Origin of the sequence: Aeromonas sp. FDAARGOS 1408 (assembly GCF_019048665.1) — a bacterium.
GTDB lineage: Bacteria > Pseudomonadota > Gammaproteobacteria > Enterobacterales > Aeromonadaceae > Aeromonas > Aeromonas dhakensis.
The window spans coordinates 4,769,634-4,823,773 of record NZ_CP077394.1 but is presented as its reverse complement, the minus strand read 5'-3'; the positions used below and the strand labels follow the sequence as shown (position 1 = coordinate 4,823,773).

Annotated in this window: 60 protein-coding genes (2 of these 60 cut by a window edge); 28 read left to right on the top strand and 32 right to left on the bottom strand. The window is 61.0% G+C overall.

Translation table 11 applies throughout. From position 1 onward, the window contains the following. Positions 1 to 999, bottom strand: partial view of a site-specific integrase gene (locus I6L38_RS22445; RefSeq protein ID WP_216988977.1) — the 5' portion only. Its footprint begins 336 nt before the window's first position; only the first 999 of its 1,335 coding nucleotides appear in the window; it begins with the start codon at positions 997 to 999; its stop codon lies off the left edge, out of view. Positions 1,000 to 1,211: 212 nt separating this feature from the next. On the opposite strand from I6L38_RS22445, the gene mutS reads away from it, so the two are divergent. Beyond that, positions 1,212 to 3,767, top strand: a complete 2,556-nt coding sequence (gene mutS, locus I6L38_RS22440) for a DNA mismatch repair protein MutS (protein ID WP_216988976.1) — start codon at positions 1,212 to 1,214, stop codon at positions 3,765 to 3,767. A 72-nt stretch (positions 3,768 to 3,839) separates the two neighbouring features. On the opposite strand, the gene I6L38_RS22435 is transcribed toward mutS, so the two are convergent. Next, positions 3,840 to 5,438: a BCCT family transporter gene (locus I6L38_RS22435; protein ID WP_010636079.1), complete on the bottom strand. Its 1,599-nt coding sequence runs from the start codon at positions 5,436 to 5,438 to the stop codon at positions 3,840 to 3,842. Positions 5,439 to 5,447: 9 nt separating this feature from the next. Continuing rightward, positions 5,448 to 5,975 (bottom strand): hypothetical protein, encoded by a 528-nt coding sequence (locus I6L38_RS22430; RefSeq protein WP_005305191.1) that lies wholly within the window; start codon positions 5,973 to 5,975, stop codon positions 5,448 to 5,450. A gap of 164 nt (positions 5,976 to 6,139) precedes the next feature. Between I6L38_RS22430 and I6L38_RS22425 the strand changes: the two genes are divergently transcribed. Further along, positions 6,140 to 6,619, top strand: a complete 480-nt coding sequence (locus I6L38_RS22425) for a MarR family winged helix-turn-helix transcriptional regulator (RefSeq protein ID WP_005305194.1) — start codon at positions 6,140 to 6,142, stop codon at positions 6,617 to 6,619. Positions 6,620 to 6,667: 48 nt separating this feature from the next. Here the strand turns inward: I6L38_RS22425 and I6L38_RS22420 are convergent, their stop codons facing one another. Further along, positions 6,668 to 7,249: a YjaG family protein gene (locus I6L38_RS22420; RefSeq protein WP_005305197.1), complete on the bottom strand. Its 582-nt coding sequence runs from the start codon at positions 7,247 to 7,249 to the stop codon at positions 6,668 to 6,670. Between the two features lie 162 nt (positions 7,250 to 7,411). Between I6L38_RS22420 and I6L38_RS22415 the strand changes: the two genes are divergently transcribed. Beyond that, complete coding sequence (locus I6L38_RS22415) at positions 7,412 to 8,356, top strand: D-2-hydroxyacid dehydrogenase (RefSeq protein WP_095591479.1); 945 nt, start codon at positions 7,412 to 7,414, stop codon at positions 8,354 to 8,356. 66 nt (positions 8,357 to 8,422) lie between these two features. Here the strand turns inward: I6L38_RS22415 and mepM are convergent, their stop codons facing one another. Beyond that, positions 8,423 to 9,760, bottom strand: coding sequence for a murein DD-endopeptidase MepM (gene mepM / locus I6L38_RS22410; RefSeq protein WP_216988975.1), 1,338 nt, complete (start codon positions 9,758 to 9,760; stop codon positions 8,423 to 8,425). Positions 9,761 to 10,019: 259 nt separating this feature from the next. On the opposite strand from mepM, the gene I6L38_RS22405 reads away from it, so the two are divergent. Together I6L38_RS22405 and I6L38_RS22400 are read left to right on the top strand one after the other, a co-directional pair. Next, entirely contained in the window at positions 10,020 to 11,312 is a 1,293-nt protein-coding gene (locus tag I6L38_RS22405; protein WP_216988974.1) for a LapD/MoxY N-terminal periplasmic domain-containing protein, read from the top strand. Beyond that, positions 11,312 to 12,253, top strand: a complete 942-nt coding sequence (locus tag I6L38_RS22400; protein ID WP_216988973.1) for a TAXI family TRAP transporter solute-binding subunit — start codon at positions 11,312 to 11,314, stop codon at positions 12,251 to 12,253. The genes I6L38_RS22405 and I6L38_RS22400 overlap by 1 nt, the downstream gene beginning before the upstream one ends. Here I6L38_RS22400 and I6L38_RS22395 read toward each other — a convergent pair. Together I6L38_RS22395 and znuA are read right to left on the bottom strand one after the other, a co-directional pair. After that, positions 12,248 to 12,922, bottom strand: a complete 675-nt coding sequence (locus tag I6L38_RS22395) for a transglutaminase-like cysteine peptidase (protein WP_216988972.1) — start codon at positions 12,920 to 12,922, stop codon at positions 12,248 to 12,250. The genes I6L38_RS22400 and I6L38_RS22395 overlap by 6 nt on opposite strands. Positions 12,923 to 13,007: 85 nt before the next feature. After that, positions 13,008 to 13,922, bottom strand: a complete 915-nt coding sequence (gene znuA, locus I6L38_RS22390) for a zinc ABC transporter substrate-binding protein ZnuA (RefSeq protein ID WP_043171299.1) — start codon at positions 13,920 to 13,922, stop codon at positions 13,008 to 13,010. A gap of 94 nt (positions 13,923 to 14,016) precedes the next feature. Here znuA and znuC point away from each other — a divergent pair, with 94 nt between their 5' ends. After that, complete coding sequence (gene znuC, locus I6L38_RS22385; RefSeq protein ID WP_010636073.1) at positions 14,017 to 14,781, top strand: zinc ABC transporter ATP-binding protein ZnuC; 765 nt, start codon at positions 14,017 to 14,019, stop codon at positions 14,779 to 14,781. Between the two features lie 21 nt (positions 14,782 to 14,802). Beyond that, positions 14,803 to 15,582: a zinc ABC transporter permease subunit ZnuB gene (znuB, locus tag I6L38_RS22380; RefSeq protein WP_017765340.1), complete on the top strand. Its 780-nt coding sequence runs from the start codon at positions 14,803 to 14,805 to the stop codon at positions 15,580 to 15,582. A gap of 109 nt (positions 15,583 to 15,691) precedes the next feature. Here znuB and I6L38_RS22375 read toward each other — a convergent pair whose 3' ends face one another. Then, positions 15,692 to 16,582 (bottom strand): LysR substrate-binding domain-containing protein, encoded by an 891-nt coding sequence (locus I6L38_RS22375; protein WP_017778342.1) that lies wholly within the window; start codon positions 16,580 to 16,582, stop codon positions 15,692 to 15,694. A 91-nt stretch (positions 16,583 to 16,673) separates the two neighbouring features. On the opposite strand from I6L38_RS22375, the gene I6L38_RS22370 reads away from it, so the two are divergent. Then, a complete protein-coding gene (locus I6L38_RS22370; protein ID WP_005305226.1) occupies positions 16,674 to 17,531 on the top strand; it encodes a DMT family transporter in 858 nt (285 codons plus the stop codon). A gap of 10 nt (positions 17,532 to 17,541) precedes the next feature. Here I6L38_RS22370 and I6L38_RS22365 read toward each other — a convergent pair whose 3' ends face one another. Next, entirely contained in the window at positions 17,542 to 18,123 is a 582-nt protein-coding gene (locus tag I6L38_RS22365; protein ID WP_216988971.1) for a uracil-DNA glycosylase family protein, read from the bottom strand. Between the two features lie 102 nt (positions 18,124 to 18,225). Here I6L38_RS22365 and rarD point away from each other — a divergent pair, with 102 nt between their 5' ends. After that, a complete protein-coding gene (gene rarD, locus I6L38_RS22360; RefSeq protein WP_216988970.1) occupies positions 18,226 to 19,134 on the top strand; it encodes an EamA family transporter RarD in 909 nt (302 codons plus the stop codon). Here rarD and I6L38_RS22355 read toward each other — a convergent pair. Further along, complete coding sequence (locus I6L38_RS22355) at positions 19,116 to 19,850, bottom strand: ABC transporter substrate-binding protein (protein ID WP_216988969.1); 735 nt, start codon at positions 19,848 to 19,850, stop codon at positions 19,116 to 19,118. The genes rarD and I6L38_RS22355 overlap by 19 nt on opposite strands. 44 nt (positions 19,851 to 19,894) lie before the next feature. Between I6L38_RS22355 and I6L38_RS22350 the strand changes: the two genes are divergently transcribed. Continuing rightward, positions 19,895 to 20,305 carry a GIY-YIG nuclease family protein gene (locus tag I6L38_RS22350; RefSeq protein ID WP_216988968.1) on the top strand — a complete coding sequence of 137 codons (411 nt, stop codon included), beginning with the start codon at positions 19,895 to 19,897 and terminating at the stop codon, positions 20,303 to 20,305. 84 nt (positions 20,306 to 20,389) lie between these two features. Here I6L38_RS22350 and pspG read toward each other — a convergent pair whose 3' ends face one another. The 4 genes from pspG to I6L38_RS22330 all read right to left on the bottom strand — a co-directional run bounded on the left by pspG (position 20,390) and on the right by I6L38_RS22330 (position 22,457). Continuing rightward, complete coding sequence (gene pspG / locus I6L38_RS22345) at positions 20,390 to 20,608, bottom strand: envelope stress response protein PspG (RefSeq protein WP_010636066.1); 219 nt, start codon at positions 20,606 to 20,608, stop codon at positions 20,390 to 20,392. A 42-nt stretch (positions 20,609 to 20,650) separates the two neighbouring features. Continuing rightward, positions 20,651 to 20,857: a PspC domain-containing protein gene (locus tag I6L38_RS22340; protein ID WP_005305247.1), complete on the bottom strand. Its 207-nt coding sequence runs from the start codon at positions 20,855 to 20,857 to the stop codon at positions 20,651 to 20,653. A gap of 2 nt (positions 20,858 to 20,859) precedes the next feature. Then, positions 20,860 to 21,522 carry a phage shock protein PspA gene (pspA, locus tag I6L38_RS22335; protein ID WP_017782532.1) on the bottom strand — a complete coding sequence of 221 codons (663 nt, stop codon included), beginning with the start codon at positions 21,520 to 21,522 and terminating at the stop codon, positions 20,860 to 20,862. 206 nt (positions 21,523 to 21,728) lie between these two features. Then, positions 21,729 to 22,457 carry a 1-acylglycerol-3-phosphate O-acyltransferase gene (locus I6L38_RS22330; RefSeq protein ID WP_195879351.1) on the bottom strand — a complete coding sequence of 243 codons (729 nt, stop codon included), beginning with the start codon at positions 22,455 to 22,457 and terminating at the stop codon, positions 21,729 to 21,731. A 177-nt stretch (positions 22,458 to 22,634) separates the two neighbouring features. Here I6L38_RS22330 and I6L38_RS22325 point away from each other — a divergent pair, with 177 nt between their 5' ends. Genes I6L38_RS22325 through I6L38_RS22310 form a run of 4 tightly spaced genes read left to right on the top strand, consistent with a single transcriptional unit; the run spans position 22,635 to position 26,406 of the window. Beyond that, the gene (locus tag I6L38_RS22325) at positions 22,635 to 23,015 is read left to right on the top strand and encodes a hypothetical protein (protein ID WP_216988967.1); all 381 of its coding nucleotides are present in this window, start codon (positions 22,635 to 22,637) and stop codon (positions 23,013 to 23,015) included. Positions 23,016 to 23,069: 54 nt separating this feature from the next. Continuing rightward, on the top strand, positions 23,070 to 25,112 hold the full coding sequence (locus tag I6L38_RS22320) for a protein-disulfide reductase DsbD (RefSeq protein WP_216988966.1): 2,043 nt from the start codon (positions 23,070 to 23,072) through the stop codon (positions 25,110 to 25,112). A gap of 10 nt (positions 25,113 to 25,122) precedes the next feature. Then, complete coding sequence (locus tag I6L38_RS22315) at positions 25,123 to 25,878, top strand: DsbA family protein (protein ID WP_216988965.1); 756 nt, start codon at positions 25,123 to 25,125, stop codon at positions 25,876 to 25,878. 3 nt (positions 25,879 to 25,881) lie between these two features. Then, entirely contained in the window at positions 25,882 to 26,406 is a 525-nt protein-coding gene (locus I6L38_RS22310; RefSeq protein WP_216988964.1) for a thioredoxin domain-containing protein, read from the top strand. 75 nt (positions 26,407 to 26,481) lie between these two features. Here I6L38_RS22310 and I6L38_RS22305 read toward each other — a convergent pair whose 3' ends face one another. Further along, positions 26,482 to 26,910 (bottom strand): hypothetical protein, encoded by a 429-nt coding sequence (locus I6L38_RS22305; protein ID WP_017765349.1) that lies wholly within the window; start codon positions 26,908 to 26,910, stop codon positions 26,482 to 26,484. A gap of 288 nt (positions 26,911 to 27,198) precedes the next feature. Here I6L38_RS22305 and I6L38_RS22300 point away from each other — a divergent pair, with 288 nt between their 5' ends. From I6L38_RS22300 to I6L38_RS22275, 6 genes are all read left to right on the top strand, one after another. Then, positions 27,199 to 27,483, top strand: coding sequence for a DnaJ domain-containing protein (locus I6L38_RS22300; protein ID WP_005305278.1), 285 nt, complete (start codon positions 27,199 to 27,201; stop codon positions 27,481 to 27,483). Positions 27,484 to 27,506: 23 nt separating this feature from the next. Then, positions 27,507 to 28,049: a hypothetical protein gene (locus tag I6L38_RS22295; protein ID WP_216988963.1), complete on the top strand. Its 543-nt coding sequence runs from the start codon at positions 27,507 to 27,509 to the stop codon at positions 28,047 to 28,049. Positions 28,050 to 28,061: 12 nt separating this feature from the next. Next, positions 28,062 to 28,829: a hypothetical protein gene (locus I6L38_RS22290; RefSeq protein ID WP_005343119.1), complete on the top strand. Its 768-nt coding sequence runs from the start codon at positions 28,062 to 28,064 to the stop codon at positions 28,827 to 28,829. 11 nt (positions 28,830 to 28,840) lie between these two features. Continuing rightward, positions 28,841 to 29,743, top strand: a complete 903-nt coding sequence (locus tag I6L38_RS22285) for a hypothetical protein (protein WP_216988962.1) — start codon at positions 28,841 to 28,843, stop codon at positions 29,741 to 29,743. A gap of 238 nt (positions 29,744 to 29,981) precedes the next feature. Continuing rightward, positions 29,982 to 30,233, top strand: coding sequence for a hypothetical protein (locus tag I6L38_RS22280; protein WP_043757298.1), 252 nt, complete (start codon positions 29,982 to 29,984; stop codon positions 30,231 to 30,233). A 58-nt stretch (positions 30,234 to 30,291) separates the two neighbouring features. Next, positions 30,292 to 30,666 carry a hypothetical protein gene (locus tag I6L38_RS22275; protein WP_216988961.1) on the top strand — a complete coding sequence of 125 codons (375 nt, stop codon included), beginning with the start codon at positions 30,292 to 30,294 and terminating at the stop codon, positions 30,664 to 30,666. Positions 30,667 to 30,794: 128 nt separating this feature from the next. Here I6L38_RS22275 and I6L38_RS22270 read toward each other — a convergent pair whose 3' ends face one another. Further along, positions 30,795 to 31,007 carry a hypothetical protein gene (locus tag I6L38_RS22270; protein WP_216988960.1) on the bottom strand — a complete coding sequence of 71 codons (213 nt, stop codon included), beginning with the start codon at positions 31,005 to 31,007 and terminating at the stop codon, positions 30,795 to 30,797. Between the two features lie 132 nt (positions 31,008 to 31,139). Here I6L38_RS22270 and I6L38_RS22265 point away from each other — a divergent pair, with 132 nt between their 5' ends. Then, positions 31,140 to 31,298 (top strand): DUF5993 family protein, encoded by a 159-nt coding sequence (locus I6L38_RS22265; RefSeq protein WP_010636050.1) that lies wholly within the window; start codon positions 31,140 to 31,142, stop codon positions 31,296 to 31,298. Between the two features lie 9 nt (positions 31,299 to 31,307). Further along, positions 31,308 to 31,883, top strand: coding sequence for a disulfide bond formation protein B (locus tag I6L38_RS22260; protein WP_216988959.1), 576 nt, complete (start codon positions 31,308 to 31,310; stop codon positions 31,881 to 31,883). Between the two features lie 156 nt (positions 31,884 to 32,039). Here I6L38_RS22260 and I6L38_RS22255 read toward each other — a convergent pair whose 3' ends face one another. Further along, positions 32,040 to 33,284 carry an MFS transporter gene (locus tag I6L38_RS22255; RefSeq protein ID WP_216988958.1) on the bottom strand — a complete coding sequence of 415 codons (1,245 nt, stop codon included), beginning with the start codon at positions 33,282 to 33,284 and terminating at the stop codon, positions 32,040 to 32,042. An 87-nt stretch (positions 33,285 to 33,371) separates the two neighbouring features. On the opposite strand from I6L38_RS22255, the gene I6L38_RS22250 reads away from it, so the two are divergent. After that, positions 33,372 to 34,280 carry a LysR family transcriptional regulator gene (locus I6L38_RS22250; protein WP_216988957.1) on the top strand — a complete coding sequence of 303 codons (909 nt, stop codon included), beginning with the start codon at positions 33,372 to 33,374 and terminating at the stop codon, positions 34,278 to 34,280. Positions 34,281 to 34,712: 432 nt separating this feature from the next. Here I6L38_RS22250 and I6L38_RS22245 read toward each other — a convergent pair whose 3' ends face one another. From I6L38_RS22245 to nudF, 13 genes are all read right to left on the bottom strand, one after another. Continuing rightward, positions 34,713 to 35,303, bottom strand: a complete 591-nt coding sequence (locus I6L38_RS22245) for a putative phage abortive infection protein (RefSeq protein WP_216988956.1) — start codon at positions 35,301 to 35,303, stop codon at positions 34,713 to 34,715. A 20-nt stretch (positions 35,304 to 35,323) separates the two neighbouring features. Next, positions 35,324 to 35,833: a hypothetical protein gene (locus tag I6L38_RS22240; protein WP_216988955.1), complete on the bottom strand. Its 510-nt coding sequence runs from the start codon at positions 35,831 to 35,833 to the stop codon at positions 35,324 to 35,326. A gap of 62 nt (positions 35,834 to 35,895) precedes the next feature. Then, positions 35,896 to 38,190, bottom strand: a complete 2,295-nt coding sequence (gene parC / locus I6L38_RS22235; RefSeq protein WP_216988954.1) for a DNA topoisomerase IV subunit A — start codon at positions 38,188 to 38,190, stop codon at positions 35,896 to 35,898. Positions 38,191 to 38,299: 109 nt separating this feature from the next. After that, entirely contained in the window at positions 38,300 to 40,198 is a 1,899-nt protein-coding gene (parE, locus tag I6L38_RS22230; protein WP_010636044.1) for a DNA topoisomerase IV subunit B, read from the bottom strand. A 114-nt stretch (positions 40,199 to 40,312) separates the two neighbouring features. Next, entirely contained in the window at positions 40,313 to 42,322 is a 2,010-nt protein-coding gene (locus I6L38_RS22225) for an FUSC family protein (RefSeq protein ID WP_216988953.1), read from the bottom strand. Position 42,323: 1 nt separating this feature from the next. After that, positions 42,324 to 43,190 carry an HlyD family secretion protein gene (locus tag I6L38_RS22220; RefSeq protein WP_216988952.1) on the bottom strand — a complete coding sequence of 289 codons (867 nt, stop codon included), beginning with the start codon at positions 43,188 to 43,190 and terminating at the stop codon, positions 42,324 to 42,326. Then, entirely contained in the window at positions 43,183 to 43,401 is a 219-nt protein-coding gene (locus I6L38_RS22215; RefSeq protein ID WP_005305321.1) for a DUF1656 domain-containing protein, read from the bottom strand. Before I6L38_RS22215 ends, I6L38_RS22220 begins: the two co-directional genes overlap by 8 nt. Positions 43,402 to 43,518: 117 nt before the next feature. Continuing rightward, the gene (locus tag I6L38_RS22210) at positions 43,519 to 43,920 is read right to left on the bottom strand and encodes a GFA family protein (protein WP_216988951.1); all 402 of its coding nucleotides are present in this window, start codon (positions 43,918 to 43,920) and stop codon (positions 43,519 to 43,521) included. A 36-nt stretch (positions 43,921 to 43,956) separates the two neighbouring features. After that, positions 43,957 to 44,580, bottom strand: coding sequence for an NUDIX hydrolase (locus tag I6L38_RS22205; protein ID WP_216988950.1), 624 nt, complete (start codon positions 44,578 to 44,580; stop codon positions 43,957 to 43,959). A 2-nt stretch (positions 44,581 to 44,582) separates the two neighbouring features. After that, positions 44,583 to 45,170, bottom strand: coding sequence for a YqiA/YcfP family alpha/beta fold hydrolase (locus I6L38_RS22200; RefSeq protein WP_139724993.1), 588 nt, complete (start codon positions 45,168 to 45,170; stop codon positions 44,583 to 44,585). A gap of 9 nt (positions 45,171 to 45,179) precedes the next feature. Beyond that, complete coding sequence (gene cpdA / locus I6L38_RS22195; RefSeq protein WP_017778369.1) at positions 45,180 to 45,998, bottom strand: 3',5'-cyclic-AMP phosphodiesterase; 819 nt, start codon at positions 45,996 to 45,998, stop codon at positions 45,180 to 45,182. Between the two features lie 26 nt (positions 45,999 to 46,024). Then, on the bottom strand, positions 46,025 to 46,471 hold the full coding sequence (locus tag I6L38_RS22190) for a DUF1249 domain-containing protein (RefSeq protein ID WP_005305333.1): 447 nt from the start codon (positions 46,469 to 46,471) through the stop codon (positions 46,025 to 46,027). Between the two features lies 1 nt (position 46,472). Further along, positions 46,473 to 47,114 carry an ADP-ribose diphosphatase gene (gene nudF / locus I6L38_RS22185; protein ID WP_216988949.1) on the bottom strand — a complete coding sequence of 214 codons (642 nt, stop codon included), beginning with the start codon at positions 47,112 to 47,114 and terminating at the stop codon, positions 46,473 to 46,475. A gap of 305 nt (positions 47,115 to 47,419) precedes the next feature. Here nudF and tolC point away from each other — a divergent pair, with 305 nt between their 5' ends. Then, a complete protein-coding gene (tolC, locus tag I6L38_RS22180; protein WP_026139169.1) occupies positions 47,420 to 48,745 on the top strand; it encodes an outer membrane channel protein TolC in 1,326 nt (441 codons plus the stop codon). Positions 48,746 to 48,880: 135 nt separating this feature from the next. On the opposite strand, the gene hldE is transcribed toward tolC, so the two are convergent. Beyond that, on the bottom strand, positions 48,881 to 50,308 hold the full coding sequence (gene hldE / locus I6L38_RS22175; RefSeq protein ID WP_139752056.1) for a bifunctional D-glycero-beta-D-manno-heptose-7-phosphate kinase/D-glycero-beta-D-manno-heptose 1-phosphate adenylyltransferase HldE: 1,428 nt from the start codon (positions 50,306 to 50,308) through the stop codon (positions 48,881 to 48,883). 263 nt (positions 50,309 to 50,571) lie between these two features. On the opposite strand from hldE, the gene lpxL reads away from it, so the two are divergent. Beyond that, entirely contained in the window at positions 50,572 to 51,495 is a 924-nt protein-coding gene (gene lpxL, locus I6L38_RS22170; RefSeq protein ID WP_216988948.1) for an LpxL/LpxP family Kdo(2)-lipid IV(A) lauroyl/palmitoleoyl acyltransferase, read from the top strand. Between the two features lie 150 nt (positions 51,496 to 51,645). Beyond that, positions 51,646 to 52,113 (top strand): energy transducer TonB, encoded by a 468-nt coding sequence (locus I6L38_RS22165; protein WP_065018742.1) that lies wholly within the window; start codon positions 51,646 to 51,648, stop codon positions 52,111 to 52,113. A gap of 101 nt (positions 52,114 to 52,214) precedes the next feature. Here I6L38_RS22165 and I6L38_RS22160 read toward each other — a convergent pair whose 3' ends face one another. Next, positions 52,215 to 53,177, bottom strand: a complete 963-nt coding sequence (locus I6L38_RS22160; RefSeq protein WP_216988947.1) for an inorganic triphosphatase — start codon at positions 53,175 to 53,177, stop codon at positions 52,215 to 52,217. A gap of 169 nt (positions 53,178 to 53,346) precedes the next feature. On the opposite strand from I6L38_RS22160, the gene I6L38_RS22155 reads away from it, so the two are divergent. Beyond that, positions 53,347 to 54,027, top strand: a complete 681-nt coding sequence (locus I6L38_RS22155; protein ID WP_005305357.1) for a TIGR00153 family protein — start codon at positions 53,347 to 53,349, stop codon at positions 54,025 to 54,027. A 24-nt stretch (positions 54,028 to 54,051) separates the two neighbouring features. Beyond that, a protein-coding gene (locus tag I6L38_RS22150) for an inorganic phosphate transporter (RefSeq protein ID WP_005305360.1) crosses the window boundary here: on the top strand, positions 54,052 to 54,140 show its 5' end (the start). Its footprint extends 1,177 nt past the window's final position; only the first 89 of its 1,266 coding nucleotides appear in the window; the start codon lies at positions 54,052 to 54,054; the stop codon falls past the right edge of the window.

Here is a 54,140-nt window from a genome sequence, read left to right as displayed (position 1 = left end):
TGGAAATAAATACATGTCATTGCCAATTTTATTTTCTTTAAGAAAAGTTATGCATTGCCGTGGAAGTTGAACTTCTCTTACGACCTCCGTCTTAGACTCCCGAATGTGAAATACACCTTCGTCAAGATCTATGTCACGCCAAGCAGCTTCACATATTTCCCCCGTGCGACATCCAGTCCACAATGTCATTCTAAGTATATTTTTCTGCACATCAGTGAACTTTGATGTTGGTAGCCAATTCAAAAATATTTTCAATTCATCATTACTAAAAAATCGGCTGCCTTTCTTAGAGGTTAATTTGACCTTGGTTCTAGCCAAACTAACCTTAGCTTGGAGTGCCGGGTTGATAAACTTATCATCAAATTTACCGATCCCTATTGAGTAATCATATGCAGCCAACACCTCCCGCAACACATTGCCCGCCTGAACATTAGCACCCCGTTTTATAATTGACATAATAAGGTCAATCATATCTTGTCGACTTACATCACGAGCTAATCGATCACCAAGCATTGGAACTGCATCACAGTAAAGAGTGCGCCTAACCTCAGCCTGACCTTTCTTTTTCCTTGCTCCACTCTTTATCGTACCATTAGGTAAACGTTGATCTTCTATAAGGTTCTGTAGATAAAGCTCGATCATCGCTTGAAGCGTAAACTTCCCTAGCTCACTTTCATTCTTGATTTGCTGTTTAAGCTCAAGTGCGGCAGCTCTCGCTTCGGTCGCCGGACATCGGCCTTGCTGCCTGATGAGCTTGAGTTCCCGTAGTTTTATACGGGCCTGCTCTAAGGATACGGCTGGAAATACTCCAAGTGAGATCTGGATTAACTTATTTGTTACTGGACTCGTATAACGATAGAAAAATGTCTTTTTACCTGTTTTCCCACAAGTAACACGAAGCCCTCTGTTGACCCCATTATCAGCCTTATCACTATCCGATGGCTTCATGACTTCAATTGCTCTAAAGGACAGTGCTTTGTTACCCTTGTCCGCTGGCATAACCGACCTCCTATGGCTGATGCATACGCTCTCCTAGCTTGGCCGCATGCATAGGGTTTAATGTCACTGTAGGCTATAAAATCAAAACCTACACTTCAACCTACATTTTCGCCTGCGATTGGGTGAGATCGAGTGAGACTCTCAGAGCAAACAAGAGACCACAAAAACACCATAAGCCATTGTAATATAAGCATGTAAAGAGAGATAACTACATGTCAGCAATAGAGAATCTCCACAATCACACACCAATGATGCAGCAGTATCTGACCCTCAAGGCCGAGAACCCGGAGATCCTGCTGTTCTACCGGATGGGCGACTTCTACGAACTGTTCTACGACGATGCTCGCAAGGCCTCCCAACTGCTCGACATCTCCCTGACCAAGCGTGGCCAGTCGGCCGGCAGCCCCATTCCGATGGCCGGCGTGCCCTATCATGCCATCGAAGGGTATCTCGCCAAGCTGGTGCAACTCGGCGAATCGGCCGCCATCTGTGAACAGGTGGGGGATCCCGCCACCAGCAAGGGACCGGTGGAGCGCAAGGTCATTCGCATCATCACCCCGGGCACCGTCTCCGACGAGGCGCTGCTCAGCGAGCGGCAGGACAACCTGATCGCAGCCGTCTACCACGATGGACGCCGCTTCGGCTATGGCACCATGGACATAGGCTCCGGCCGCTTCTTCATCAACCAGTTCGAGAAAGAAGAGACGCTGCTGGCCGAGCTGCAGCGCACCAACCCGGCCGAGCTGCTCTACCCCGAATCCTTCGCCTTCCTGCATCACGTTGAAGGTCGCCGCGGTCTGCGCCGCCGCCCGGAGTGGGAATTCGAGCTGGGTACCGCCCGCAAGCTCTTGTGCCAGCAGTTCGGCACCCAGGATCTGGTGGGCTTTGGAGTCGAGCAGAGCGAGACCGCCCTGTGCGCCGCCGGCTGCCTGATGCAGTACGTGAAAGACACCCAGCGCACCGCCCTGCCCCACATTCGCAACGTGCGCCTCGAGCAGCCCGATCATGCGGTCATCATGGATGCCGCCACCCGCCGCAACCTGGAGCTGACCCAGAACCTGGCCGGCGGCCACGACAACACGCTCTCCGCCGTGCTGGACTGCACCGCCACCCCCATGGGGAGCCGGCTGCTCAAACGCTGGATCCACCAGCCGATCCGCGACCGGGTGATCCTCAAAGGCCGTCAGAGCACCATCAAGGAGCTCATCGAGCAGAACCTTTACGACGAGCTGGGTGGCTTGTTGCGTCAGGTCGGCGACGTGGAGCGGGTGCTGGCGCGCCTGGCCCTGCGCTCGGCCCGTCCGCGCGACCTCACCCGTTTGCGCCAGGCCTTTGCCCAACTGCCGGAACTGCAGCGCTTGCTTGCGGGCAGCGAGCACGAGGCGGTGCAACAGCTGCGCGAGCGGGCCAGTACCTTCCCCGAGCTGTTCGAGCTGCTGGAGCGCGCCGTGATGGAGGTGCCGCCGGTGCTCATTCGCGACGGCGGCGTCATCCGAGAAGGGTTCAACACCGATCTGGACGAGCTGCGGGACTTGGCCAACGGCGCCACCGCCAGCCTGGCCCGTATCGAGGAGCGCGAACGGCTGCTGACCGGCATCAACACCCTCAAGGTGGGTTACAACAAGGTGCACGGCTTCTATATCGAGGTGAGCCGAGCCAACAGCCATCTGGTGCCGGCCCACTACATCCGCCGCCAGACGCTGAAAAACAACGAGCGCTACATCATCGATGAGCTCAAGAAGTACGAGGACAAGGTACTCACCGCCCAGGCTCAGGCGCTGGCGCTGGAGAAACGCCTCTACGAGGAGCTGCTCGATGCCCTGCTGCCGCACCTCGGCGATCTGCAGGAGTCCGCTGCCGCGCTGGCGGAGCTGGACGTGCTGGCCAACCTGGCCGAGCGGGCCGAGACCCTGGACTACCGCTGCCCCACCTTGATCGACGAGGATCAGATCCTGATCGAGGCGGGCCGCCATCCGGTGGTGGAGCAGGTGATGACCGACCCCTTTATCGCCAACCCCATCCGGCTTGAGCGGGAGCGGCGGATGCTGATCATCACCGGCCCCAACATGGGCGGTAAATCGACCTACATGCGCCAGACTGCGCTCATCGTGCTGCTGGCCCATATCGGCGCCTTCGTGCCGGCCGACAGCGCCCGCATCGGCCCCATCGACCGCATCTTCACCCGCATCGGGGCGTCGGATGACCTGGCATCGGGAAGATCCACCTTTATGGTGGAGATGACCGAGACCGCCAACATCCTCAACAACGCCACCGCCCGCAGCCTGGTACTGATGGACGAGATCGGCCGCGGCACCAGCACCTACGACGGCCTCTCGCTGGCGTGGGCCTGCGCAGAACAGCTGGCGAGCAAGATTGGCGCCTACACCCTGTTTGCCACCCACTACTTCGAGCTGACCCGCTTGCCGGAGCTGATGAGCGGGCTGGCCAACGTCCATCTGGATGCGGTGGAGCACGGTGACACCATCGCCTTCATGCACGCGGTGCAGGAGGGGGCGGCCAGCCGCTCCTACGGCCTGCAGGTAGCGGCGCTGGCGGGGGTGCCGAAATCGGTGATCCAGCAGGCCCGTCACAAGCTGCACGAGCTGGAGAGCGCCACCCCGGTGGCCGCCGGCGAAGTGCGCCCGGCCCCGGTCGCCCTGCCGCCACAGAGCCACCCTGTAGTTGATGAACTGGAAGCGGTGCGCCCGGACGAGCTGACCCCGCGCCAGGCGCTTGACCTGCTCTATCGCCTCAAGCAGATGCTGTAAACCGTCACCAACACAGCAATAAAAAGGGGAACCGTGAGGTTCCCCTTTTCGTTTTCATGGTTCGGCCTGTCGTCAGGCCGGCCCTATCCTGTCCATCAGGCTCATGTGGGTTGAGCCGTCGTGACGCTTGAGCTTCTGGCGATACTCGAACTGGTGCTGACTCTCCTGCTTGAGGCCCAGCATCAGGGAGTAGCACATGGCCAGCATGATCACCGAGAAGGGCAGCGCGGCTATGATGCTGGCGGCCTGCAGGGCGGCCAGTCCGCCGGAGACCAGCAGAATGGCGGCCACCAGCCCCTGACCCAGCCCCCAAACGGCGCGGTGCAGTACGGGGGGATCCTGATCACCGATGGAGAGCAGGGTCGTAATGACCAGGGTGCCCGAGTCGCTGGAGGTGATGAAGTAGGTGCAGATGAGCAGGGTCAGCACCCCCTTGGCGATCCAGCCGAAGGTCTCCCAGTGCAGCAGCTCCACCGTCTTGTAGAGCGCCAGGGTGACATCCTGATTGACCGCGGCCACCACGCCACCACTGCCGAACAGCTCCAGATTCATGGCAGTACCGCCGAACACGGTGAGCCAGAACATGCCGAGCAGGGAGGGCACCAGCAAGACACCGAGCACGAACTCGCGGATGGTGCGCCCCTTGGAGATGCGGGCGATGAACATGCCGACAAAGGGCGCCCACGCTATCCACCAGCCCCAGTAAAACGCGGTCCAGCTCGACTGCCAGGCCGAGGTGCCGTTGGCCTCGGTATTGGTCCAGAAGCTCAGCTTGACGATGTTCTGCAGGTAGTCACCTATGTTCTGCACATAGGCGTTGAGGATGTAGGTGGTCGGCCCCAGCACCAGGAAGAGGCCCAGCACGAACACGCTCAACCAGATATTGAGCTCGGAGAGGATCTTCACCCCGCGTCCGACGCCGGAGACCGCCGACAGGGTGGCGATCAGGCTGATGCCGCCGATGAGCCAGAGCTGGTTCGCCTGCGAGACCTCCATGCCGAACATCTGGTTGAGGCCGGTATTCATCTGGGAGACCCCCAGGCCAAGGGAGGTCGCCACCCCGAACACGGTACCAAACACCGCCAGCACGTCGGCGGCGTGACCCCAGAAGCCGTAGATGCGATCGCCGAGCAGCGGATAGAGCACGGAGCGGATGGCCAGCGGCAGCTTGCGCCGGTAGCTGAAGAAGGCGAGCGACAGGCCGACGATCACGTAGATGGCCCAGGGGTGCAGGCCCCAGTGGAAGAAGGTGAGACGCATGGCGATCTGGGCCGCCTCCGGGGTCATCCCTTCGGTGACGAAGGGGTTGCCCTGCAGGTGGTACATGGGCTCGGCGATGCTCCAGAACACCAGCCCTATTCCCATGCCGGCGCTGAACAACATGGCGAACCAGGCGAAGTAGCCGAATTCCGGTACCTGGTCGTCGTCACCCAGCCGGATGCTGCCGAAGCGGCTGAACATCAGATAGATGGCGAAGAACAGGAACAGGGCGACCACCAGGATGTAGTACCACTTGAACCCGGCGATGATCTTGTCCTTGGCCCCCACGAACCAGGTGGCGGCGGTTTCGGGGACGAACATCCCGAACAGCAGGAACAGGGTGATGACGGTGAGCGCCGTCATGGCCATGGTCGGGTTGAGGCCTTTGAACAGCCCTTTGTTTGCTCTCATCTGGCCTCCTTAGTCGTTGTTGAAAAAGTCTTCACCCACGTGATCACCGGCGCCGCCGATGGCGCGGTAGACCAGCTTGCCGGCCGTCTGCACCCGATGATCCACCAGGCTGACGGAGGGCTGACCGTTCACCGCGTGGCGCTTGCCGAGGAAGATGGCCATGGGCACGCCCAGGTTGGAGATGCCGCTGGTGATCCAGAGCCGGTTGAAGTCGTAGGAGCCGCCGATGAACTCCAGCTGGGCCAGCCCGGTATCGAGGCCGGTCAGGTAGAAGTTCATGGCGCTCTCGTCCGGGAAGAGGTGCACCAGCACATAGGCATAGCGCAATTCGTTCACCAACTCCTTTAGGTTGAAAGAACCTGTCTCACTGCAGGAGAGCGGCAACTCACCGTCGTAGTGATGCACCTTGAGGTTGTTGGGGTCTTCGTCATAGGCGGGCTGGTAACGCACGAAAGCCGAGGTATCAGGCAGTTCATAGCGGACTCTGACCACTCGGAGGTCGGCCACCAGCGCTTTGATGTCCAGTTCGTCACTCATCATCTTGCTCCTCGAAACAGCAGGGGAAAATAGGGGGAAAGCGCATTACCCTAACACAAAATAATTAGAGCAGAAAAGATTACAGTAAAAACCATATTGACCTTGTGACGAATTAGGCGGAGAATTTTGCGCCTCCCAATCACCCCTCGACGATTTCATACCCCATGGAAAAACATGATGAAGTGCTGGTCGCCCTGCGCCAGATCATTCGTGCCATCGACATGCACTCCAAGCGCTTGATCAAGGAGGCAGGCCTGACCTCGCCCCAGCTCTTGCTGCTCAAGGGGATCGACGAGCTGGGCCAGATCTCCATGCGTCAGCTGGCGGATCACACCAACATGAGCCAGGCCACCGCCACCACCATCATGGACCGCCTCGAGAGCCGCCAGCTGGTGCAACGCATCCGCAGTGAAACCGACAAGCGCAAGGTGCATGCGACACTGACTGACGCAGGCCGAGCCCTGCTGGCCCAGGCGCCGACCCCGCTGCAGGAGCGCTTCATTCAGCGTTTTCAAGCACTTGAGACCTGGGAGCAGACCCTGCTGCTCTCCTCTTTGCAGCGCATCTCCACCATGATGAATGCCGACGAGATAGACGCGGCCCCGGTGCTGAGCGTCCGGCCCCTCACCGAAGAGCGGGCATAAAAAAAGCTCCCGAACGGGAGCTTTTTTTATGGGTCGAAGCGAGCGGGATCACTCTTCCAGGCTGATGCCGATATTGGAGACACCGTCCTGGGCGGCGAAGGCACGCACGGCCAGGATGCGATCGCTGTCACGCTCGTGGGCCACCCGCTTGAGCAGCTCGACCTGGAACTCTAGCTCTGCCTCCATGTATTCGTGCTCGTAGAGCTCCTCGTCGGTGAGGTCGCGCTCTTCCAGCATCTCGATGAAACCGGCGACCGTACCGACCGACGCATGGCTGGCGTCGTTGGCCTCTTCCCCTACCCGGCAGATCACCGAGTTGTAGGCGCAGCCCAAGGCGACACAGGCATCAAGCGCCGGATAGGCACCATAGGATTCGAACTTGCTGGGTTCCGGAATATAGACTTCGAACGCTTCCAGAATCGCCCCCAGATTGACCCGGGATCCTTTCACCGTCAGGTAGTTCCACATCTGATCCAGGGCGTGACGAAATGCCTTCGCATCCCCGAAACCGGAGGCCTGGGAAAACAGCGCATAGTTGGGGTACATGCGCTCTGCCAGCGCCAGGGTGTAGACCGTCTGTTGCCAAGGCTGTAGCTCGGCCAGTCGCTTATAAAACTTGTCACCAAACACTGGAGTCGGATCCTTTGCAAAATGTGGGGCAGATTGTAGCCCACGAGGGGCCGCGCGAAAACGAAAAAGCGGCCTGGTCGGCTATGTTGGCCGGTCAACTCGGGTAAGATGAAGGCAGAGCGGCCTCTCTCCCGCGCCGCAAATCTGATAAGGAACAAGAGTATGAGTCAACGTACCCTTCTTTTGCTCAGCCAGGACAATGCTCACTACGAGCGCCTGCTCAAGGCGGCCCACCTCCCTCATCTGCGCATTCTGAGAGCCGACAACCAGAGCGATGCCGAGAAAGTGATCGGCGAGGCCCACATCCTGATGGCCGAACCGGCACGCGCCAAACCGCTGCTGGCCAAGGCCGGCAAACTCAGCTGGCTGCAATCCACCTACGCCGGGGTCGACGTGCTGCTGGATGCCAGCTGCCGCCGTGACTACCAGCTCACCAATGTGCGCGGCATCTTCGGCCCGCTGATGAGCGAGTACGTATTCGGTCATCTGCTCAGCCTGATGCGCCAGATCCCCCTCTACCGGGAACAGCAGAAGCAGCGGCTGTGGCAGAGCCACCCCTATCACGGCCTCAAGGGACGCACCTTGCTGATCCTGGGCACCGGCAGCATAGGCCAGCACATCGCCCACACCGGCAAGCACTTCGGCATGAAGGTGCTCGGCGTCAGCCGCAGTGGCCGTGAACGGGCCGGTTTCGACCAGGTATATCAGCTGCCCGCCCTCAACAAGATGCTGGCGCAGGCCGACGTCATCGTCAGCGTGCTGCCCGCCACCCGCGAGACCCATCACCTCTTCACTGCCGCCCGTTTCGAGCACTGCAAGCCGGGGGCCATCCTGTTCAACGTGGGACGCGGCAACGCCATCCACGAGGGGGATCTGCTCACGGCACTGCGCACCGGCAAGCTGGGGATGGCGGTGCTGGACGTGTTCGCGCAGGAGCCGCTGCCCGCCGACAGCCCGCTCTGGGGCCAGCCCAACCTCATCGTCACACCGCACAACAGCGCCTACAGCTTCCCCGAGGACGTGGCCCAGATCTTTGTACGCAACTACATCCGCTTCATCGACGGCCAGCCGCTGGACGGCAAGATCGACTTCGACAAGGGCTATTGATGGCCGTCAGCCAATAAAAAGGCCCCGCCAGAGTGGCGGGGCCTTTTTATTTCGGCGAGAGAGGCATCAACCGGCCTCCATCTCCTTGCGATAGCTCTTCACCTTGGCGAGGAACTGGCGCTTCTCCTTGCCGGAGAGCGGTTCCGCCATCGGCAGCTTGACCTTCATGGCATCGACCGGGCGGTTGTTGATCCGCACTTCGTAGTGCAGGTGAGCACCGGTGGAGCGACCCGTGTTGCCGGAAAGGGCAATCTTGTCGCCCATTTTCACCTTCTGGCCCGGCTTGACCAGCAGCTTGCTCAGGTGCAGGTAACGGGTCATCAGGGTACGACCGTGCTTGATCACCACATAGGTGCCGGCCAGCGGGTGGCTGGTCGCCTTCAGTACCACACCGTCACCGGTCGCCATCACGGGGGTGCCAACCGGCAGAGCAAAGTCGGTGCCCTCGTGAGGCCGCACCTGGCCGGTGATCGGGTGACGGCGATTCGGGTTGAAGCTGGAGCTGACCCGGTAGCGGCTGTGGGTCGGGTAACGGCGGAAACCGCGCTCCAGACTGTTGCCCTGCCCATCGTAGTAGTTGCCATCTGCGGACAGCCAGGCGGAGACGTTCTGACCCTGACTGAACACTTCCACCCCGAGCAGCTGGGTGTTGCCTGTGCTCTTGCCTTCGACCGTCTCCTGGCGCACCAGCACCTTGAACTTGTCACCCTTTTTCAGATCCTTGGCGAAGTTGAGCCGCCACTGGAACAGGTTGGCAATCTTCTGGATATGGTTGGCCGGGATCCCCGCATTGCGGGCACTCACGTAGAAGCTGCCATTGATGACGCCGTCATAGCTCTTCTTCTGCCACTCCACCTCTTCATTGAGCATGTTGGCGCTGTAGGTGTCGTCGGTACGCTCCAGCACCAGGGTCTGCTTGATGTTCAGACGGATCTTCATCTGCTGCAGTATGTTGTCCTGATCGATCAGCAGCTCGATGGTCTGGCCCGGCTTGAGCCGTGCAAGATTGTTCTTGGTGTCGGCATCCAGCACCTTGTAGAGGGTGGTGGTGGAGAGACCCAGGTTGTTGAAGATGGTGGTCAGATTCTCGCCATTGCGAACCCGGTAATCCTGCCACTGGGGGGTGGCGTCGGCCGGGATGTCATCTTCCGGTGTCGCGGCTTCTACCAGCTCGTGATCCGGGATGTCGTTGAAGTCCGTATTGTCTTCGTTGGTTGCGGTACCATTGGTGGCGATCGGCAACTCCAGTCGCAGCGGCCGCTCCAGGATGTCACCCGGGGCTGGCAATATGGCTACCGCCGACAGCGTCATGGCCGTCAGCAGTAGCATGGCGTAAAAGTGTTTGCGGGGAACCGGGGGTTCCCAATTGGCGGCCTGCGCTACCAAGGGACGGAGACGTTTCATCCGCTATCCTGTCATTAGATCCAAGGGTGTTAGTGGTCAGTCTATTTGTTATGAAACCGTATAAAACTGATTGTTTGACCTAAATACTCACAATTAGTTCATAGCAATCTGCATGAACCTCACATTTTATGCATAACATTCCTTCATGGGCAGAAATGATCGTCTTTTTTAACCATTTTTTCCTATTTTTAAGAGCCGGGTCAGCTCACCTCCGACCCCAGGTTTCAACATGTTGCGATAACTTTTCCATGGAGTGGATATGTCGTTAGCGAAACTGTTAAATCGAATCATCCTGATTTTGTTCCTGATTGGCGCCGTCCTGCTGTTCATGCTGGAAGTCACCACGGTACGGCAATCCATCCTCGATCAGATGTCTGCCAATCTGGAAACCGCCATCACCGCCCTCGGGCTGGTGCTGCAAGGTACCCTTCTCAACGATGACAAGGTACTGGCCGAGACCATAGTCAACGCCATGTTCGATGGCGGCTTCGTCAGCGCGGTCACCCTGCTGGATCCGGATGGTCAGGTGCTGTTTCAGAAGGTCTTCCACACCGAGCAACAGAACGTGCCGACCTGGCTCCCCTCTGTTATCGACATGCCGCCAGTAAAAATTGAGCAGGAGCTGACCGATGGCTGGCGCATGCTGGGCACCCTCACCCTGGAAGGGCACACGGGCTATGCCTACCAGCATCTGTGGAATGCGATCAGCCGTACCGGCACGGCCCTGCTGGCAGGTCTGCTGGTGTTCACCCTGGTGATCTCCTGGGTCTGCAAACGGCTGCTGCGCCCGCTCGAGCAGATCAATCTGCAATTGGTGAAGATCCGCAAGCGCCAGTTCAGTGGCACCCTGGACGCTCCCTGGCTGCAGGATCTCAAAGAGCTGGCCGGCTCGGTCAACCAGCTGGTGTCCGAACGCAAGCGGGATCTGCTGCAGCAGCGGCTCAAGATAAGCCAGCTCGGCAAACAGATCCCCATGGTCAATGAGCCGCTGCAGACCCTGACCTGCGCAGGAGAGGGGCTGTTGCAGCAACACTTCTTCTCGACCCAGGGCAGCATTCGTCTCTACAGCCGCCTCATTCCGGAAGTCACCCCGTCACTGAACAGTTCACCGGACGAGATCCGGCATCTGCTCGATCTCTGGCTGCACCATGCAGTCGAGGGATTGCAGCTGCCGCTCAGCCTGCTCGGCCACCCCGACTGGGCTCAATTTGCACCTCTGCTGGCCAAGGGCAGAGGCAAGACCCTCGACTGGCGCTGGGATCAGGAACATGTGCCACCCCTTGCCCAGGAGCGGCTGGCCGCCTTGCAGGAACAAGGGGTGGAGATGGCCTTCAGCGCCATCCCGATGACCAACGAGACCTTCAATCAGCTCGACCCCATCAATCCCGTTTTCATCAGCTGCCAGCCGACCCAGGCTCCGCTCTATTGGAACCTGGTGGCCCAGTGCCTGCACAGTGCGGGCTACACCCTGCTGGCGGAGGCCGGCGACATGCAGGATATCGACACCCTGCGCAACTGGGGCATCGATGGCTACGCCGGCAAGGAGGCATGATGAACAGGACCGGATTGTTGCTCGCCCTGCTGTGGCCACTGCCGCTGCTGGCCAACCCCACCACCATAGCCACCGGCGGTGAACAGGGGATCTATCACCAGATCGCCAAAGAGTTCTGCCGGCTCGCCAACAAGAGCGATGCCGGACTGCAGTGCAAGCCGCAGGCGACCTCGGGCTCCATCGAAAATCTGCGCCAACTGAAAAGCGGCGAGACAAGCTATGCGCTGGTGCAGTCGGACTGGCTCTATCAGGCCAGTAAGGGCCTGGGTCCGTATGCCAGTCAGCCGCAGCCAGAGCTCAGGGCCATCTTCGCCACTCACGCCGAGCCCTTTACCATAGTGGTGAGGGCCGACGGCGACATCACCAGCCTGGAGCAACTCAAGCTGGCCCCCATCGACATGGGGCTCAAGAGTTCTGGTACCCGCCAGACGGCGCTCGCCCTGTTCAACGTGCTGGGCGCCAAGGAGCAGGATCTCGATCTCAAGAGCGTGGCCAATCTGGCCGAGTCCCTGTGCAGCAAACAGATCGACGCCTATGGCCTGGTGATGGGTCACCCCAACCGCATCGTGCTGGATACCGCCAAACGCTGCCCCGTGCGTTTCCTGCCGATCGAGGGGGCAACCCGGGATCAGCTGCTCAAGGGGGTCATGTATTACCAACGCAGCCAGATCCCTGCGCGTATCTATCCGGGCAACCTCAAGGCGACGCCGACCTTTGCCATCGCCGCCACCCTGGTAACCACCGCCAGCACGCCACAGGCCGACGTTTACCGCCTGACCCGGGCCATGCTGGCCCAGCAAACCAAGTTCAATGAGCAAACCTACGGTTACGCCAACCTGTTTCACCAGGCGCGCAATAAAACCGGCCCGGTGCTGAGCATCGAACAGCATCCGGGAGCGGCAAAATATTTCGAGGAGTTGAAAGCGGCGGGCAAGCTATAGCTGACGGCGGGGGGAGCGCAACTGCTCGCTGGAGAAGCGGGTCTTCATCGAAGTCCACTGCGCCAGCCTGTCGGCACTGCCCGCCAGGGTCCCTTCCCGGCGTGACTTCATGATCCAGATGCTCTTGGCATCAAAACTGTAGACGGGGATAAGATCGGTCCGCTTGCTGCCGGGCAGGATCCGGTTGTTGATGTTGTCGAGCACCAGCGGATCCGACTTGGGGGTCGCGAAGTAGAGCGTCACCATATGGAACTGATTGTACTTGACTGCCTTGACGTAAGCCAGCCGCAGCTTCTTCTCGTCCACCCCAAGCTCCATCAATGTGTAGTACTTGGAGATGCTGTAATCCTCGCAGTCACCGCCACGGGCACCGATAAACTCCAGCGGGTTGGCCCAGTAATCCGCTTCTCCCCACAACCTGGGATCATCGCTGTAGGTCAGGTTGTTGAAATAGTTGTTCACCAGCTCGATCTTCTGCTGATCCGTGGTGCCGGCCCTTGGCGTCAGCAGACGTGAGAAGGCCTCCGCCCGCTGGAGGGCCCGACCGCCATAGACCTCCTGCAATTTTGCCTGCAGTGCAGGGCTGACCATGTATTCGGAGAGGCGGGAAGCCTGCACGCTGGCACAGCAGAGCGCCAACGTGTAGGTGGGAACGAGCAGCCATTTCATACCAGACACTCCCTGTCAGATGCTGGAGGTCAGTATAGTTGCCCCTGGCTGCCCCAGTGGCGGGCACGCGGGCGCTTCGACGCGGTCAACGGCACTCGGCGAAGGCGTCGGCCAGCTGCTGCATGAAGCGGGGATAGCCATCCGGGCCGAGCGGCACCTGTTCACCCACTTCATCCAGCAGCAGCACCTTGGCGCCAGTATTGCGGGCGACCGACTCGATCACCGCCGGCGAGAACTGCGGCTCGGCATAGATGCAGCTCGCTTTCTTCTCTTCCAGCGCCTTGCGGATCTCCACCAGAGTCTTGGCACCAGGGCGTCGCTCTGGGCTCACGGTGAAGTGGCCCTTAGAGCTCATGCCATAGTGGCGCTCCCAGTAGCCATAGGCTTCATGAAACACGAAGTAGCCCTTCTGATTCACCGCCTTCATCTGCTCGGCAATCACCTTGTCCTTGGCCTCCACCTTGGCCTTGAACGCCAGCAGGTTGGCGCGATAACGCTCGGCATTGGCCGGATCCTGGGCGCTCAGCGTCTCGCTCAGGGCTTTGGCGATGACCAGCGCCTGGGTCGGCCCCAGCCAGATGTGGGGGTCGACGCCCTCGTGGTGGTGCCCCTCATGACCGTCGTGGTCATGGCCTTCATGCGCCTCGTCGGCGTGCTCTTCATGACCGGCCTGCTTGCTGTAGTCAAACAGCGGCATCCCTTCCACCCGGGTCAGGGTCAGCACATGGGGATGTTTGGCCAGCGGCTTGGCCATGAAACCTTCCAGCTCGGGGCCGACCCACACCACCAGATCGGCCTCGTTGATGCTGCGAATATCGGAGGGGCGCAGGGAGAAATCGTGGGGCGAAGCGCCAGTCGGCAGCAACACCTTGGGCTCGCTCACGCCGTCGGTGATGGCAGCGGCGATGAAACCCAGCGGCTTGATGGTGGTCAGCACCTCGAGGGCGCGGACAGGCAGACTCACCGCCAGCAGGGCAGTGATCAGGGCAAGAATTCGCATAGAGATCTCGTCAGGAAGTGTGTGTGTGATAATATAACAAACCAACGTTATTGTTATATTATAACTCTCACAGGCTGTAAACCCCGGAGCTGTCATGACCCAACTGGTGGAGCTGAAAGAGGTCTGTCTTTCATTTGATGGACGACTCGTGCTCGACAAGGTCTCCTTTACCCTGAACAAAGGCAAAATCACTACCCTGGTCGGCCCCAACGGGGCGGGCAAGAGCACCCTGAGCAAGCTGGTGCTGGGTCTGCTCACGCCAGATTCAGGCCAAATCACCCGCAGCCGCGACCTGCGGGTCGGCTATGTGCCCCAGCGCCTCTATCTGGATCCCACCCTGCCGCTGACGGTGCGCCGCTTCCTGCAGCTTGGCAAGAATGGCCGCCTATCCATCGAGGAGGCACTAAGCCGGGTCGGCGCGGAAGATCTGTTGGACAACCGGATGCAGAAGCTCTCCGGCGGCGAAATGCAGCGGGTGCTGCTGGCCCGCGCCCTGCTGGTCAAGCCCGAGCTGCTGGTGCTGGACGAACCGGTGCAAGGGGTGGACATCAACGGCCAGATCGAGCTCTACGCCCTCATCAGCCAGCTGGCCGCCGAGTTCAACTGCGCCGTGCTGATGGTCTCCCACGATCTGCATCTGGTGATGGCCAGCACCCACGAGGTGATCTGTCTCAATCGCCACGTCTGCTGTCACGGCGAACCGGAGAGCGTGGCGCGCCACCCCGAGTTTGCCCGCCTGTTCGGCCGACCGGAGCAGGAGGTGCTGGCGGTCTACACCCACCATCACCACTGCGATGGCGAACACCATCATCATGAACCGCAGGCCCCCGTCATTCGCCTGCCCTCCCGCAATCAATAACGTACCCGACAGGATCATCAAGTGGACAGCTTTCTGTTATACGCCCTCGCGGCCGGCCTTGGCATCGCCCTGCTGGCCGGCCCCCTCGGCAGTTTCGTGGTGTGGCGCAAGATGGCCTATTTTGGCGACACCCTCTCCCACGCCTGCCTGTTCGGCATCGCGCTCGGCATCCTGCTGCAGGTGGATCTGACCCTGGCGGTGGTGGTCTGCTGCCTCGCCATGGCCATGCTGCTGGTGATCATGAGCCGCAACCAGCAGGTGGCCACCGATACCCTGCTCGGCATCCTGGCCCACAGCGCCCTGTCGCTCGGTCTGGTCACCCTGAGCTTCATGGACAACGTGCGGGTGGATCTGATGGCCTACCTGTTCGGCGACCTGCTCTCGGTGCAGCCGATGGACTTGCTCTGGATCTACGGCGGCGGCGCCCTGGTGCTGCTCACCCTGTGGCGGCTGTGGGATCCCCTGCTCTCCATGACCATCTCGGAAGAGCTGGCCCGGGTGGAAGGGGTGAGGGTCGATGTGCTGCGCTGCGTGCTGATGCTGCTGATCGGATTGGTGATCGCGGTGGCGATGAAGTTCGTCGGGGCGCTGATCATCACCTCCTTATTGATCATCCCTGCGGCAACCGCCCGCCGCTTCAGCCGGACACCGGAGCAGATGGCCGGCTTCGCCGCGCTCATCGGCTGCCTTGCCGTACTCGGCGGGCTGTTGCTCTCCTGGTATCAGGACACGCCGGCAGGCCCGTCTGTCGTGGTCTGCGCCACCAGCCTGTTCGTATTAAGCCAGTTCAAGAAAGCCTAAGCCTAAAGTGGCCTGATCCTTGTAATCAGGTCACTCCACATCCCAGCCCGTCGGTGGTGGTCTGCGCCACCAGCCTGTTCGTATTGAGCCAGTTCAAGAAAGCCTGAGCCTAGAGGGGCATGCTCTGGCGTGTCTCCATCATCAGCCATTGGCGCAGCCGGCTGATGGCGGGCTCATGGGCCCGCGAGCGCTTGCAGGTGAAGTAGAAAGCATCCCCCGTCTCCAGCTGGTGTACCGGCAAGGCCACCAGCTGGGGATCATCCGGTCGCAGCATGTAGTCGTTCACGAATGCCACCCCCTGATCCCAGGCTGCGGCCTCCATCGCCAGCAACACATGGCTGAAGTGGTGCATCCGCGCCTCCGCCGGGATCACCAGTCCCCCGGCCTTGGCCCAACGCTGCCAATCCTCTCCCCGCGCCTTGTAGATGGACTGCACCGACAGCAGTGGCAGTTGCCAGATGGCGTCCGGCCACTCCCCCTCCACCTGCTGCAGCAAGCGGCGACTGCAGACCGGGAAAAGCCGCTCCCGGTAGATGAGATCATGACAATAGCCCCGACCGTGGGGCGAGACGGTGATGAAGCAGTCCGCCACCCGATCGGAGAGTTCAGGATCCTCCGCCACCATCTCCAGGCTGAGATCCAGCTCGGGGTAGAGCTGGCGCAGCCCAGCCAGGCGCGGGATCAGCCACTTCACCGCAAACGAGCTGTAGACCGCGAGCCGCAGCCGCATCTCGCCACCGCCGCGCAGTTGCTCGCTGCTCTGGGCAATCTGGCCGAGCCCGGCGGAGATCCCCTCGAAATAGACCTCGCCCTGCGCCGTCAGCGACAGCAGCCGACCCTGACGCAGCAGCAGCCGTTCCCCCAGAAAATCCTCCAGCAGGCGGATCTGATGGCTGACCGCGCTCTGGCTGACGTTCAGCTCAAGGGCCGCGCGAGAAAAACTGAGCAGGCGGGCAACCACTTCGAAGTATTGAACGGCGCGCAGGGGAGGCAGCTTCATTATCCAAAATTCTCATGCATGGTGATTTTTTATCATTTTACTGGATAACGAAGCGCGGGCTACCCTTCCCTCATCTGACGCAGGAGGTAGCATGAACGCAGTGGGGATCGGCATTCTTTATCTGGTGCTGGGCAATATGGTGGCGGTCTTTTCCGACGCGCTGGTCAAGGTGCTGGAACCGGATCAGCCGGTATTTCAGTTTGTCTTCTTCCGCCAGCTCTCCGCCGCCATCCTGCTGACCCCCTGGCTGCTCTGGTCATGGCGTCGCAACCCGCCGGTGGCGCTCAAGTGGCACCTGCTGCGCGCCCATATCTGGGCCATCGGCGTCTGCCTGATGGTGATCGCCCTCACCCGGCTGCCGCTGGCCACCGCCAACGCCCTCTTCTATGCGGCGCCTCTGATGATGGTGCCGCTGGCGGTGTGGCTGGCAGGGGAAGCGATCTCGCGCCAGAAGGTGCTGACCGCCTTCATCGGCTTTGTCGGGGTGCTGATCGTGCTGCGCCCCACCGAGGTGAACTGGGCGGCGCTGGCCGCTCTCGGGGTGGCGCTCTCCATGGCGCTCAACAATCTGCTGATCAAGCGGATCCCGCTCCAGCAGCCCATCGCCCAGACCCTGTTCTTTACCAACGTGCTGAGCATGCCCTTCATCCTGGCGCTGGCCTGGTGGGAAGGGGGCGACTGGCAGTGGCAGATGTGGTGGCCCGCCTTTGGCTCTTCGGCGCTGATCATGGTCTATGCAGGGTTGTGCGTGGTGGCCTACCGCAAGGCGGAGGCGAGCAAGATCGCCTCAGCTGAGTACACCGGCCTGCTGATGGCGGTCGCCATCGGGGTATGGCTGTTTGACGAGCAGCCGGGCCTGCCGCTGCTGCTGGGGTGCCTGTGCATCATACTTCCGCTCATCGCCATGGCCCGCAGCAAGCCCAAACCACAGGCCGAACCGGCGCTCTAGCCAACCAGGGTCACCCCAGCAGCGGGGCGACCCTTTGTTGCAGATGGGGGATCACATCCTGCTCGAACCAGGGGTTCTTCTGGAGCCAGAAGGTGTTGCGCGGGGACGGGTGTGGCAGTGGCAACCAGGCCGGACCGTAGTTCGCCCAGCTGCGCACCGTCTCGGTCAGCGACCCCTTCGCCGCATCCCGCAGGTAGTGGCCTTGCGCATACTGGCCGATGAGCAGGGTCAGCTCGATGTTGGGCAGCAGCATCAATACCTTGTCGTGCCAGGTGGGGGCACATTCGGGGCGCGGCGGCAGATCCCCCGACTTGCCCTTGCCGGGGTAACAGAGCCCCATCGGCATGATGGCGATGCGGGATTCATCGTAGAAGGTGGTCTTGTCCACTCCGAGCCACTGGCGCAGGCGATCGCCGGAGGGATCGTCCCAGGGGATGCCGCTGGCATGCACCCGGGTGCCGGGCGCCTGGCCGATGATCAGCAGGCGGGCGTGCTCACTGCCACGGATCACCGGTCTGGGCCCGAGCGGCAAGTGTGCCTCGCACAGGCGGCAGGCACGGATCTGTGCAAACAAACTGTCGAGTCGGTTCATGGGCCCGATAGTAGCAGAGTTTTCCGCCGGATCCTGCTTGTGAAAGATTCAGCAGATACTTATTATGCAGCCACATTTGTTTAATTTAATAAACGGAGCGAGATGAAGAACTGGATGGGCACCGGCAGCGCGGCCCTCTCATTCGTGCTGTGGGGCATGCTGCCCCTCTATTACCAGTTCATGCCTGCGGTCAACATGTGGGAGCTGCTCTCCCACCGGGTACTCTGGTCGGCGGTGCTGCTGGGGGTCCTGTTCCTCCTCGTCGGCTACCGGGTGCCCTGGGCGCGGCTGCGCAGCGAACCGCGCCAGCTCGGCCTCATCCTGCTGGCCGGCCCCGTCATGTCCATCAGCTGGTGTATGTTCACCTGGTGCCTCACCACCGGTCAGGTGCTGGCCACCAGCCTCGCCTTCTTCATGACGCCACTGTTCAACATCGTCTTCGCCGTGTTGTTCCTCAAAGAGAAGCTCACCCCGCAAAAACACCTGGCGGTGGCGCTAGCCCTGGCGGGGCTGGCCTACATGCTCTTTTCTTACGGCCAGCTGCCCTGGTTCTCCCTGGTCATGGGGGCCAACTTCGCCCTCTATGGCCTGCTCAAGAAGAAGGTGCACTATGACGCCGGCGTCAGCCTCTACCTCGAGGCGCTGGTGCAGCTGCCCGTCGCCCTGCTGATCATCGGCGCTCTGGCGGTGAGCGGCGCCAGCCAATTTATGGCCGGTGACTGGACCGAGCGACTGCTGCTGATGGGCAGTGCCCCCGCCACCCTGCTGCCGGTGGGGCTGTTCTGCTATGGCATGATGCGCACCCGCATGAGCACGGTGGGTCTGCTGCAATATATCGAGCCCAGCCTCGCCTTCCTGCTCGCCATCTTCTGGTTTGGCGAGACGCCGGATCCGGTGAAATCGGTGGGGTTTGCCTTCGTCTGGGCCGGCCTGCTGGTGAGCCTGCTGCCGCTGCACAGGCTCGGGCGCCATCTGCGCCGCAACGCCGACGCTCAGGGTCTGCCGCGGTAGGACTCCAGGATGGCGTGCCACTTGGGATCCCGGTCCATCTGCTCGGCGATGTCGTTCAGCCTGTCATGCAGATCGCTGCGGGATTTGGGCAACAGTATGTGACGGGTATAGCTGGACTGGGCGAAGGGCGAGACGAACAGCTTGCCCTCGAAGGCGGGGTCGTGAGTAAAGAAGGTGAGCGCCGAGCCCGGCACCAGCGTCACGTCGATGCGGCCGCGCACCAGCAGGCTGAAGTTGGTCTTGACCTTCTTGGCATCCACCCGCACCAGATCGCCTCTGGCCGACGCCTCGTCGATCCCCTGATAGTGGTACCCCTCGATACCGCCGAAGGTCATCCCCTTGAGCGAGTCAGGCCCACGATAGGTGACCGGTCTGTCGGCACTCGAGATGAGCTCGTTGGTATCGCGCATGATGGGAAAGGTCCAGAGGTAGCGCTCGCGCTGGGGATCCCCCACCCAGGCGGGATTGACCCAGGCCACCAGACCATCAAAGCTAGGATCCGACATCTCCAGCGCCAGTCTGGCCCGATTCACCAGCCAAAGTTCCAGCTTGGGTTCTCCGCCAAGCTTTTCATTGAGATACTTGACCAGATCCCGGCTCAGACCGCTCTGCTCCCCGGTCATGAAGGGGGGGTGCTGATGATAGTCGTAGAGACGCAGCGTCTCGCCATGAGCCGATATCGACAGCAGACACCACAACCACCACCATGCTCGCATCGCACCTCCTTGGGCTGCTCTTGAGTGTGGCACAGAGAGATCGAATGAGAAAACCCCCTAGCGGCGCCGAACCGGCTGCCAGCCCGCCCACCCGCCACTGGTTTATCTACATGGTGCGCACCGCCAGCGGCCTGCTCTATACCGGGATCAGCACAGATCCGGCTCGCCGCCTGCGCCAGCACCAGAGTGGCAAGGGAGCCCGCGCCCTGCGCGGCAAGGGGCCACTGACCCTGGCGTGGCAGCAGGCCGTCGGTGAGAAAGGCATGGCGCTGCGCCTCGAATACCGACTCAAGCAGCAGAGCAAGGCCTTCAAGGAGCAGCTGATCAGCCAGCCGGAGCGCTGGCTTGCCTGCAGCGAATCATGGCTGGCCGCCGCCCGGCCACAAAAAAGGCCGCTGCATGCAGCGACCAGGGAAGGATCCGATAAAAGGGAGGGTCAACAGCAGGTTGATTAACCAGCTTGTGCTGGCGGCTGAACAGCAGACACAAAAAAGGCCGCTGCACGCAGCGACCAAGGAAGGATCCGATAACAGGGAGTGTCAACGGTAGGTATTGGCCTGCTTGCGCCGACTGCTGATGAACCAGCACACCACCAGCAGCACCAGCAACCAGGGCGCCAGCTTGATGATGAGGGCAAACATGCCGGCCAACGCGCCAAACAGCACGAAGACGCCGCTCACCAGCAACATGGCCAGCACGGTGAATCCGGCCAGCGCCATGCCGACCAAGACCAGCATCAAGACGATAAATTCCAGCATGTTGTGCTCCTCACTGGGTTGATGCGGCCAGATGACCCGGGGTCAATCCAGCCAACGCTTCAATTCACGACGGGGCGGCATGATCAGTACCGCCAGCAGATAGATGGCCAGGGCCAGGGGCGGCATCAGGATCAGCGCCATCAGGGCCGCGACCCGCACCGTCACCCTGGAGAGCCCCAGCCCATTGGCGATGCCGGCGCAGACTCCGGTCAGCTTGCGATGGGCAAGATCCTTCGGCCAGGGCGTCATGGTTATGCCTCCACCTTTTGACCCTTGAGGCGGGCCAGTTCCCGTTCAATCTCGTCGTTCAGCTCCAGCTCGCGGAACTGGGCCTCCAGCGAGGGGTTCTGCCCCAGGGTTGCCGCCTCCAGCTGAGCTTCCAGCTGATCGACCCGACCCTGAAAGCCGTCAAAACGGGCCATCAGCTCGTGCATGCGCTGGTTGTCCACCTGGGCACGGGCCCGCAGCCGGCTGTGGGCGGTCTGCTCACGCAGGGTCAGCAGCTTCTGCTTCTCACGCGCCTCGGTCAGCTTGGCAGCCAGCCGCTCGCTGTCAGCGGTGAGCTGGGCCAGCACCTCGGCGACCCGCGCCTTGTCCTGCTCCAGCTGCTCACACTTTTTGACCTCGGCCAGCTTCTCGGTCAGCGCGGCCCGGGCCAGATCCTCGCGCCCCTTCTGGATGGCGAGCTCGGCCTTGGCCGACCACTCCAGGATCTGGTGTTGCAACGCCTGCTGATGGCGCTCCAGCTGCTTCTGTTCGGCGATGACGCGGGCGGCCTGGGTTCTCATCTCGACCTGGACCTGTTCCATCTCTTCAATCATCAGCCGCAGCATCTTCTCCGGCTCTTCGCTCTTGTCGAGCAGGCTGTGCAGGTTGGCATTGATCACGTCGGTCAGGCGGCTAAATACGCTCATGGTCTGGCTCCTTGTTGATGGGATGGCTATCTCTTCCCATAACATTACAAGAGCCGTGCCAAAATGATTTTTCCTTTACTTACATATAGATGAGGTTTTATCAGGTATTTTCAACACCGTCTTAGTGGCGAAAAATACCGATCTAGTGGTGATTTTCACCAATAAAAAAGGGAGCCAACGGCTCCCTCATGCAATCAGCGGCGTACTCAGGCGGCGCGGGTATGGCCGAGCTTGCTGTCCAGTTCGACCAGCTTGGCCTCCATCCGGCTGCGGCAAATTTCGGACAGCTCGCGGATGCCGGCGGCGCCGTGCTCCTTGCTGCAGACAGGGGCCATCACTTCCAGCAGCACCTCGCCGTTGTCCCAGCGGTTGAGATCGATCTGGCCGAAGTAGCTGGAGCAGACGATGGGCACCACCGGCACCTCGGCCTGTACCGCGGTATGGAAGGCTCCCGCCTTGAACGGCAGCAGTCCGCGCCCCTTGGAGCGGGTCCCCTCCGGGAACATCCAGATGGAGGTGCCGCGATTCTTGATGCGATCCACCACCTGGCCTATGGTGCCGATGGCACGGGAGCGGTTGGAGCGGTCGATCAGCACGTTGCCGGAGAGCCAGAAGATGAGGCCGAAGAAGGGCAGCCACAGCAGGCTCTTCTTGCCCACCGCCACCACGCCGGGCTGCACCGCGCCGGTCACGGTGAAGATGTCGTAGTTGCTCTGGTGGTTGCAGACGTAGACGGCCGGTCCCACCGATTTGACCTCGTCGGCCACCGTCACCCGGACCTTGAGGCCGATGAGCGGACAGACGGCGTGATACATGCGGGCAAAGACATAGACGTTGTTGGGATGGCGCGGACGCACCAGGCACAGCAGCAGACCGAACAGGAACCAGAAAATGAGCAGCAGACCAAGCAGCAGCACACGGGCAATTTTGAGCATCGAACACCTCGGATTTTGACTCGGCGCAGTATACTGGTCCCCCTTTTAGCGAACAAGCGTTCGCCAGACAGAACCGACCACCCTTCTCCACTCTCCCCTGAGCCATAAAACGGACAGCGGCTTGCTCCACCCGGCATTGGCCGTTAGGATGTGGCCATCTTGATGAACGGGGCGAGCATGATTCACCAACAACGCGTGGCGAAACGACTCCTGCTGCTGGTCTGCCTGCTGGTGCTCAATTGCGCTGCCCAGCCGCTGGCCCGGCTGGCCCGGCTCGATCACGCCATCAGCTGTCAGGCCCTGCCCCAGTTTGCCGCGGCCGACGACCAGGCCGACAAGGCCAAGCCCACCAGTGTGCAGCCCAACAGCTGCCAGCTCAACGGCAAGTGGCTGAGTGCCACCACCCTGCTCTGCCTCGAGCAGCTGTTCTTTGCGGTGGCCCTGCTCATCGCCCTGCTGGCCCCGCTCTGGCGCTACACGCCGCCACTGCCGCCGCCACGGGCCGTTTCGCCTCCCGAACGACGACTTCACCTCACCCTCTGTGTCTGGCGGGAATGAGTTCAGCCGCGCTTTTTCAGCCTGCTGTCATTCATTTTTTGCGAGACAACATCTATGTCAACTCTCTTCAAGGCGAGCCTGCTGCTGGGCTGCCTGCTGTGGCAATCCACTGGATTGGCCAGCGATACGGGCTGGCTCACCAGCCCCCAGAACGATCACGCCAAGGTCAGGCTGCAAGCCGACCGCAGCGTCCCTGACCAGACCCGCATCCTGCTCGAGGTGGCCCTCGAGTCCGGCTGGAAAACCTACTGGCGCAGCCCGGGTGAAGGGGGCATAGCGCCCCAGATCCTGTGGGAGCAGCCGGTCGGCAACTTCCAGTGGCACTGGCCCACGCCGCGCCCCTTCGAGGTGGCCGGGCTCAGCACCCAGGGCTATCAGCAACAGGTGCGCTTCCCCCTGAGCCTGGACTCCCCCGCCGGGCAGCCACTCAAGGGCACCTTGCGCCTCTCCACCTGCAGCAACGTCTGCATCCTGACCGACTACCCCTTCACCCTGGCGGCGGATGGGCAGGCGCCGGCCGGTTTCGACTTCGCCTGGGCCCAGGCCATGAGTACCTTGCCGCAAACGCTGCCCACCGATACCCGGGTCGAGCTCGGCTACCAGCACAACCAGCTGCAGCTGCGCGCCGAGCGGGCAGAGGGCTGGCAGGTGCCAGCGCTCTTCATCGATGCGCTGGAGGGGGCCGAGTTCGGCAAGCCCGCGCTCGAGGTGAGCGGCAACACCCTGATCGCCCGGGTGCCGGTCAGCGACGGCTGGCAGGGGGATGCCCCTGACTTGCGTGGCCAATCCCTCGGCCTGTTGCTCGGCAGCGGTGATGAGGCCTGGCAGACCAGCGCCACCATCGCCGGGCCTCTCGCCCTGCCGGCCCCAGGCCAGCCTCTCATATGGCTGCTGGGGGCGGCGCTGCTCGGCGGCCTCATCCTCAACCTGATGCCCTGCGTGCTGCCGGTGCTGGCCCTGAAACTGGGCACCGTGCTGCAACAGCAGGCGCGCGAACAGCGACAGGTGCGCAAGCAGTTCCTCGCCGCCAGTGCCGGGATCATTGCCTCCTTCTGGGTGCTGGCGGCCATGAACAGCCTGCTGCGCGCGACTCAGGGCGCCGTCGGCTGGGGGATCCAGTTCCAGAGCGCCGGTTTCATCGGCTTCATGGTGGCGGTGACCCTGCTGTTTTGCGCCAACCTGCTGGGGCTGTTCGAAATCCGCCTGCCCAGCAATCTCAGCACTCGCCTCGCCACCAGCGGCGGCAAGGGGCTCGGTGGCCACTTCCTGCAAGGGAGCTTCGCCACCCTGCTGGCCACCCCCTGCTCGGCCCCCTTCCTCGGCACCGCGGTAGCCTTTGCGCTGGCGGCACCCCTCGCCCAGCTCTGGCTCATCTTCACGGCGCTCGGCCTTGGCATGAGCCTGCCCTGGCTGCTGGTGGCGGCCCTGCCGCGCCTCGCCCTCTGGCTGCCCAAACCGGGCCGCTGGATGGGGCGGCTGCGCATCCTGCTCGGGCTGATGATGCTGGGCTCCAGCCTCTGGCTGGCGAGCCTGCTCGGCAACCATCTGGGCAGCACGGCCACCGGCTGGCTGATGGCCGCCATGCTGCTGGTGCTGCTGATTGGCATCATCTGGCGTTATGGCATGCGCGGTTTCACGCTGGCCCTCTCCCTCTCGGCCCTCATCGGCGGCGCCCTGCTGTTGGGGGGCGCCCTCACGGCGCAGGGGTCGGGCAGGGTCGATCGCATCGCCTGGCAACCGCTCTCCGAGCAGGCCATCGTCGATGCGCTGGCCCAGCGCAAGCGGGTCTTCGTCGACGTCACCGCCGACTGGTGCGTCACCTGCAAGGCCAACAAGTACAACGTGCTGCTGCGTGACGAGGTGCAGAGCGCCCTGACGGCTCCGGACGTGGTGGCCCTGCGTGGCGACTGGAGCCGGCCGAGCGATGCCATCTCTGCCTTCCTGCGCCAGCGCGGCGCGGCCGCCGTGCCCTTCAACCAGATCTACGGGCCCGGCCTGCCAGAGGGAGAGATCCTCTCACCCCTGCTGGACAAGGCCGACTTGCTCGACGTGTTGCATCAGGCCGGCCTCGTCCAGGCCGATGCCCCCCATTTTTAAGGAGAATCCCATGACCCTGCGTACTCTGAAACTGCGCACCCTGACCCTCTGCACCGCCCTGCTTGCCAGCACCCTCTGCGCCCCCTTGCTGCAGGCGGCGCCCTTCACCCCGGAGCAGGAGGCGCGCATCAAGGAGCTCATTCGCGAGACCCTGGTCGCCAACCCCAAGATCCTCGACGAGGCGGCCGAATCCTGGGAGAAGCAGAACGCCGCGGCCCAGGAGGCCCAGCTCGGCAACTTCATCAAGGGCAATCAGGATGTGCTGTTCAACAGTGCCACCAGCCCGCGCCTGGGCGCCAAGAATCCCAAGCTGACCCTGGTGCTGTTCACCGACTACAACTGCCCCTACTGCAAGCAGTTCGATCCCCGCCTGACCAAGCTGCTCGAGGCCTATCCGGACGATCTGGGGCTGGTGGTCAAGCTGCTGCCGTTCAAGGGGCAGAGCTCGGCCAAGGCGGCCCAGTACAGCCTCACCCTATGGCAACAGGATCCGGCCCGCTTCCTCGCCCTGCACGACAAGCTGATGAGCAAGCAGGGGATGCTGACCGAGGCGGACATCAACAAGGCGCTGGCGGCCACCGGTAACACGGCCCTCAAGCCCGATGCCAAGGCCACCGAGGAGCTGCGCAACAGCCTGCGCATCGGCACGCTCCTTGGCGTGCAGGGCACCCCGGCGACGCTCATCGGCAACCAGCTGGTGCCGGGCGCCCTCCCCTATGACGAGCTGGAGCAGCTGGTGAAGGCCGAGCTGGCCAAGCGGAGCTAAGCCATGGCGGAGGATGCAGTCGTAAAGGCCCCCCGCTGGCGCCGTTGGGGCAAGGAGGCGCTCTGGCTGCTGCTGATGGCGCTGGTCATCTCCACCCTGCTGGATCTGTGGCGCAGCCCAACCCTGCCGGCGGGGGCCATGGAGGCCCCCTTCACCCTGCAGGATGGCACCATCACCAGTCTGGCCGAGCAGAGCCGCGGCAAGCCGCTGCTGGTCTACTACTGGGCCAGCTGGTGCGGGGTGTGCCGCTTCACCACGCCGACCGTGGAGAGCCTGTGGCAGGAGGGAGAGAACGTGCTGACGGTGGCGCTGCGCTCCGGCAGCGATGAGCAGTTGCGCGCCGGGATGGCGAAGAAGGGGCTCGCCTTTCCCACCCACAACGATGAGCGGGGAGATCTGGCCGCCCGCTGGCAGGTGGGGGTCACCCCCACCTTCCTCGTCATCAAGGATGGGACGCTGGTGAGCAGCACCACCGGCTGGAGCTCGTGGCTCGGGCTCAAGGCCCGCCTGCTGTGGGCCGGCTGGTAATCCAGTCAGCCCAGCAATGTATGCAAAGAGCCCGGTATCACGACCGGGCTCTTTTTCATCTGAAAGCTGACAAGCCTATTTCGTGGGCGCCATGGCGCCCTGACCGAGCCGCCCCCTGGCGCTGGCCCGCTCGGCCTCGTCGAGTACCCCGTCCCCGTTCTTGTCCATCCGGGTGAAGAGGGCCTCATGGCGCGCCATGAACTGCGCCTTGGTCGTGTCCTGCATCGGCCTCATGTTGCCCATGTTTCCCATCTTGCCCGGCATGGCCTGGCCGGACTGCTGCATCGCCTCGTGCATCTTGGCCATGGCGGCCTCTCTCTCGGCCACCGACAGGGTGCCATCCTTGTCGGTGTCCTGCCGGGCGAAACGCTGCTCGGCTCTTTCCATGAACTGGGCCTTGGTGATGTCCCCCTTGATGAACATCAAGGGCTCGTCGATGCTCTCATCGGCGGCGATGGCAAGGCCGCCCAGCAGTACCATTGGCAGAAGATAAAATTTGAGCATGGCTGTCCATTCCTTAGTAAGGGTCTCGGCCCGGCCGAGGCCTGCTGAAGATCGCCAGGGCAACGCCCGGCGCCTCCTGTAGTGTAGCCCCGGTGCCACCCCCTACCGGGAGGCAGATCGCAAGGTGTACCTACCGCGCCTCCCACTGGTTACTTTTCTTCCTATTCATGGCGATGGCGGCCTGTTTGCGTTAAAATGTCGGGTTTTTGCCGAGCCTGGTTTGCCAAGATCCCCGCCGCCAGGCCAGCGCAGGGTCAATTCCACGATGCCAGTGAGGCAGGATCCGTCATGAACAACTACTTCCGGGTGTTGGGCGTCAAGTCCAACGCCAGTGAAAACGACATCAAAAAAGCCTATCGTCGGCTGTCGAACCAGTACCACCCCGACAAACTGCACGGGGCGAGCGAAGAAGAGAAAGAGCAGGCAGCCCTCAAGCTGCACCAGGTAAAGCAGGCTTATGAAGTGCTGTCCGATCCGAAACAGCGGGCCGCCTTCATCAAGGATTTCAACAACGTCATCGTGACCGATCCCGCTGCTGCCATGCAGGAAATGTGGGACCAGTTCTACCCCTGAGCCACCAGGCAAGAAGAGCGACTATGCAAAAAAAATGGGACCAGGCACGGCTCAAGGCCCTGCAAAGCGATGCCAGCGAGAATATCGAATCCTACCGGGATCAGGACGACCCCAAGGGGCTCGAGCAGTTCACCGACCAGATGAAGGCCCTGCTGCTGGCCGACATGAGCATGCTGGAGTTCATGCCCGAATATCTGCCGCTCGCCCTCTATGGCCGGGTGCAGTTCCCCCCCAAGGCCAAGGGGCAGTGGAACAAGTGGCTCACCAGCGGCGAGCAGCCGAGCTGGGACGAGTTCAAGGTAAGCGTCGGCTTCAACAACGCCGCCCTGCCGCTGGTCAAGGCGGTGCGGGCCCAGAGCGAAGATCAGCTGATGGAAGCCTGCGCCGTGCTGTTCCTGCTCGACAACCCGCTGCCGCGCGGCAGCCACCGCGGCGATGACGACTACGAGCTGCGCGACGAAGAAGAGGAAGACGGGGAAGATGCCGACGCCGACTACCATGGCGGCAGTGACCGCTATGGTGATGACGACGGCGATCAGGATATGTACGACGAAGTCCGTTTCTAATTGGGGCAAGGCATGAGCAACAGTCTGATAGAAATTACCGCCATCGAGATCAAAGAGCTGGCCGTCATCGAGCCGAAGCAGGCCAGCGAGAAGTTCGAGCTGATCGCCAAGACCATGTCTGACGACCAGCTGGCAGAAGTGATTGAAAACATTGATATCGTTACCCTGACCCAGATCAACGGCCAGCACGATATCTCCTTCCCCTCCATCATCTCCGAGCTGATGACCCCGGAGCGGATCCGCGACATCGTCTGCCAGCAGCCGCTCTACTGGGAAGAGGCGATCAAGAACAACGCCGACGAGCTGCAGCAGCACACCTTCGACTTCCTTAACTACCTGATCCGCACCCAGGATAGCGAAGCCAAGCAGCGCGAGATCCTCGAGTGCGTGGCCGAAGATCCGGCCGGTCTCTTCTACCTCGCCATCCCCTTTATCGAGTTCTATCGCGGCGATCGCTATGAAGAGGACGAAGGCTATCGCGACGTGCTGCACGCCGAAGAGGAAGATCTCGAAGAGTCCCTGCGCTACAGCGAGCGCCAGCAGAGCGAGGATGTCCACGACTACGCGCTGGATGACCCGCGCAGCCTCTTGATGCTCATTCGCGAGCTGGCCCCCGAGGTGGAGAAAGCCATCAAGGCGCTGCTGCGCAACGAGCACTCCAGCTGGGACGGCATCATCAACAAGTTTGCCGCCGAGCTGGTGATGCAGGCCAAGGAGAAGAACAAGGTCGAGGAAGACGAGTACGGCGACGTCGACGACATGTTCAGCTTTCTGGATTAAGGAGCCCATTCATGCAGTTAGTCATTCGCGATGCCAACCAGGGCCCCTTTCTGACCCAGGTGCTGCGCTTTGGCCGCGACAATGAACGTTTGACCGAGCAACAGCTGGCCGCCATCAAGGGCAAGGCGGTGCTGATGAGCCTCAAATTCGCCGACAAGTACTACAACAAGTACAAGATGCACCTGCTGGAGCAGGCCGCCCACGACGTCATCGGCGTGGTGAGCCTCGGCCTGCAGGAGCTCTCGGCGCGGGATCCGGCCAAGGCGCTGGCGCTGCTGCAGGCGCCGGAAGGCCCCATCAAGCCGTTCCAGAAGGGCTGGTCAATGCTCATCACCGTCAGCCCCAAGCAGGCTGGCAACAGCCTCTACGGTGACGTGGATGCGCGGCTCTTGGACAAGATCTCGAGCCCGCCGGACGTGGAAGAGTGGCAAGGGTGGCAGGAGTACGAGAAGGCACTGACCGAGCACAACAAGAGCCGCCTGATGGGGCTCATCGACCAGCACTTCTTCGCCTGCGAGAGCGACCACCCCACCATGGAGGACAAGCTGGCCGAAGCGCTGCTCTACCGCATTCTCTGCGGCAAGGGCAGTGGCGCCGCCCCGCTCAAGGTGAAGCAGGATCTCAAGCGCAAGCTGGCGCGGGAGATTGCGCTCGACGAGGGCTGGTACGACACCGACTATCTGGCCACCCAGCTCACCCTGATGCTGAGCGCGCTGCCCGCCGACATGGCCGCCGCCCTGCGCCAGGAGCTGAGCCCGGGCTTTGTGCCCAACCTGCTGCACACCCTCGGCTTCGTGCGCCAGTACCAGCAGTTGCAAAAAGAGGACGCCTCCCCGGAGAAGCTCGACAACATGGAAATGCGCGCCGGGCTCAAGCACCCGCTGCTCGGCTGGCCGCTCTATCACGACTTCTAAGGGGCCATGCCCCCTTGCAGGACGGCTCTTGCCTCTCCTCCCACAACGCCCGGCTTGCCGGGCGTTGTGCTATCCAGCGTCCCGTTTTCAGCACAAGCCCTGGCCGTGAACACCGAGCTCGGCAGAAAACTACCCCGTAAGCATCATTGGCCACATTTTTGACAGGGATATAATGACTCCCCCATACAAGCCGTAGGGGAGCAAGACCGTGAGCAGAAAGCCCGACAGGATCACCGCGATGCAGCAGATCATCGACGCCGTGAAGGCGGAATTTCCGCTCTACCAACCGGATACCTTCAAGTGCGGGCCTGACAACACCTGCATCGGCTGCCCCAAGAAGCTGATGGAGCTAGTGGATACGGACCTCTGCTACTGGCAATATCAGATCGATCGCGGCATCCCGCCCACCTTCGACGAGCTCAACCGCTTCGGCAAGCTGTGCAAGAACATCCGCCGGGCCCTGGTGCGCAATGGCCGCATCCCCGCCTGAGCGCCCCATCGCAGCCAGGACTAAGACCCCCGCCGGCAACATCTGAGAGGAACCGTTCATGACTCAAGAGAGGATACAGACCCGCTACACGCTAAATGGCCCCCTTGCCAGCCGCACCGCGCTGGAGCAGGCTATTTCCCGGACCATTGAGGCCCACAAGCAGGACTTCTTCCCCCTGCTGGAGCGGCTGGTGGACGTGGGGGACAGTCGGATCAAGCTCAGCCAGAAAGATCCGCTGCGGGTGCTGGGGGTGGAGCTCGACGAGGCTCACACAGGCGGCAGTGCGCGCCTCCACTACGAATCCAACTTTTCAGAGGGCTGCCGCCTTATCGACGAATACGACCAGCACCAGACCAGCCTGGCTTTTACCCTCGACGGGGATCAGCTGATCTTCGATCTTGAGCTGCCCATTGCCTGGAACGTCGACAACTAGGGCCACTCCCCGCCTTCGCTCAGCGTCCTGCCCATCACAAGAAAGGAGCCTTGTCGGCTCCTTTTTCACTGACTCACCGCATCGCTCGGATCGTCCCTCCCTCTGCGTCACATCTCAGGTGAGGTAGTTCAGGTGAGATAGTAACGCCACGACCGGACCGGTTCGGCGAAACCGACCCGGATGCAGAAGGGCGCCAACTCGTGATTGGCCTGCTCCAGGCTGAGGGTCTGGTGGGTATCTTCCAGGCACCACTGCACGAACTCGCCGCTGTTGAAGCTGTAGTGATCCCCATGAAAGACCCCATGGGCCTCGATCAGCCCGATGGCTTTCTCTGTTTCCATTATTGGCCTCCCGGCATTGTGCTGCTCCCTTCAAGTCTAGCGAATAGGGAGGTGGGCGCTATCTGGAAACCGTCCGCTCGCTATATACTCAAGGCCTTGTGAGCCCGGCTCACCACGATAAGGAGATATGACATGTATATGTTTTTGCCCTTTTTGCTGGCACTGATAACGGGGATCAGCATCTTGATGAACAAGCGCGGTGCCTCCTATCTGCTCTGGGCCCTGTTGCTGGTGGTGACCTTGCTCTCCTTTATGCATCATGTGACCGACCCGCTCACCCTCTCGTTCTAGGAGCCCGCCATGAGCCTTTCGACCTCTGCAACAGCCGCGAAGAGTGACCTGCCCCAGCTGCTCGATACGCTGGGGCTGGCCGGCATCTGCCTGACCCTGATCGTCGCCTTCTATTACCAGCTCTATCTGGCCGAGCTGCCCTGCCCCTTGTGTTTATTGCAGCGGGTCGGCCTTGTGGTCGCCGGTTTCGGCTTTATGTTCAACCTGCAATTTGGCACAAAAGGGGCCCACTACGGCGTCGTGATTGTCGGCGCGCTGACCACCGCCATGATCGGTGCCCGGCAGGTGCTGCTGCATATTCTGCCCGGCGATCCCGGCTATGGTTCCACCTTTCTCGGGCTGCACTTTTATAGCTGGTCGCTGATCAGCGCTCTGCTGATCATATTGGCCGTCGCCCTGATATTGATGGTGCGGGACGGGCTCGCTATTCCCCTGCCAAAACTGGCTCTGGCACGCTGGGGACGCATGGCCTCCCTGCTGTTTGTCTTGCTGATTGCGGCAAACCTGATCTCTACCGTACTGGAGTGCGGCGCGGGGCAGTGCGCCGATAATCCGGTCGTCTATGAGCTGCTGAGCCAACGTTAACAACCCTCAAAGGTGGCGGCCAGTCCGCCACCTTTTATGGCCGTCTTATATTGCCGAAAGGGGCAACAAGCGCGGCGCATTGCACTCACTGGCAATCTTCATACCTCGCCAATCAAACCTGCGGCCCTGCTGCCTCGTCATGAATAAAACATGACGCTAATCGGTCACCACACATACCCGTTTCAGCAGCCGATGGAGAAATATGGGCTGCACCAGCGTCAGCGCTATCACCAGCCAGGCCAGGGTAGTCATATTGCCCAGGTGACCATCGACATCGGTCAACAGCATCGAAGAGACGACGGCGGCCGAACCGCTGAATATATGCTGGAAGACATTCTGCAATGACATGAACCCTGCTCGTTCCCCGGGCTCTGCAACCTGGCTAGTCACTGCCGCAGCGGTAATCGTGCGCGTCGACGTCACCACCATGAACAAGGTAAAAACAACAATGGTCGGCAACAAGGGGGAACCCAGGAAACCATCCCAGACAATGGCGATAATCAATCCTCCCAGCCACATGGTGACGTGCATTGGGCCAACCCGGTCCATCCAATAGCCCCCCAACTGCATCGCAAGTACGCTGACCACGCCGCCCATGACATAGTACTGACTCATGTCGCCGCGAGGCACACCGAGGTTGAACTGGAAATAGGTGGCCATGTTCGGGACAATCAGGAAGGTACTGAAAATGGCCAACCCGATTGCCATGAATGCATGCCACACCACGGCGCGTTTCAACATCTCCGTGATTGAAAAGACCTTCTGCTCTCGCCCCAGGTGAGCAGTCATATTCGGCAGCCGCATAAATACCAGCACGCTGACGCACAAGCCCAATCCGCCAACGGCATAGAAAGGGGCGCTCCACCCTTTCAACATGGCCAGCTCCAATCCCAAAGGCACACCGGCAATGGCCGACAGCGAGAAAGCCCCCATCACTATCGCCATCGCTCGACCACGTTGTGGTACTGGCGTCGCATCCACGACGATCGCCATCGCTATCGACGTTGCCGGACCGGCAAATATGCCGGCCAGCAAACGGGTAAAGAACAGGCTTTCCATATTCCACGCCAGCGCACATGCCCAGGTGGACAGGGTGACCCCCAGCAATGAGAGCAATGCCACCTGTTTTCTATCAAATCGATCTATATATCTGGCACATAATAAGGATGATAATGCGGCGGCCAGTGCATACCCTCCCCCCAAATATCCTATATAGGTTGGGCTGATACCTAGCGCACGAGATAAATCAGGCCCAAGCGGCATAATCATCATAAAGTCCAACGCACTCACCAATTGGATAAAGGTGGCCAGCCAGACGCACCCCATATCCATCACTGCACCGTTAGAATAAGGTTTATTACCCGATTTGTTTTTTTCTGACGTCATAGTGTTCGCGCTCAATATTTACAGGCAGACAGCATACCCACTACCATCCTCTATTTTTATCCTTTAGAATGGCACAGACTGTTATCATATCAGGGACAATAGATGCGCACCGGCCTGGACTTTACCTCATCAAGGATATTTATTGCCGTGGTTGAACAGGGCAGTTTTATCGGTGCATCCAAGACCCTTGAAATACCGACTTCAAACATCAGCAGGAGTATTGCTCAGCTGGAAGAGAGACTGTCACTCCAGCTTATTGAACGCAGTACTCGGCATATGAAACTCACCCAGGCGGGCCAGCTGCTCTATTCCCGAGTAAAACCCTTGCTGGAATCACTGGAGCAAACCGAAGCTGAATTGACATCACAGCAGATCCAGCTGAAAGGGCCACTGCGCCTGTGCATTCCCAATGAAGCCGGCCCCAGGCTGCTCGGCACAGCCATCGCTGACTTTGCCTGTCAACATCCCGAAATAAAGATCAGCTGTATTACCAACCTGTCAGGATTTGAGACATTAAGGGAAGATCTGGATATAGCCGTCATCATTCACAGAGGAAAGCTGGATGACAGCGATTATATCGCCAGCCACCTCACCACCATTCCCTGTACCGTGGTTGGTTCCCCTGCTCTTATTCAGCGATGCGGGCTGCCCAACCACACGGCCCAGCTAAAGGATCTCCCCTGCATCACCACGGTAAGTGCCCTGAAAGGCATGCCGTGGCAGTTCGCTCGTCCCGACGCTGAATTTTCCACCGTTCAGGTCAACGAACACTATCGGGTCAATAGTGGTGAGCTGGCGCTAAAAGCCGCGCTCGCCGGAGTCGGGTTTGCCATTCTGGCCAAGGTCTCTTGCCAAGCGTTTATTGATGATGGCAGCTTGGTCGAAATTGAACTTGAGTTACCCGCCGCCCCCTTGCAGTTGTTTGCTGTTTATGCAAATCGCCAATATCTACCGGCTAAAACGCGCGTATTTATTGATTTTATACGGCAAAACATCATGAGTTATCAGTAGCTAAAATCGGTCACGTCTCACTAAGATACCAAAATGGTGAGCCAACCAGATTTTATCGCTCGAGCATGCTTCACTAATCAAACCTGCTCCCCTCACCCTGACCCTCTCCCAAAGGGAGAGGGAACCAGCGCCTGCCAACCTGTAGCCATAGATGTCACGCATTCCAAAATTGCTGCGATCTGGGCTCCCTTCTCCCCTTGCGGGAGAAGGGTCGGGGATGAGGGGAGCAAACCATCGACAACCAGTAGAGCGTTAAATCAAGCAGGAGCGCGTAGGGTCGATTAGCGAAGCGTAATCGTCCGCACCGCAATCCCGGTAGCTATGGGCATAGAGAAGAGATCAGCTGGCGCACCAGCAGAATTGCGGCAACCTGTTTTCGCGATCGTCTGATTACGCTTCGCTAATCAGACCTACAGAGCTCTTATAACTCGGTCATTTCGATGGATATTCAATAGTTTTTTCTACCCACAGAATTTTCCCTGATTTTACCCAATACTCCCTCTCAACTAAAGATAAATCACGTATATTTACCACCTCACAACGGCTGGTTTTAGCGTTATATGAATAAGCAGTTATTTCTTCAACTGCACCATCGAAGTCTGTCACTTCAGAGCATACAAGTGAAATAAGTGCTTTTTTATGACATTTTTTATTTGACCAACCATATGCCGATATATCATAAAATAGGAATAATGCATCATGGATATTATCAACTTGAGTTAAGTGTTCAAAAAACTCATACTTTTCGATAAGGCGTCTGAATTTTTTATGATCATCATCCTGAATGCACAGATAAAATAAAACTAAAAGCTCATAAGAACTAATTTGAGAACGCAATATATTTGAGTAGCTTTTTTTATCTTGAAAACTAAAATCACAATTATCTATGAGCAATAGTGTTTGATATATATTTCTATAAAAATGAGACACTTCATTGTCAAATTGAGTAAAAAAACGCCGCAGGATGGTTTGTGCATTTGTTGTAACAAGCTTAACTCCTTCATCAAAAATGATAGAGCTCAATGCATCCTCTAATAAAACAGCTATTTTTTAAATGCTTCACTACCTCGATATTTTTCAAAATCAACATTTAGCATGTCACCATTATTAATTTTAAATTCCACCCCTGCTCTAATTTGATTGTTGAATGACAACATTTGAAAAAATGTTGACTCAAAGTTTTGCTTATTTAGAACTACGGATTGCTTAGTGAATTGCTCAGACTGCCTCTTCATCTCATTTCTGGTTTCTTCAAGTTCTTTTGACTGAAGACGAATAGACACAATAATCCCAGCAAAAGCCAGCCCCGAAAATAATGTATTTAAAGAGCCAAAAACATCGCCAAAGGTACCTAGATCATGAACGAAGTTATTTCCACTCTCGGTATTATCATCATTACTTTCTTTATTTGAATTGAGTGTATTATCCACTGAGCCGATAACATCACCAAATACAACAGGCCAATATATTGTCTTTGGATATGAAAACCAAATTAAATATATTAACAAAAACGGAGCCATATAAACAAAGAATCGCCAAGGAGATTTATTCATATCGAATGCCTAGATTGTTTTTATTTTTTGATAAAGGGCGCTTTCGCGCCCTTCTATATTAATTACCCTTCCTGATTTTCCCCGGCTACCGGCTCGGCGCCGGCGACGGGTTCAATCTCGATGCGATCGACACGCTGCAAACCGCGGGGCAGCTTGGCGCCGCGGCGGCCGCGCTCGCCGCGGTAGTAGTCAAGGTCGGATGGCTTGAGGGTCAGCTTGCGCTTGCCGGCAAACAGGGTAACCGACTGGCCCTGCGGGATAACGGCGGCCATCACCACAAACTCCTCCCGCGCCTTCACGCGCGCCGAGGGGATGCTGATGAGCTTGTTACCCTTGCCCTTGCCGAGCACCGGCAATGTGCTCAGCGGGAACAGCAACATGCGACCCTCGTTGGAGATGGCCATGCAGAGGTCGGTCTCCGGCGCGCCTATCCTCTGGGGCGCCATGACGATGCCCCCTTCCGGCACGGTGAGCAGCGCCTTGCCGTTCTTGTTCTTACCGATCAGGTCGTCGTATTTGCAGACGAAGCCGTAACCGGCGTCAGAGCAGATCAGATACGGTTCGCCCTCGTTGCCCATCACCAGATGGCGCACCTCTTCCCCGGCGCCCAGCGCGAAGCGACCGGTGAGCGGCTCGCCCTGACTGCGGGCGGAGGGCAGGGTGTGGGCCTCCAGCGAGTAGGTTCTCCCCAGGGTGGAGAGGAACACCGCCTGCTGGTTGCTGCGACCATGGGCGTGGGCGAGGTAGTTGTCCCCCGCCTTGTAGGAGAGGCCCTCCACATCCACGTCGTGCCCCTTGGCGGCGCGCACCCAGCCCTTGTCGGAGAGGATGACGGTGACCGGTTCGCTCGGGGTGAGCTCCTTCTCGGTCAGGGCGACGGCGGTGGCGCGCTCCACCAGCGGGGTGCGGCGATCGTCGCCGTACTTCTCGGCATCCGCCAGGATCTCTTTCTTGAGCAGGGTGCTGAGACGGCGCTCGGAACCCAGGATCAGTTCCAGCTTGTCGCGCTCTTCTGCCAGTTCGTTCTGCTCGGCGCGCAGCTTGAACTCTTCGAGCTTGGCCAGGTGGCGCAGTTTGAGCTCGAGGATCGCCTCCGCCTGGGTCTCGCTGATGTTGAAACGCTCCATCATCACCCGGCCCGGCTCCTCCTCGGTGCGGATGATCTCGATCACCTCGTCGATGTTGAGGTAGGCGATGAGCAAGCCTTCGAGGATGTGCAGGCGGGCCAGCACCTTGTCGAGACGATATTGCAGGCGGCGGCGCACCGTCTCGCGACGGAAGCTCAGCCACTCGGTGAGGATGGTCTTGAGATCTTTCACCTGGGGACGGTTGTCCAGACCCAGGATGTTGAGGTTGACCCGGTAGTTCTTCTCCAGATCCGTGGTGGCGAACAGGTGGGCCATCAGCCCCTCCACGTCCACCCGGTTGGAGCGCGGCACTATGACCAGACGGGTCGGGTTCTCGTGGTCCGACTCATCCCGCAGATCGGTGGCCATGGGCAGCTTCTTGGCCACCATCTGGGCGGCGATCTGCTCCATGATCTTGGCGCCTGAGGCCTGATGGGGCAGCGCCGTGATGACGATGTCGCCATCCTCTTCGCTCCAGACCGCCCGCTGCTTGATGGAGCCCTTGCCGGTCTCGTAGATTTTGCGGATGTCGTCGCGCGGCGTGATGATCTCGGCATTGGTCGGGTAGTCCGGCCCCTGCACATGGGCCATCAGCGCATCCAGGCCGGCATTGGGGTTGTCCAGCAGTTCCACGCAGGCGTGGGCCACTTCCCGCGCGTTGTGGGGCGGGATATCGGTCGCCATCCCCACCGCGATGCCGGTCACCCCGTTGAGCAGGATGTGCGGCAGGCGGGCGGGCAGCACCACCGGCTCTTTCATGGTGCCGTCGAAGTTCGGCGTCCACTCCACCGTGCCCTGACCGAGCTCGGAGAGCAGCAGCTCGGAGAAGCGCGACAGCCGCGCCTCGGTATAACGCATGGCGGCGAAGGATTTGGGATCGTCCGGCGCCCCCCAGTTGCCCTGACCGTCCACCAGCGGGTAGCGGTAGGAGAAGGGCTGGGCCATCAGCACCATGGCTTCGTAACAGGCGATGTCGCCATGGGGGTGATATTTACCCAGAACGTCACCCACGGTACGGGCGGACTTCTTGTGCTTGGACAGCGCCGACAGACCCAGCTCGCTCATGGCGTAGATGATGCGCCGCTGCACGGGCTTGAGGCCATCGCCGATATGCGGCAGAGCCCGATCCATGATGACGTACATGGAGTAGTTCAAGTAAGCCTGTTCGGTAAAGGTGCGCATTGGCTGGCGCTCTACCCCGTCCAGACTGAGCTCGATAGCATCACTCATGTGATTATCTCTTTCGGTTCGGGAGCCGCCACAGGGCGACTCCGGCTAAATGCTTGCTGGCCCTGTCCGGGCCAGCCGATGGCTTGGATGATGATGAGAGCAGGCTGACCTAGATGATCGCCAGGTTGCCCTTCTCTTCCAGCCACTCACGGCGATCGCTCGCGCGCTTCTTGGCCAGCAGCATGTCCATCAGCTGCAGGGTCTCATCCCCCTCGTCCCCTTCCGCGCCCATGGTGAGTTGCACCAGGCGGCGGGTGTTGGGATCCATGGTGGTTTCCCGCAGCTGTTTCGGGTTCATCTCACCCAGCCCCTTGAATCGGGTCACCATCACCTTGCCCTTCTTCTTCTCGGCTTCGACCCGCTGCAGCACGCCGTTCTTCTCGTCCTCGTCGAGGGCGTAGTAGACCTCCTTGCCGATGTCGATCCGGTAGAGGGGCGGCATGGCCACATAGACATGGCCCTTCTCCACCAGCGCGCGGAAGTGTTTCACGAACAGGGCGCAGAGCAGGGTGGCGATGTGCAGACCGTCCGAGTCCGCATCCGCCAGGATGCAGACCTTGCCGTAGCGCAGGCCGGAGAGATCATCCGAGTCCGGGTCGAGCCCGATGGCCACCGAGATGTCATGCACCTCTTGCGAGGCGAGTACCTGACCTGCCTCCACCTCCCAGGTGTTCAGGATCTTGCCGCGCAGCGGCATGATGGCCTGAAACTCGCGATCCCGCGCCTGCTTGGCACTGCCGCCCGCGGAGTCACCCTCCACCAGGAACAGCTCCCCCTGCATGGGGTCGGCGCAGCCGCAATCGGTGAGCTTGCCGGGCAGCGCCGGGCCCTGAGTTATCTTCTTGCGCACCACCGTCTTGGCGGCGCGCATCCGGCGCTGGGCGCTGGAGATGCAGAGCTCGGCCAGCTGTTCGGCCAGCTCGGTGTTGCTGTTCAAGTAAAGGCTGAAGGCATCCTTCACCACGCCGGAGACGAACGCCGAGCTCTGGCGCGAGGAGAGCCGCTCCTTGGTCTGACCGGCAAACTGCGGATCCTGCATCTTGATGGAGAGGATGTAGGCGCAGCGATCCCAGATATCTTCCGGGGTCAGCTTGACCCCGCGCGGCAGCAGGTTGCGGAACTCGCAGAACTCGCGCATGGCGTCGAGCAGCCCCTGGCGCAGACCGTTGACGTGGGTACCGCCCTGGGCGGTGGGGATCAGGTTTACATAGGATTCGGCGAGACATTCGCCCCCTTCCGGCAGCCAGCACAGGGCCCAGTCCACCGCCGACTGCTCGGTGCTGAAAGCGCCGACGAAAGGCTGCTCCGGCAGGCAGGTGAACTGCTTGACCGCATCGACCAGGTAATCCTTGAGGCCATCTTCATAGCACCACTCCAGCTTGATGCCGGTGTTCTTGTCGAGGAACTTGATGGTGAGGCCCGGGCAGAGTACGGCCTTGGCCTTGAGCAGGTGCTCGAGCTTGGAGACCGAGAAACGGGGCGAATCGAAGTAGTGGGCTTCCGGCCAGAAGCGCACCCGGGTGCCGGTGTTGCGGCGCCCGCAGGTACCGGTGATGGTCAGCTCCTGCACCTTCTCGCCCTTCTCGAAGGCGATGTCATAGACCTGGCCGTCGCGGCGCACCGTCACCTCGACCCGCTCGGAGAGGGCGTTCACCACCGAAATACCCACCCCGTGCAGACCGCCGGAGAACTGGTAGTTCTTGTTGGAGAACTTGCCGCCCGCGTGCAGCTTGCAGAGGATCAGCTCCACCCCGCACACCCCTTCTTCCGGGTGGATGTCGACCGGCATGCCGCGGCCGTCGTCGATCACCTCGAGGGACTGATCTTCATACAGGGTCACCTCCAGGGTACGGGCGTGACCCGCCAGCGCCTCGTCGACGCTGTTGTCGATGACCTCCTGGCCGAGGTGGTTGGGCCGGGTGGTGTCGGTATACATGCCGGGGCGGCGACGCACCGGTTCAAGGCCATTGAGGACCTCAATGGCATCCGCATTGTATTGAGTAGACATGGAGGGCCTTGCGAATTGACGTTTGGGGAGAATCTTACTCGTTGGGAGGGTATTGGACAAACCCGGCGGCGGCAAAGCTTGATCCGGACGGGGTAAGTCGCCCCGCCGGCCCGTTCAGCGCGCTTCGGCCGCCACCGGCAGCGCCTGCTGCAACTGGGAGAGCGAGCTGTGCAGCCGCCACACCATGCCGGCCAGCTCCCGCGCCGTCGGCTCCTTGTGGTTGGCCAGGGCCGCGCTGATCCGCTGCAGCTCGGCCAGGGTGCGATCCAGGGAGGCGTGCTGCACCCCCTGCTCGGTGAGGATCCCCTGCAGAGAGCGGATGCAGTTGTCACGCACCAGATAGAGGGGCTGATCCTCGCCGCGCCACTGGCGCAGTTGCCAGACGATGTGGCTGCAGTTGAGCAGCACCACGCCCCAGCGCAGCACCCAGAGGCGGGCGGTCTGATCCTGGCTCTGGCTGAGCTGGCTGATGCAGTGATAGATGAGCGATTCGAACTGGCTCTCGCTCTGGCGCGGGGCCGGCGCCAGCTGATCCATGAAGTGGCGGCGCAGGGAGCGGATGAGGCGGCGGCCCTTGCGCCGATCCGAGCTCGGTCGCAGCAGCTGGAACGCCAGTCCGGCACTCATCACCCCCAGCGCCTGCCCCAGGCTGCCGTTGATGTACTGCAGGTAGTCGTAGCTCGGCGGATTGGTGATGGCGAGAAAGGAGCCGAGCAGCACGATGAGCTGGCCCCACAGCACCGCCTGCCTGGGCTGTTGCTGCTTGAACAGCTGCATGGTGATGAGCACGGGCAGCAGCAGGGCGCAGAAGAGCCAGAAGTCGTCGAGGCGGATCATCAGGCCAAATTTGACCACGAAGCAGATGAGGCTCAGCAGCAGGATCGCCTTGAGCATGGTGTTGGCCCCCTTGGCGGGCGCCGGGGTGGCCGAGTAAAGCACGCAGCAGATGGAGAGCAGGGTCAGCGCCGAGCTGCCTGCATCCCACTGGCTGTGGATCCAGAAGGCGCAGCCCAGCAACACGCAGAGGAAGGTGCGCCCGCCGTTGTAGGCCGCTTCCAGCGTGTCGGTGTGGCTGGTGAGCGAAGAGTGGCGCGGCGGTGCCGGCCACTCCTGATCGTCGTAACGGGCCAGCCGATCCAGCCAGCGCTGACACTCCAGATAGCTCCAGCAGAAGTGACGCAGCCGTCGCCAGAAGGTGTGCAGCCGGTAGTCGCTGGCCACCGTCGGCGCCAGCGGGGCCAGCAGCCGGGCGATGCGGTACTTGTCGCAGCCGGGCTGGCCCAGCTCAACCAGCAGCCGCTCCAGCAACGCCTGCAGCCCCTCAGGTTGCGTCGGCCAGTTGTGCAACATGCGGCGCTGGCTGGAGATGAGGCTGATGAGCCGCAGCTGGCGGTGCAGCAGGAAGTTGAGCAGCTTGTTGTGGCGGCGCAGCCGGTGGTGGCTCCAGACCGCCTGGATGCGCAGCACGTTCATGGTGAGGATCTGGCCGATCAGCCCCTCGTGGGCGGTGCGCACCTCCGGGCTCGTCTCCCCCAGCCAGAGCAGCTGGGCATGCTCCAGCAGGCGAGCCTGGGTCTTTTGCAGCGACTGCAGCAGGGTCTCGCCATCGGAGGTGCTGGGCAGGATCATCATCAACAGGCCGCCGCAGAGGATGCCGACGATCACCTCGCTCACCCGGGCCTGGGCGATGTCGAAGATGTGCTGCGGGTCGGTCACGTTGACACAGGAGAAGGCGATGATGGCGGCGGTGTAGCCCGCCAGCGCAAAGGCGTAGGAGACGTTGTTCTGATGGTGGTTGGAGATGTAGGTGCAGAGCGCCAGCCAGAGCGCGATAAGAAAGCTGAACAGCCAGGGATCGCTGATGCCAAGGCCGGTGATCACCACCGCCGCCATGGCACCGATGAGGCTGCCAACCACCCGCCCCAGACTCTTGCTGATGACCCCGCCCACGGTGGGAAAGCTCACCACGGCGGCTGAGGTCATCGCCCAGTAGGGGGAGTCCAGCTCCAGCACGAAGGCCAGCCAGAGCGACAGGCACATCGCCAGGCTGTTGCGCAGGGCGTAGCGCCACTGGCCGCCATTGGCCTTGCCCCAGGGGGTCTGGCGCCAGAGCGAGGCGACCACCTTACTCCCCTATTGTGATGGTGCAGGTGGTGCCTGCAATCAGCGTCAGCCCGGGCGGCACCTCCAGCAGCTTGATCCGCACCGGCACCCGCTGGGCCAGCCGCACCCAGGGCACGTTGGGTTTGACGTCCAGCAGCAGGTTGTCGGCGCCTTCCACGCTCTGATCGTGGATGGCGCGCCCTATGCTCTCCACTTCGCCGCGCAGCCGCTGCTCCCCGCTGTAGAGCACCACCTCGGCCGGTTTGCCCGGCGCTATGTGCCTGAGCTTGGTCTCCTCGAAGTAGCCCTGCACGTAGAAGGAGTGGATGTCCACCAGTGCCACCAGCGGCACGCCGGCGCTGGCATAGTTGCCGACCCGGGTCTGCAGGTTGGTGATGTAGCCGTCACTCGCGGCATGCACCCGGGTCTTGGCCAGCGACCATCTGGCCTGCTCCAGATTGGCCTGGGCAACTTCATAGGCCGCCCTCATCGCCTGGGCATTGAGACGGGCTTCGTCCACCGCCTCGGCGGAGATGACGCTGCGCGACAGGCCGCTGCGCCGGTTCGCCTCGTGCTCAGCCTTGTCGAGATCCGATTTGGCCTTGGCCAGCGCCGCCTGGGCATTGTCCAGCGCGATCCGGTAGGGCTCGGGATCCAGGGTAAAGATCTCCTCCCCCGCCTTGACCAGCTGGTTGTCCTTCACCGCTATCTTGATGATCTTGCCCGACACCTCGGGGGTAATGCTGACCAGCTCGGCCCGCACCTTGCCATCCCGGGTCCAGGGCCCCTGCATGTAGTAGTTCCACAGCCACCAGCCCGCCGCCAGCGCCAGCGCGCAGACCAGCAGGGTAGATAAGTATTTGAGGGTCGCGAGGGGTGATTTAGCCATGTAGCAATATCCATAAGGCGCCGCTGACGGCGAGGATAAACAGGGAGAGATCCATCAGCAGGGGATGCCAGACATCCCCGCCGTAGAGCCAGTCACGCAGCAGGTGGTGCACCGGCAGCCAGCCCAGCAGACCGAGCAGGACCGCCTTGAACAGGGGCGGAAAGTAGAGAGAGGCGCCCAGGATCAGATCCGGCAGGGCTGAAGTTGTCACAAGCGGGCTCCCTGTTGGCAAGCGAGATAATGCGGACTCACGGCCCGCCTTGCGGCGGGTCTGGCAAGATTATCACAGCCCCGCAGGGCGCTACAGGAGCAGATGAGACCCTGCCGGTCAGACCAGCCGATCCGCCGGATGGTTGATGCCATCGAGCAGCGGCACCTCGCCCAGCTCGAATGGATTGACCCCTTCGAGGCAAGCGAGGTTGTAACCATACTGGGCCGGATTGGAGCGACGCTGATGGTGGGTATAGATGCCGCAGATGCTGCAGAAGTAGTGTTTGGCGGTGCGGGTATTGAACTGGTAGCAGCGCAGCACCGCCTCCCCCTGCAGGATGCGGATGCCGGCCAGCGGCACCGAGGCGACGATGGCGCCCCGCCGCCGGCAGAGGGAACAGTCACAGCGGCGCGGATCCACCACACCGTCCGGCAGACTAAGTTCCAGCACCACGGCACCGCAGTGGCAGCTGGCCTTGTGTTTCTCCTGAATGGGGGTATTACCGATGCGCTTGATCATGCTGCCTCCTTGCAGACGGGGTCACATCCTCAGATGTCAATCAAACAGGGTATCCTGCCGCCCCTGCAGCAGATGGTCGTACAGGGTGCGCAGCTGGGACGCCACCACCCGATGGCGAGAGAGCGGGGGCAAGTCGTCGATGGGGAAGTACCCAGCCCCTTTGGTTTCATCGGTTTCGTCCAGCAGCTGGCCGCCGGTCACCTCGCACAGGAAGAACGCCTTGTGGGCGTGGGGCAGCTGGGGTGGATGGGGGTGCTTGAGCTTGTCGAACAACGCCAGCAGCTGCACGGCCCGGCATTCGAGGCCGGTCTCCTCCACCACTTCGCGCACCACGGCCCCCGCCGGCGAGTCACCGATGTCGCACCAGCCCCCCGGCAGAGTCCAGCAGCCATCGCTGCGCTCCTGCACCAGCAGGATATGGCCCGCATCGTTCTGAATGAAGGCCCGCACATCCAGCTTGGGGGTGGGATAACCGCTATCGAGGGCGATCCAGTCGCCGATGGCTTCCGGTGTCAGCTCGCTCTGGCTGGTGATGAGCGCCACAGTGGCGGCGCGCAGCGCCTCGAAGCGGCCGATATCGAAGGGATCCTTGGAGTAGGTGAGGCCCGCCTGCGCCGTGGCCAGCACCTGTTCGAGGAAGGTGGCCAACGGCGGTTGCATTATTAAAGCCCGAGGAAACGGACGATCTGGGCGGGGTAGCGTTCGAACGCCACAAAGGCGTGGTCGCCACCGCACTCCAGCGAGAGGCGGGCAAAACGGTATTCGTCCAGCGCCTTACGGTAGTCGAGCACCTCGTCTTCCTGCTGTTGCAGTACCCAGAGTCGCTCGGGGGCGCTCACCGGTACTGCCAGCGCCCGCAGCTCATCCATGTGTTCAGGCAGCAGTTGATACTGTTCCCCCGTGTAGGGGTTGGTCTGGGGGCCGAGGTAGTCGCAGAGCAGCTCGTGCGGGCGCACCGCCGGGTTGATCAGGGCGGCGCGGCAGCCATATCGCTCGCTGACCCGGGTCGCCATAAAGCCGCCGAGGGAGCTGCCCACGGCGCCAAGTTTGAATTCGTTGCCATAACGGCTCTGCAGATCGGCAACGGTCTGCTCGATGGCCGCCCAGGCCGCCGCCGGGGTGTTGGGCTGGGCCGGGATCACCACCTCGATATCGGGTCTGTGCTCGGCCACCCAGGCCGCCATCTGCTGCGCCTTGGCAGAGCCGGGCGAGGAGTTGAAACCGTGCAGGTAGAGGAGTACGGGCTTCATCGCAACTCCTCAATAACCGGTGGCATCGGGGTCGGGCACGAACTGCCCCACCGGCAGACGCCACACCTGGCTGGCGATGCGGCCATCCGGGTAGAGGGTGAGATAGCGCCAGCCCGGGCCGGACTCGTCCAGCGCGAAGCCATCGGAGAGCGGTTTGAACTGGATGCAGGTGGAGGGGCTGGCGATCAGCCGCACCCCGCGGTGCACCTCGTCAAACTCCTGGTGGACGTGGCCGAACAGTATGGTCTTCTGCTGCGGGTGGCGGGCCAGCACGGCAAACAGGTCATCGGCATTCTTGAGATTGTGCTGATCGAGCCAGGCGCAACCCACCGGCACCGCCTGATGGTGCAGGGCGATCAGGGCATGGCGCTCGGGATGCTGGCGCAGCGCCTGATCCAGCGCCGCCAGCTGGTGATCCCCCAGCACCCCGTGGGGTTTGCCGCGCACCTGGGTATCCAGCAGGATCACCTGCCAGTGCTCGCCCACCAGCTGCTTGGCCTCGCTGATGCCGGCCGCATGCAGGTATTCGGTCATCAGAGGGCCATCGTCGTGGTTGCCGGGCAGCCAGTAGATGGGGCGCGCCAGCGGCGCCATCATGGAGGCGAAACGCTGGTAGGACTCCGGGCTGTGATCCTGGGAGAGATCCCCGGTGGCGAGGATCAGATCGAACGGGTGGTCATTGGCCTGCACCCGTTCCAGCACGGCAGCCAGGCTCTCGGCAGTACGCACGGCCAATAGCCGCCCCTCGGCACTCGCGAAGAGGTGGGTGTCGGTAATTTGCAACAGGCGCACACTGCCGTCCTGCGCCTGGGGTAGCTCTGTTTCCAAAATCACGCTTCTTTTTATGAGTTCAACTAGAGGATGTTTATCAGGCTGGTACCATGTCTGAGACAAAATTTTAGCCAATCGGCCAGAAACAGGTTTACCTGCTCCTTTTCATCCCGCTGGTGCATATTTTTATTGGGATAATCATAACGTGGTTGCAACCTTGAAATCTGTTGCGCCGCACACACTTCCGCCATCCGCACGTCATGGTACAAACGAATCTCTATCCGAGCCTGCAAATAACTCGGCAATTCCGGGTTGTGCTGGGCCAGGATCACCTGGCTGGTGAAGCGGCTCTCCTCGCTCACCGTGAGCTGGAACTGCAGGCCGTTGCCTACCTGATAGCGGCGTTCGGCGCCGACACTGCCGCCTGGGGGCAGCAGCTTCATCAAGGTCATGTAGTTGACCTCGCAGGTACGCTGCAAGGACATCAAATCAGGCACATAGCGCTTGGCCTGGGTATGAACGAGCGCCACCTCAGCGCTCCGCCAGCCAGCGGGCACGCAGCTCGCCGTGATTGAGAGCCAGCCACTGCAGGGCGATGACCGAGGCGGCGTTGTCGATGCGCCCCTCTTTGAGCCAGGCATAGGCCTGCTCGCGGCTCACCACGTGAACCCGGATGTCTTCCCCCTCTTCCGCCAGACCGTGGATCCCCTCGGCCTGGCTGGTATCTACTTCACCTACGTAGACCTCGATCCGTTCGGTGCTGCCGCCCGGGCTCACCAGATAGCTGATGGCGTGCTCGCAGCGGCCGACCTCGATGCCCGCCTCTTCCACCGCTTCGCGCCGCACCACGACTTCGGCGGTCTCCCCTTCATCTATGATGCCGGCCACCAGTTCCAGCAGCCAGGGGGTGGCACTGGTCTCGATGGCACCGATGCGAAACTGCTCCACCAGCACTATCTGATCGCGTACCGGGTCGTAGGGCAACAGGGCGGCGGCATGGCCACGCTCGAACAGCTCGCGGACGATGGGCTCGTTCCAGCCTCCCGCAAACAACTTGTGCTGCAGGCGATAGATGTTCACCTTGAAGAAGCCGTTATATCCCGATGATTTATCGATGATTTTTACGTCATCGGCAGAGTAGTGACGGGTTTGGGGCAAGGCTTGCTGCGACATACGAGACTCCCACCAGCTTGACTTGGCTCGGTTAGACCATAAAATCCGGGAACATGAATGAACATTCATTCACTCGCTCCCGTCGGAGAAGAGGGATGGATTTTAGCAGCCACAGGGCATTTGGCTAGGCGCGAGGGGGAGAAAACTCACCCTCGTCCTTGACGTTCCTGTCGCAGGAAAAGAGACAGTTAGCATAAAATTTTGCTTATAGTAGAGTGATTAAGCTGAAATCAAGCTTGCTCAATGACAATACCCTCCTTCATCCAGCGACAGCTTTGGGTTAATACATAAGGTTAAAACGATCTATGAAAAGAACACTCTTGTCAGCCATGGTGTTGTTGGGCGTCAGCGCCGGCGCCCATGCCGAAAACCTGCTCGATATCTACCAACAGGCCCAGATCAAGGATACCCAACTGCTGGAATCCAAAGCCAAGCGCGACCAGGCCTTCGAGAAGATCAACGAGTCCCGCGCCGCCCTCTTGCCGCAGATCAACCTGGGTGCCGGGCTGAACTACCTGCAGAACAAGGGTGACACCCAGACCAACAGCAACGCCACCGGTTCCCTGTCGCTGGATCAATCCATCTACCGCCGCAGCAACTGGGTCAACCTGAGCCTGACCGAGAAGAGCGCCACCCAGTCCGACGTGGCCTACAACCTCGAAATCCAGAACCTGATGCTGCGTACCGCCCAGGCCTATTTCAACGTGCTCAAGGCGATGGACACCCTGGAGTTCGTGCGCGCCAACAAAGCCGCGGTGGAACGTCAGCTGGAACAGACCCAGCAGCGCTTCGAAGTGGGCCTGACCGCCATCACCGACGTGCACGAAGCCGAGGCCGAGCGCGACCAGGCGCTGGCGGACGAGATCAACGCCGAGAACACCCTGGACAACAGCTACGAGAGCCTGCGCGAGCTGACCGGCATCGACCACCGTCAGCTGGACGTGCTCAACACCGATCGCTTCAGCCCGCAGAAGACCCCGTTCAACTCCGACAAGTGGCTGGAGCTGGCACTGGACAAGAACCTGCAACTGCACAGCGCCCGCATCGGCAAGGATATCGCCAAGGAGCAGATCGATCTGGCCAAGACCGGTCATGAGCCGACCCTGGATCTGGGTGCTGGCCTCTCCAGCACATACAGCGACTACAAGGACGAGATCCGCAACCCGGAGAGCAACGCCAATCAGGCCAACATCGGTCTGAACTTCAAGCTGCCGCTCTACACCGGCGGGGCGACCACCTCCCAGGTCAAGCAGTCCCAGTTCAACTACGTGGCCGCCAGCGAGCAGCTGGAGCGCAGCTTCCGCAACGTGCAGAGCACGGTGCGCTCCTCCTACAACAACGTGAACGCCAGCATCGGCTCGGTGCGCGCCTACGGCCAGTCCGTCATCTCCGCCGACAGCGCCCTGAAGGCGACCGAAGCGGGCTACGAGGTCGGCACCCGCACCATAGTCGACGTGCTGGACTCCACCCGCAAGCTGTACCAGGCCAAGCAGAAGCTCTCCGAGGCCCGCTACAACTACATCCTGAGCATCCTCTCCCTCAAGCAGGCCGCCGGCACGCTGGAACAGAAGGATCTGGAAGACGTGAACCAGGGGCTGATGCCCGCCAGCCAGGCCAAGAGCAAATCCTGAGCCGATTGATGGCAGCAAAAAGGCGACCCCAGGGTCGCCTTTTTCATCTCTGGCCTGCGGGGGTCGGTGGGTTCGAATCGCCGTCCAGCTCCCACCGCAGAGCATAAAAAAACCCGGCCTTGGCCGGGTTTTCGCTTATCCGCGTTCGCGGATGGTCTTGATGATGTCGGTGGTGGAGCAGCCATCCTCGAAGTTGAGGACCCGCACCTCGCCGCCGTTGGCGGTCACCTCGGCGTAGCCGGCAATCTCTTCCGGCTTGTAGTCGCCGCCCTTGACCAGCAGGTCCGGCAGCACCTCGGCGATCAGCCGCTGCGGGGTCTCCTCGGTGAAGGGCACCACCCAGTCCACGGCGCCCAGCGCGGCCAGCACAGCCATCCGGCGCTCGGTCGGATTGACCGGACGACCCGGCCCCTTGAGGCGACGCACCGACTCGTCGGTGTTGACCGCCACGATCAGGCGATCCCCCAGCTTGCCGGCATTGGCCAGGTAGGAGACGTGACCGGCGTGCAGGATGTCGAAGCAACCGTTGGTCATCACCACCTTCTCACCGCGCAGACGGGCGGCCTGCACGGCAATCTTGAGCTGGGCTTCGGACATGACGCCAAAACCGGTCTCCTGCTCGGTATAGAGCGCATTGGCCAGCTCCACCGGGCTGACGGTGGAGGTCCCCAGCTTGCCGACCACGATGCCAGCGGCGGTGTTGGCCAGGGCACAGGCCTCGTCCAGGCTCTTGCCGGCGGCCAGCGAGGTGGCCAGGGTGGAGATGACGGTATCACCGGCACCGGTCACGTCATACACCTCGTGGGCCTGGGCCGGCAGATGCAGCTCGGGCTGACCTTCGCGGATCAGGGTCATGCCGTTTTCGGAACGGGTGACCAGCAGGGCCTCCAGCTCGAAGCGCTTGACCAGCTCCAGCCCCTTGGCAACCAGCTCCTCTTCGCTTTTCACCTTGCCCACCACAGCCTCGAACTCGGACATGTTGGGGGTCAGCAGGGTGGCACCACGGTACTTCTCGAAATCGGTCCCCTTGGGATCGACCAGCACAGGGATACCGGCGGCGCGGGCACGCTGGATCATACCGGGCACGTCGTTGAGGGCGCCCTTGCCGTAGTCGGAGAGGATCATCACATCGCTGTTCGGCAGCGCCTGCTCCACCTTGCCCATCAGCAGGGTGGCATCCACATCGTGGAAGGCCTCTTCAAAGTCGAGGCGCAGCAGCTGCTGGTTGCGCGACAGCACCCGCAGCTTGGTGATGGTCGGATAGTCAGCCAGACGAACGAAATCACAGGCAACCTTGACGCCGGCCATCTGGCCAGCCAGGGCATCGGCAGCCTCATCCTGACCGGTCAGGCCCAGCAGCACGGCGTGAGCCCCCAAGGCGGCGGAGTTGAGCGCCACGTTGGCGGCGCCACCCGGGCGCTCCTCAATGTGTTCGACCTTGACCACGGGCACCGGTGCCTCGGGCGAGATCCGGCCGGTAGGGCCATGCCAATAACGGTCCAACATGACATCGCCAACGACCAGAATGCGGGCTTTTTCAAACTCGGGCAGGGTGATCTTCATCTGTATCGACTCTCAAAACCTGAAAAATCAGCCGCCGATTTTATCACACTCTTTTATTGGGTGTGAAAAAAGCGCAAGGGCGCCGCTTGGTGCTTTTCAGCTCTGACCAGGGCAGAGGCCATTCGCACCCGGACCCGCTTTTCGGCTAGAATCCCCCGATTGCGAGTAAAACGATCCGCTCTGGATATCCACGTGCCTTTATCGCCTCCCCTTATCCGGCCGGGTCCTCCCTGCCCATGGCGATTGCGAACAAGAGACTTTTCATGGCCCACGACAACGCTCCCCGTCTAGAACCCCGCCTGTTTCATCCCCGTTACTGGGCCAGCTGGTTCGGTCTCAGCCTGCTCTGGCTGCTGGTGTTGCTGCCCTGGCGCAGCCAGATGTGGCTGGGTCGCCAGCTCGGCAACCTGGCCCGCAAGGTTTTGAAATCCCGCGTCAAGGTTGCCCGCCGCAATCTGGAACTGGCGATGCCCGAGCTTAGTCGGGATCAGTGCGAGACGCTGCTCAAGCAGAATTTCGAGAGCGTGGGCTGCGCCATCTTCGAGGTGGGCATGGCCTGGTTCTGGCCTGACTGGCGGATGCGCAACCTGATGAAGGTGGAAGGGGAAGAGCACGTCATCGCCGCCATGGAGAAGGGTCAGGGCATGCTGCTGCTCTCCTGCCACTTCCTGACGCTGGAGCTCAACGCCCGCTGTTTCGGCCTGGTGCGACCCGGGGTCGGCGTCTATCGCCCCAACACCAATCCGGTACTGGAGTATGCCCAGTATCACGGCCGCTGCGCCTCCAACAAATACCTGGTGGACCGGATGGACGTAAAGGGGATGATCAAGGCGCTGCGCAACGGCGATGCGCTCTGGTACGCGCCGGATCACGACTACGGCAGCCATGCCAGCGTGTTCGTGCCCTACTTCGCGGTAGAGCAGGCCGCCACCATCACAGGCACCGCCACCCTGGCGCGGGTGAAGAACACCGTCACCCTGCCCTGCTACAACATCCGCACCAGCGAGGGTTACACCCTGCATATCGGGGCGCCGCTCGCCGACTATCCGAGTGGCGACGACCTGGCCGATGCGACCCGAGCCAACCGCGAGATCGAGGCCGCCGTGCGCAAGGCGCCGGAGCAGTACATGTGGCTGCACCGCCGCTTCAAGACCAGGCCCAACCCGGAGGATGCGGGTTACTACTGAGCCAATCAGTGCAGAAAGCCGCCGAAAGGCGGTTTTTTCTGGCCTGTTGCCGGTAAAGGGTTTTCATTCGTGGCTGAATATTTTATTAATGGCCCTGCCGAGCGGCGGGCCCCGGCCCGCCTGCAATACCAATAACGAAGGGAAGCGAACATGAAAGCCACTCTTTTGCTGGGCGCCCTGTGCGCATTGACCGGCTGCAGCCAGCAGAGCCACACAGTCCACCTGACCTCCCTCCCCTTAAGCGATCTCAAGGAAGTGAACGCCCAGTGGAGCCCGCTCACCCGGATGGAGTCCCGCTACCCCAGAGAGGCCATACTGGCGGAGCAGACCGGCTGCAGCTCCCTCGAGTACGTGATTAGTCCAGCGGGGCGGGCCGAACAGATCCGGGTGCTGGAGAGCAGCGACCCACAGTTCAGCGATGCCGCCATCGCCGTGTTGCAGCAGTGGCAATGGCAGGCCACCGCCGCCAACCCGCAGCACACCCCGGTCAAATCCCGCACCCGCTTCGAATTCTGCATCGAACACAACGGCCAGCCCTGCGACACTAGTGCACTGGAACAGCGCTGTCAGGGGGAAGACGTGGTGCGCAGCACCGGGCTAGTCTACACCCAGGTCTGATCCGGCCCCGATTGCCTGCCGGCGACGCGCCCATCGCCAACCAAAGAAAAAGGTGAGCCAGGCTCACCCTTTTTTGCATTGCAGGCGCGACACAGTTCAGCTCATCCACCTTGCCGGTGCAGCCAGGCGGCGATGGCCAGTTGCAGGCCCACGTAATCGGCCTGCAGAAACAGCGCCGGCAACGCCTGCTGCCAGTCGGCCTGCTCGGCGACCAAGGCCAGCCGCTGCCCGAGCCGGGTCAGGCTGTCGAGCCAGGCCGGGCTCGGCAACAGGTCGGCCGCCTCGGCAACCAGATCCATCCCCAGGCGCAGCTGCTGCAACGCCAGCGTCTGCTGCGCGGCGTCCGTCTGCTCCAGCCAGAACTGTTCATGGTGCTGCCAATGCTGCAGACCCAGGGTGATGTGCGCTACAGCACTCAGCTCGGTGACCGCGGGCAGTGACTGCAGCGCCAGCGGCTTGCCAAGCCCCGCCAGCCGATAACCGCGCTGGGCCTTGGACTGAGCCCCGAGGCGCAGGCCACCCAGCCCAGCCAGCTGCTCAGCCAAGCCAAACAGGGCGCTCGCCTCGCCAGATTTGAGCTCCAGCTCCAACTCGTCGATAGGGCTCTTGCCGAGCACGCCGACAATCTCCCCCTGATCCCAGGCCAGCTCGATTTCGGCCCCCTCGAAGGCGATCAGCCAGTGGCTACGCAGAAAGTCGGTACGAAACTGGGCCACCAGCTCGCCCTGGATCCCGTCACGCACCGCCAGGCTTGGCCAGATCGCATCGGGGAAGGCGGCCAAGGCAGGCTGGTCGCCCTCGACGGGGGCATTGTATTCGGGTCTGGCATGCAATCCGCCCACCACCTGGCCCCGACATTTAATCGTCTGTTCGGCAAAATCATCGCTGCGACGAATTCGCAATCCCATTTCCAGTCGGCGTAAATCCAGCGCGGGCGTATCAAAATAGACATTGCCGAGCTCAGCTTGGGAGCTGGATATAATTTCCAGTGAATTCAGAAGGTTGAAAAAAGGCTGTCGAATATCTCGGGAGACAAAAAACTTTATCTCGATCTCAGTTTGCATAGTCATTCCGGGCTGGCAGGCAACTTTGGGGGGCGTGATGCTAAGCGCGAGGATATAATGCCTGCGATACATCAGGATTAATTCACGGTTTTATTGATGGCGCAGTTCGGTTACCATGCGCCCCTCATAAAATCGTATCGAGTGTTTTTTCACCGACACAGGTTTGGCCATGCCAGTAAATACTATTTTGGGGCTTTTTGCCAAGTCCCCCATCAAGCCGCTGCAGAAGCATATCGTCAAGGTTCACCAGTGCTCCCAGCAGTTGGTTCCCTTCTTTGATGCCGTTGCCGAAGACCGTTGGGAAGATGCCGAAAAGATCCGGCAGCAGATTGCCCAGCTGGAGAAAGAAGCGGACATCCTCAAGCGTGAAATCCGTCTGAAGCTGCCCCGTGGTCTGTTCCTGCCGGTCGCCCGTACCGACCTGCTCGAACTGCTGACCCAGCAGGACAAGATCGCCAACCGTGCCAAGGATATTTCCGGCCGCATGCTTGGCCGCAAAATGGAATTCCCCTCCGAGATGCGTGCCGATTTCATGGCCTATCTCAAACGCTGTATCGATGCGACCGCCCAAGCCGAGAAAGCCATCGGAGAACTCGATGAGCTGCTCGAAACCGGCTTTAAAGGACGTGAAGTTGAAATGGTTGCCGAGATGATCCACCAGCTGGATCTTATCGAGGACGATACTGACACCATGCAGATCGGGCTGCGCCAACAGCTGCAAGCCGTTGAGCAGAAATACAATCCGATCGACGTTATGTTCCTCTACAAGATCCTCGAATGGGTAGGTGACCTGGCAGATCAGGCCGAGCGTGTAGGCGCCCGTCTGGAACTGATGCTGGCTCGTTCGTAATCGACTGACTGGGTAAAACACTGAATGGACATTATCGCGAATTACGGCACCACTCTGGTGCTCGTGGCGGCCTTGTTCGGCTTTTTGATGGCCTGGGGCATTGGTGCGAATGA

What these genes read in the sequence shown, in the direction of transcription:
- mutS (WP_216988976.1), top strand. Translation starts at nt 1,212, where the DNA reads ATGTCAGCAATAGAGAATCTCCACAATCACACACCAATGATGCAGCAG.
- I6L38_RS22435 (WP_010636079.1), bottom strand. Translation starts at nt 5,438, where the DNA reads ATGAGAGCAAACAAAGGGCTGTTCAAAGGCCTCAACCCGACCATGGCC.
- I6L38_RS22430 (WP_005305191.1), bottom strand. Translation starts at nt 5,975, where the DNA reads ATGAGTGACGAACTGGACATCAAAGCGCTGGTGGCCGACCTCCGAGTG.
- I6L38_RS22425 (WP_005305194.1), top strand. Translation starts at nt 6,140, where the DNA reads ATGGAAAAACATGATGAAGTGCTGGTCGCCCTGCGCCAGATCATTCGT.
- I6L38_RS22415 (WP_095591479.1), top strand. Translation starts at nt 7,412, where the DNA reads ATGAGTCAACGTACCCTTCTTTTGCTCAGCCAGGACAATGCTCACTAC.
- mepM (WP_216988975.1), bottom strand. Translation starts at nt 9,760, where the DNA reads ATGAAACGTCTCCGTCCCTTGGTAGCGCAGGCCGCCAATTGGGAACCC.
- I6L38_RS22405 (WP_216988974.1), top strand. Translation starts at nt 10,020, where the DNA reads ATGTCGTTAGCGAAACTGTTAAATCGAATCATCCTGATTTTGTTCCTG.
- I6L38_RS22400 (WP_216988973.1), top strand. Translation starts at nt 11,312, where the DNA reads ATGAACAGGACCGGATTGTTGCTCGCCCTGCTGTGGCCACTGCCGCTG.
- I6L38_RS22395 (WP_216988972.1), bottom strand. Translation starts at nt 12,922, where the DNA reads ATGAAATGGCTGCTCGTTCCCACCTACACGTTGGCGCTCTGCTGTGCC.
- znuA (WP_043171299.1), bottom strand. Translation starts at nt 13,922, where the DNA reads ATGCGAATTCTTGCCCTGATCACTGCCCTGCTGGCGGTGAGTCTGCCT.
- znuC (WP_010636073.1), top strand. Translation starts at nt 14,017, where the DNA reads ATGACCCAACTGGTGGAGCTGAAAGAGGTCTGTCTTTCATTTGATGGA.
- I6L38_RS22375 (WP_017778342.1), bottom strand. Translation starts at nt 16,582, where the DNA reads ATGAAGCTGCCTCCCCTGCGCGCCGTTCAATACTTCGAAGTGGTTGCC.
- I6L38_RS22370 (WP_005305226.1), top strand. Translation starts at nt 16,674, where the DNA reads ATGAACGCAGTGGGGATCGGCATTCTTTATCTGGTGCTGGGCAATATG.
- I6L38_RS22365 (WP_216988971.1), bottom strand. Translation starts at nt 18,123, where the DNA reads ATGAACCGACTCGACAGTTTGTTTGCACAGATCCGTGCCTGCCGCCTG.
- rarD (WP_216988970.1), top strand. Translation starts at nt 18,226, where the DNA reads ATGAAGAACTGGATGGGCACCGGCAGCGCGGCCCTCTCATTCGTGCTG.
- I6L38_RS22355 (WP_216988969.1), bottom strand. Translation starts at nt 19,850, where the DNA reads ATGCGAGCATGGTGGTGGTTGTGGTGTCTGCTGTCGATATCGGCTCAT.
- I6L38_RS22350 (WP_216988968.1), top strand. Translation starts at nt 19,895, where the DNA reads ATGAGAAAACCCCCTAGCGGCGCCGAACCGGCTGCCAGCCCGCCCACC.
- pspG (WP_010636066.1), bottom strand. Translation starts at nt 20,608, where the DNA reads ATGCTGGAATTTATCGTCTTGATGCTGGTCTTGGTCGGCATGGCGCTG.
- I6L38_RS22340 (WP_005305247.1), bottom strand. Translation starts at nt 20,857, where the DNA reads ATGACGCCCTGGCCGAAGGATCTTGCCCATCGCAAGCTGACCGGAGTC.
- pspA (WP_017782532.1), bottom strand. Translation starts at nt 21,522, where the DNA reads ATGAGCGTATTTAGCCGCCTGACCGACGTGATCAATGCCAACCTGCAC.
- I6L38_RS22330 (WP_195879351.1), bottom strand. Translation starts at nt 22,457, where the DNA reads ATGCTCAAAATTGCCCGTGTGCTGCTGCTTGGTCTGCTGCTCATTTTC.
- I6L38_RS22325 (WP_216988967.1), top strand. Translation starts at nt 22,635, where the DNA reads ATGATTCACCAACAACGCGTGGCGAAACGACTCCTGCTGCTGGTCTGC.
- I6L38_RS22320 (WP_216988966.1), top strand. Translation starts at nt 23,070, where the DNA reads ATGTCAACTCTCTTCAAGGCGAGCCTGCTGCTGGGCTGCCTGCTGTGG.
- I6L38_RS22315 (WP_216988965.1), top strand. Translation starts at nt 25,123, where the DNA reads ATGACCCTGCGTACTCTGAAACTGCGCACCCTGACCCTCTGCACCGCC.
- I6L38_RS22310 (WP_216988964.1), top strand. Translation starts at nt 25,882, where the DNA reads ATGGCGGAGGATGCAGTCGTAAAGGCCCCCCGCTGGCGCCGTTGGGGC.
- I6L38_RS22305 (WP_017765349.1), bottom strand. Translation starts at nt 26,910, where the DNA reads ATGCTCAAATTTTATCTTCTGCCAATGGTACTGCTGGGCGGCCTTGCC.
- I6L38_RS22300 (WP_005305278.1), top strand. Translation starts at nt 27,199, where the DNA reads ATGAACAACTACTTCCGGGTGTTGGGCGTCAAGTCCAACGCCAGTGAA.
- I6L38_RS22295 (WP_216988963.1), top strand. Translation starts at nt 27,507, where the DNA reads ATGCAAAAAAAATGGGACCAGGCACGGCTCAAGGCCCTGCAAAGCGAT.
- I6L38_RS22290 (WP_005343119.1), top strand. Translation starts at nt 28,062, where the DNA reads ATGAGCAACAGTCTGATAGAAATTACCGCCATCGAGATCAAAGAGCTG.
- I6L38_RS22285 (WP_216988962.1), top strand. Translation starts at nt 28,841, where the DNA reads ATGCAGTTAGTCATTCGCGATGCCAACCAGGGCCCCTTTCTGACCCAG.
- I6L38_RS22280 (WP_043757298.1), top strand. Translation starts at nt 29,982, where the DNA reads ATGCAGCAGATCATCGACGCCGTGAAGGCGGAATTTCCGCTCTACCAA.
- I6L38_RS22275 (WP_216988961.1), top strand. Translation starts at nt 30,292, where the DNA reads ATGACTCAAGAGAGGATACAGACCCGCTACACGCTAAATGGCCCCCTT.
- I6L38_RS22270 (WP_216988960.1), bottom strand. Translation starts at nt 31,007, where the DNA reads ATGGAAACAGAGAAAGCCATCGGGCTGATCGAGGCCCATGGGGTCTTT.
- I6L38_RS22265 (WP_010636050.1), top strand. Translation starts at nt 31,140, where the DNA reads ATGTATATGTTTTTGCCCTTTTTGCTGGCACTGATAACGGGGATCAGC.
- I6L38_RS22260 (WP_216988959.1), top strand. Translation starts at nt 31,308, where the DNA reads ATGAGCCTTTCGACCTCTGCAACAGCCGCGAAGAGTGACCTGCCCCAG.
- I6L38_RS22250 (WP_216988957.1), top strand. Translation starts at nt 33,372, where the DNA reads ATGCGCACCGGCCTGGACTTTACCTCATCAAGGATATTTATTGCCGTG.
- I6L38_RS22240 (WP_216988955.1), bottom strand. Translation starts at nt 35,833, where the DNA reads ATGAATAAATCTCCTTGGCGATTCTTTGTTTATATGGCTCCGTTTTTG.
- parC (WP_216988954.1), bottom strand. Translation starts at nt 38,190, where the DNA reads ATGAGTGATGCTATCGAGCTCAGTCTGGACGGGGTAGAGCGCCAGCCA.
- parE (WP_010636044.1), bottom strand. Translation starts at nt 40,198, where the DNA reads ATGTCTACTCAATACAATGCGGATGCCATTGAGGTCCTCAATGGCCTT.
- I6L38_RS22220 (WP_216988952.1), bottom strand. Translation starts at nt 43,190, where the DNA reads ATGGCTAAATCACCCCTCGCGACCCTCAAATACTTATCTACCCTGCTG.
- I6L38_RS22210 (WP_216988951.1), bottom strand. Translation starts at nt 43,920, where the DNA reads ATGATCAAGCGCATCGGTAATACCCCCATTCAGGAGAAACACAAGGCC.
- I6L38_RS22205 (WP_216988950.1), bottom strand. Translation starts at nt 44,580, where the DNA reads ATGCAACCGCCGTTGGCCACCTTCCTCGAACAGGTGCTGGCCACGGCG.
- I6L38_RS22200 (WP_139724993.1), bottom strand. Translation starts at nt 45,170, where the DNA reads ATGAAGCCCGTACTCCTCTACCTGCACGGTTTCAACTCCTCGCCCGGC.
- nudF (WP_216988949.1), bottom strand. Translation starts at nt 47,114, where the DNA reads ATGTCGCAGCAAGCCTTGCCCCAAACCCGTCACTACTCTGCCGATGAC.
- tolC (WP_026139169.1), top strand. Translation starts at nt 47,420, where the DNA reads ATGAAAAGAACACTCTTGTCAGCCATGGTGTTGTTGGGCGTCAGCGCC.
- hldE (WP_139752056.1), bottom strand. Translation starts at nt 50,308, where the DNA reads ATGAAGATCACCCTGCCCGAGTTTGAAAAAGCCCGCATTCTGGTCGTT.
- lpxL (WP_216988948.1), top strand. Translation starts at nt 50,572, where the DNA reads ATGGCCCACGACAACGCTCCCCGTCTAGAACCCCGCCTGTTTCATCCC.
- I6L38_RS22165 (WP_065018742.1), top strand. Translation starts at nt 51,646, where the DNA reads ATGAAAGCCACTCTTTTGCTGGGCGCCCTGTGCGCATTGACCGGCTGC.
- I6L38_RS22160 (WP_216988947.1), bottom strand. Translation starts at nt 53,177, where the DNA reads ATGCAAACTGAGATCGAGATAAAGTTTTTTGTCTCCCGAGATATTCGA.
- I6L38_RS22155 (WP_005305357.1), top strand. Translation starts at nt 53,347, where the DNA reads ATGCCAGTAAATACTATTTTGGGGCTTTTTGCCAAGTCCCCCATCAAG.